At 61.8% G+C, this 54,509-nt stretch carries 59 protein-coding genes and 3 pseudogenes (2 of these 62 cut by a window edge); 25 read left to right on the top strand and 37 right to left on the bottom strand.

What is annotated here, in order from left to right; genetic code table 11:
* The 7 genes in view from PQR02_RS08655 to PQR02_RS08625 are tightly spaced (at most 59 nt apart) and all read right to left on the bottom strand, a layout consistent with a single transcriptional unit that may run on beyond the window.
* On the bottom strand, positions 1-673 hold the 5' portion of the coding sequence (locus PQR02_RS08655; RefSeq protein WP_408228359.1) for an MSMEG_0565 family glycosyltransferase. It extends 506 nt beyond the left edge of the window; the window shows 673 of its 1,179 coding nt (coding positions 1-673); it begins with the start codon at positions 671-673; its stop codon lies off the left edge, out of view.
* Positions 670-1,656, bottom strand: a complete 987-nt coding sequence (locus PQR02_RS08650) for a sll0787 family AIR synthase-like protein (protein ID WP_408228356.1) — start codon at positions 1,654-1,656, stop codon at positions 670-672. The genes PQR02_RS08655 and PQR02_RS08650 overlap by 4 nt, the downstream gene beginning before the upstream one ends.
* Positions 1,653-2,237 (bottom strand): MSMEG_0567/Sll0786 family nitrogen starvation N-acetyltransferase, encoded by a 585-nt coding sequence (locus PQR02_RS08645; protein ID WP_408228353.1) that lies wholly within the window; start codon positions 2,235-2,237, stop codon positions 1,653-1,655. Before PQR02_RS08645 ends, PQR02_RS08650 begins: the two co-directional genes overlap by 4 nt.
* Before the next feature lie 2 nt (positions 2,238-2,239).
* On the bottom strand, positions 2,240-3,310 hold the full coding sequence (locus tag PQR02_RS08640; protein ID WP_408228419.1) for an MSMEG_0568 family radical SAM protein: 1,071 nt from the start codon (positions 3,308-3,310) through the stop codon (positions 2,240-2,242).
* Positions 3,303-4,349, bottom strand: coding sequence for a Nit6803 family nitrilase (locus PQR02_RS08635; RefSeq protein ID WP_408228350.1), 1,047 nt, complete (start codon positions 4,347-4,349; stop codon positions 3,303-3,305). Before PQR02_RS08635 ends, PQR02_RS08640 begins: the two co-directional genes overlap by 8 nt.
* An 18-nt stretch (positions 4,350-4,367) precedes the next feature.
* A complete protein-coding gene (locus PQR02_RS08630; protein ID WP_028194136.1) occupies positions 4,368-4,850 on the bottom strand; it encodes an MSMEG_0572/Sll0783 family nitrogen starvation response protein in 483 nt (160 codons plus the stop codon).
* Between the two features lie 59 nt (positions 4,851-4,909).
* Positions 4,910-5,137 (bottom strand): hypothetical protein, encoded by a 228-nt coding sequence (locus PQR02_RS08625; RefSeq protein ID WP_408228347.1) that lies wholly within the window; start codon positions 5,135-5,137, stop codon positions 4,910-4,912.
* 128 nt (positions 5,138-5,265) lie between these two features.
* On the opposite strand from PQR02_RS08625, the gene PQR02_RS08620 reads away from it, so the two are divergent.
* Together PQR02_RS08620 and PQR02_RS08615 are read left to right on the top strand one after the other, a co-directional pair.
* Positions 5,266-6,657, top strand: a complete 1,392-nt coding sequence (locus PQR02_RS08620; protein ID WP_408228344.1) for an aminotransferase-like domain-containing protein — start codon at positions 5,266-5,268, stop codon at positions 6,655-6,657.
* 111 nt (positions 6,658-6,768) lie between these two features.
* On the top strand, positions 6,769-6,918 hold the full coding sequence (locus PQR02_RS08615; protein ID WP_408228341.1) for a hypothetical protein: 150 nt from the start codon (positions 6,769-6,771) through the stop codon (positions 6,916-6,918).
* A gap of 45 nt (positions 6,919-6,963) precedes the next feature.
* On the opposite strand, the gene PQR02_RS08610 is transcribed toward PQR02_RS08615, so the two are convergent.
* Positions 6,964-7,530, bottom strand: a complete 567-nt coding sequence (locus PQR02_RS08610) for a phosphate-starvation-inducible PsiE family protein (protein ID WP_408228338.1) — start codon at positions 7,528-7,530, stop codon at positions 6,964-6,966.
* 617 nt (positions 7,531-8,147) lie between these two features.
* Here PQR02_RS08610 and PQR02_RS08605 point away from each other — a divergent pair.
* From PQR02_RS08605 to PQR02_RS08590, 4 genes are all read left to right on the top strand, one after another.
* On the top strand, positions 8,148-8,390 hold the full coding sequence (locus tag PQR02_RS08605) for a hypothetical protein (protein ID WP_408228335.1): 243 nt from the start codon (positions 8,148-8,150) through the stop codon (positions 8,388-8,390).
* Between the two features lie 27 nt (positions 8,391-8,417).
* The gene (locus PQR02_RS08600; protein WP_408228332.1) at positions 8,418-8,657 is read left to right on the top strand and encodes a DUF6566 family protein; all 240 of its coding nucleotides are present in this window, start codon (positions 8,418-8,420) and stop codon (positions 8,655-8,657) included.
* A gap of 200 nt (positions 8,658-8,857) precedes the next feature.
* Positions 8,858-10,072 (top strand): NAD(P)/FAD-dependent oxidoreductase, encoded by a 1,215-nt coding sequence (locus PQR02_RS08595; RefSeq protein ID WP_408228329.1) that lies wholly within the window; start codon positions 8,858-8,860, stop codon positions 10,070-10,072.
* A gap of 57 nt (positions 10,073-10,129) precedes the next feature.
* Positions 10,130-10,402 carry a UBP-type zinc finger domain-containing protein gene (locus PQR02_RS08590; protein WP_408228326.1) on the top strand — a complete coding sequence of 91 codons (273 nt, stop codon included), beginning with the start codon at positions 10,130-10,132 and terminating at the stop codon, positions 10,400-10,402.
* Between the two features lie 54 nt (positions 10,403-10,456).
* On the opposite strand, the gene PQR02_RS08585 is transcribed toward PQR02_RS08590, so the two are convergent.
* The 5 genes from PQR02_RS08585 to PQR02_RS08565 form a co-directional block, all read right to left on the bottom strand.
* Complete coding sequence (locus PQR02_RS08585) at positions 10,457-13,291, bottom strand: ATP-dependent Clp protease ATP-binding subunit (protein WP_408228323.1); 2,835 nt, start codon at positions 13,289-13,291, stop codon at positions 10,457-10,459.
* Positions 13,213-13,947: a hypothetical protein gene (locus tag PQR02_RS08580; RefSeq protein WP_408228320.1), complete on the bottom strand. Its 735-nt coding sequence runs from the start codon at positions 13,945-13,947 to the stop codon at positions 13,213-13,215. Before PQR02_RS08580 ends, PQR02_RS08585 begins: the two co-directional genes overlap by 79 nt.
* 30 nt (positions 13,948-13,977) lie before the next feature.
* Entirely contained in the window at positions 13,978-14,610 is a 633-nt protein-coding gene (locus PQR02_RS08575; RefSeq protein ID WP_408228317.1) for an Hsp20/alpha crystallin family protein, read from the bottom strand.
* A 193-nt stretch (positions 14,611-14,803) separates the two neighbouring features.
* Positions 14,804-15,379, bottom strand: coding sequence for an HdeD family acid-resistance protein (locus PQR02_RS08570; protein ID WP_408228314.1), 576 nt, complete (start codon positions 15,377-15,379; stop codon positions 14,804-14,806).
* A gap of 104 nt (positions 15,380-15,483) precedes the next feature.
* The gene (locus tag PQR02_RS08565; protein WP_408228311.1) at positions 15,484-15,615 is read right to left on the bottom strand and encodes a hypothetical protein; all 132 of its coding nucleotides are present in this window, start codon (positions 15,613-15,615) and stop codon (positions 15,484-15,486) included.
* A 46-nt stretch (positions 15,616-15,661) separates the two neighbouring features.
* On the opposite strand from PQR02_RS08565, the gene PQR02_RS08560 reads away from it, so the two are divergent.
* Positions 15,662-16,096 (top strand): PRC-barrel domain-containing protein, encoded by a 435-nt coding sequence (locus PQR02_RS08560; RefSeq protein ID WP_408228308.1) that lies wholly within the window; start codon positions 15,662-15,664, stop codon positions 16,094-16,096.
* A gap of 90 nt (positions 16,097-16,186) precedes the next feature.
* On the opposite strand, the gene PQR02_RS08555 is transcribed toward PQR02_RS08560, so the two are convergent.
* From PQR02_RS08555 to PQR02_RS08545, 3 genes and pseudogenes are all read right to left on the bottom strand, one after another.
* The gene (locus PQR02_RS08555; protein WP_408228305.1) at positions 16,187-16,681 is read right to left on the bottom strand and encodes an MgtC/SapB family protein; all 495 of its coding nucleotides are present in this window, start codon (positions 16,679-16,681) and stop codon (positions 16,187-16,189) included.
* A 772-nt stretch (positions 16,682-17,453) separates the two neighbouring features.
* On the bottom strand, positions 17,454-17,726 hold the full coding sequence (locus PQR02_RS08550; protein WP_459252048.1) for a dehydroquinate synthase/iron-containing alcohol dehydrogenase family protein: 273 nt from the start codon (positions 17,724-17,726) through the stop codon (positions 17,454-17,456).
* A gap of 103 nt (positions 17,727-17,829) precedes the next feature.
* Positions 17,830-17,925, bottom strand: a pseudogene (locus PQR02_RS08545) (IS66 family transposase); the annotation flags it as partial.
* Between the two features lie 246 nt (positions 17,926-18,171).
* Here PQR02_RS08545 and PQR02_RS08540 point away from each other — a divergent pair.
* On the top strand, positions 18,172-18,948 hold the full coding sequence (locus PQR02_RS08540; RefSeq protein ID WP_408228302.1) for a helix-turn-helix domain-containing protein: 777 nt from the start codon (positions 18,172-18,174) through the stop codon (positions 18,946-18,948).
* 35 nt (positions 18,949-18,983) lie between these two features.
* Here the strand turns inward: PQR02_RS08540 and PQR02_RS08535 are convergent, their stop codons facing one another.
* Both PQR02_RS08535 and PQR02_RS08530 read right to left on the bottom strand, forming a co-directional pair.
* Complete coding sequence (locus tag PQR02_RS08535; RefSeq protein ID WP_408228299.1) at positions 18,984-19,676, bottom strand: type 1 glutamine amidotransferase domain-containing protein; 693 nt, start codon at positions 19,674-19,676, stop codon at positions 18,984-18,986.
* A gap of 190 nt (positions 19,677-19,866) precedes the next feature.
* A complete protein-coding gene (locus tag PQR02_RS08530) occupies positions 19,867-20,520 on the bottom strand; it encodes a BON domain-containing protein (protein WP_408228296.1) in 654 nt (217 codons plus the stop codon).
* A gap of 458 nt (positions 20,521-20,978) precedes the next feature.
* On the opposite strand from PQR02_RS08530, the gene PQR02_RS08525 reads away from it, so the two are divergent.
* Positions 20,979-21,509, top strand: a complete 531-nt coding sequence (locus PQR02_RS08525; RefSeq protein WP_408228294.1) for a DUF1269 domain-containing protein — start codon at positions 20,979-20,981, stop codon at positions 21,507-21,509.
* A gap of 674 nt (positions 21,510-22,183) precedes the next feature.
* On the opposite strand, the gene PQR02_RS08520 is transcribed toward PQR02_RS08525, so the two are convergent.
* The gene (locus PQR02_RS08520) at positions 22,184-22,312 is read right to left on the bottom strand and encodes a hypothetical protein (RefSeq protein ID WP_408228291.1); all 129 of its coding nucleotides are present in this window, start codon (positions 22,310-22,312) and stop codon (positions 22,184-22,186) included.
* Between the two features lie 55 nt (positions 22,313-22,367).
* Here PQR02_RS08520 and PQR02_RS08515 point away from each other — a divergent pair, with 55 nt between their 5' ends.
* The 3 genes from PQR02_RS08515 (at position 22,368) to PQR02_RS08505 (ending at position 24,712) form a co-directional block, all read left to right on the top strand.
* Entirely contained in the window at positions 22,368-22,529 is a 162-nt protein-coding gene (locus PQR02_RS08515) for a hypothetical protein (protein ID WP_408228288.1), read from the top strand.
* A gap of 523 nt (positions 22,530-23,052) precedes the next feature.
* Positions 23,053-24,267, top strand: coding sequence for an alkene reductase (locus PQR02_RS08510; RefSeq protein ID WP_408228285.1), 1,215 nt, complete (start codon positions 23,053-23,055; stop codon positions 24,265-24,267).
* 88 nt (positions 24,268-24,355) lie between these two features.
* Positions 24,356-24,712, top strand: coding sequence for a host attachment protein (locus PQR02_RS08505; RefSeq protein ID WP_408228282.1), 357 nt, complete (start codon positions 24,356-24,358; stop codon positions 24,710-24,712).
* A gap of 59 nt (positions 24,713-24,771) precedes the next feature.
* Here the strand turns inward: PQR02_RS08505 and PQR02_RS08500 are convergent, their stop codons facing one another.
* Positions 24,772-25,554: an ABC transporter substrate-binding protein gene (locus tag PQR02_RS08500; RefSeq protein ID WP_408228278.1), complete on the bottom strand. Its 783-nt coding sequence runs from the start codon at positions 25,552-25,554 to the stop codon at positions 24,772-24,774.
* A 305-nt stretch (positions 25,555-25,859) separates the two neighbouring features.
* On the bottom strand, positions 25,860-26,198 hold the full coding sequence (locus tag PQR02_RS08495; RefSeq protein ID WP_408228275.1) for a DUF190 domain-containing protein: 339 nt from the start codon (positions 26,196-26,198) through the stop codon (positions 25,860-25,862).
* 311 nt (positions 26,199-26,509) lie between these two features.
* Here PQR02_RS08495 and PQR02_RS08490 point away from each other — a divergent pair, with 311 nt between their 5' ends.
* Positions 26,510-26,956, top strand: a complete 447-nt coding sequence (locus PQR02_RS08490) for an SRPBCC family protein (protein WP_408228272.1) — start codon at positions 26,510-26,512, stop codon at positions 26,954-26,956.
* 90 nt (positions 26,957-27,046) lie between these two features.
* Here PQR02_RS08490 and PQR02_RS08485 read toward each other — a convergent pair whose 3' ends face one another.
* From PQR02_RS08485 to PQR02_RS08440, 10 genes are all read right to left on the bottom strand, one after another.
* Positions 27,047-27,469 (bottom strand): DUF1801 domain-containing protein, encoded by a 423-nt coding sequence (locus PQR02_RS08485; RefSeq protein WP_408228269.1) that lies wholly within the window; start codon positions 27,467-27,469, stop codon positions 27,047-27,049.
* 93 nt (positions 27,470-27,562) lie between these two features.
* On the bottom strand, positions 27,563-28,090 hold the full coding sequence (locus PQR02_RS08480; protein ID WP_408228266.1) for an SRPBCC family protein: 528 nt from the start codon (positions 28,088-28,090) through the stop codon (positions 27,563-27,565).
* A complete protein-coding gene (locus PQR02_RS08475) occupies positions 28,087-28,578 on the bottom strand; it encodes an ArsR/SmtB family transcription factor (protein ID WP_408228263.1) in 492 nt (163 codons plus the stop codon). The genes PQR02_RS08480 and PQR02_RS08475 overlap by 4 nt, the downstream gene beginning before the upstream one ends.
* Before the next feature lie 305 nt (positions 28,579-28,883).
* Positions 28,884-29,408 (bottom strand): hypothetical protein, encoded by a 525-nt coding sequence (locus PQR02_RS08470; protein WP_408228260.1) that lies wholly within the window; start codon positions 29,406-29,408, stop codon positions 28,884-28,886.
* A gap of 721 nt (positions 29,409-30,129) precedes the next feature.
* Positions 30,130-30,516 (bottom strand): DUF488 domain-containing protein, encoded by a 387-nt coding sequence (locus PQR02_RS08465; protein ID WP_408228258.1) that lies wholly within the window; start codon positions 30,514-30,516, stop codon positions 30,130-30,132.
* Positions 30,517-30,551: 35 nt separating this feature from the next.
* Complete coding sequence (locus PQR02_RS08460) at positions 30,552-31,166, bottom strand: uracil-DNA glycosylase family protein (protein ID WP_408228255.1); 615 nt, start codon at positions 31,164-31,166, stop codon at positions 30,552-30,554.
* 335 nt (positions 31,167-31,501) lie between these two features.
* Complete coding sequence (locus PQR02_RS08455) at positions 31,502-32,746, bottom strand: MFS transporter (RefSeq protein WP_408228252.1); 1,245 nt, start codon at positions 32,744-32,746, stop codon at positions 31,502-31,504.
* Between the two features lie 14 nt (positions 32,747-32,760).
* Positions 32,761-33,300 (bottom strand): GAF domain-containing protein, encoded by a 540-nt coding sequence (locus PQR02_RS08450; protein WP_408228250.1) that lies wholly within the window; start codon positions 33,298-33,300, stop codon positions 32,761-32,763.
* A 33-nt stretch (positions 33,301-33,333) separates the two neighbouring features.
* Positions 33,334-34,746, bottom strand: coding sequence for an MFS transporter (locus PQR02_RS08445; protein WP_408228247.1), 1,413 nt, complete (start codon positions 34,744-34,746; stop codon positions 33,334-33,336).
* Between the two features lie 46 nt (positions 34,747-34,792).
* Entirely contained in the window at positions 34,793-36,577 is a 1,785-nt protein-coding gene (locus PQR02_RS08440; protein ID WP_408228244.1) for a gamma-glutamyltransferase family protein, read from the bottom strand.
* A 223-nt stretch (positions 36,578-36,800) separates the two neighbouring features.
* Here PQR02_RS08440 and PQR02_RS08435 point away from each other — a divergent pair, with 223 nt between their 5' ends.
* The 3 genes from PQR02_RS08435 (at position 36,801) to PQR02_RS08425 (ending at position 40,911) form a co-directional block, all read left to right on the top strand.
* On the top strand, positions 36,801-37,478 hold the full coding sequence (locus tag PQR02_RS08435) for a FadR/GntR family transcriptional regulator (protein WP_408228413.1): 678 nt from the start codon (positions 36,801-36,803) through the stop codon (positions 37,476-37,478).
* Between the two features lie 436 nt (positions 37,479-37,914).
* On the top strand, positions 37,915-39,327 hold the full coding sequence (locus PQR02_RS08430) for a DUF2252 domain-containing protein (RefSeq protein ID WP_408228241.1): 1,413 nt from the start codon (positions 37,915-37,917) through the stop codon (positions 39,325-39,327).
* Positions 39,328-39,360: 33 nt separating this feature from the next.
* Positions 39,361-40,911, top strand: a complete 1,551-nt coding sequence (locus PQR02_RS08425; RefSeq protein ID WP_408228238.1) for a phospholipase D family protein — start codon at positions 39,361-39,363, stop codon at positions 40,909-40,911.
* Here the strand turns inward: PQR02_RS08425 and PQR02_RS08420 are convergent.
* On the bottom strand, positions 40,906-41,655 hold the full coding sequence (locus PQR02_RS08420) for a hypothetical protein (RefSeq protein ID WP_408228235.1): 750 nt from the start codon (positions 41,653-41,655) through the stop codon (positions 40,906-40,908). The genes PQR02_RS08425 and PQR02_RS08420 overlap by 6 nt on opposite strands.
* A 269-nt stretch (positions 41,656-41,924) precedes the next feature.
* On the opposite strand from PQR02_RS08420, the gene PQR02_RS08415 reads away from it, so the two are divergent.
* Together PQR02_RS08415 and PQR02_RS08410 are read left to right on the top strand one after the other, a co-directional pair.
* Positions 41,925-43,511: a phospholipase D family protein gene (locus PQR02_RS08415; protein ID WP_408228232.1), complete on the top strand. Its 1,587-nt coding sequence runs from the start codon at positions 41,925-41,927 to the stop codon at positions 43,509-43,511.
* Positions 43,512-43,729: 218 nt separating this feature from the next.
* Positions 43,730-45,196 (top strand): metal-dependent hydrolase family protein, encoded by a 1,467-nt coding sequence (locus tag PQR02_RS08410; RefSeq protein WP_408228229.1) that lies wholly within the window; start codon positions 43,730-43,732, stop codon positions 45,194-45,196.
* Positions 45,197-45,278: 82 nt separating this feature from the next.
* Here the strand turns inward: PQR02_RS08410 and PQR02_RS08405 are convergent.
* The 4 genes and pseudogenes from PQR02_RS08405 to PQR02_RS08390 form a co-directional block, all read right to left on the bottom strand.
* Positions 45,279-45,833, bottom strand: a pseudogene (locus PQR02_RS08405) (hypothetical protein).
* 187 nt (positions 45,834-46,020) lie between these two features.
* Positions 46,021-46,341 carry an SHOCT domain-containing protein gene (locus PQR02_RS08400; protein ID WP_408228226.1) on the bottom strand — a complete coding sequence of 107 codons (321 nt, stop codon included), beginning with the start codon at positions 46,339-46,341 and terminating at the stop codon, positions 46,021-46,023.
* Between the two features lie 369 nt (positions 46,342-46,710).
* Positions 46,711-47,625, bottom strand: coding sequence for a LysR family transcriptional regulator (locus PQR02_RS08395; RefSeq protein ID WP_408228223.1), 915 nt, complete (start codon positions 47,623-47,625; stop codon positions 46,711-46,713).
* A gap of 240 nt (positions 47,626-47,865) precedes the next feature.
* Positions 47,866-48,027, bottom strand: a complete 162-nt coding sequence (locus PQR02_RS08390) for a hypothetical protein (protein ID WP_408228425.1) — start codon at positions 48,025-48,027, stop codon at positions 47,866-47,868.
* On the opposite strand from PQR02_RS08390, the pseudogene PQR02_RS08385 reads away from it, so the two are divergent.
* The 6 genes and pseudogenes from PQR02_RS08385 to PQR02_RS08360 form a co-directional block, all read left to right on the top strand.
* A pseudogene (locus tag PQR02_RS08385) lies at positions 47,999-48,250 on the top strand (MFS transporter); the annotation flags it as partial. The gene PQR02_RS08390 and the pseudogene PQR02_RS08385 overlap by 29 nt on opposite strands.
* 19 nt (positions 48,251-48,269) lie before the next feature.
* Positions 48,270-49,010 carry an SDR family NAD(P)-dependent oxidoreductase gene (locus PQR02_RS08380; RefSeq protein ID WP_408228220.1) on the top strand — a complete coding sequence of 247 codons (741 nt, stop codon included), beginning with the start codon at positions 48,270-48,272 and terminating at the stop codon, positions 49,008-49,010.
* A complete protein-coding gene (locus tag PQR02_RS08375) occupies positions 49,007-49,852 on the top strand; it encodes a sugar phosphate isomerase/epimerase family protein (RefSeq protein WP_408228217.1) in 846 nt (281 codons plus the stop codon). Before PQR02_RS08380 ends, PQR02_RS08375 begins: the two co-directional genes overlap by 4 nt.
* Positions 49,849-50,697 carry an amidohydrolase family protein gene (locus PQR02_RS08370; RefSeq protein ID WP_408228214.1) on the top strand — a complete coding sequence of 283 codons (849 nt, stop codon included), beginning with the start codon at positions 49,849-49,851 and terminating at the stop codon, positions 50,695-50,697. Before PQR02_RS08375 ends, PQR02_RS08370 begins: the two co-directional genes overlap by 4 nt.
* Positions 50,694-50,876, top strand: a complete 183-nt coding sequence (locus tag PQR02_RS08365; protein WP_408228211.1) for a hypothetical protein — start codon at positions 50,694-50,696, stop codon at positions 50,874-50,876. The genes PQR02_RS08370 and PQR02_RS08365 overlap by 4 nt, the downstream gene beginning before the upstream one ends.
* 86 nt (positions 50,877-50,962) lie before the next feature.
* Positions 50,963-51,598 (top strand): c-type cytochrome, encoded by a 636-nt coding sequence (locus tag PQR02_RS08360; protein WP_408228208.1) that lies wholly within the window; start codon positions 50,963-50,965, stop codon positions 51,596-51,598.
* Between the two features lie 78 nt (positions 51,599-51,676).
* Here the strand turns inward: PQR02_RS08360 and PQR02_RS08355 are convergent, their stop codons facing one another.
* Positions 51,677-53,335: an FAD-dependent oxidoreductase gene (locus PQR02_RS08355; RefSeq protein ID WP_408228205.1), complete on the bottom strand. Its 1,659-nt coding sequence runs from the start codon at positions 53,333-53,335 to the stop codon at positions 51,677-51,679.
* A gap of 471 nt (positions 53,336-53,806) precedes the next feature.
* Between PQR02_RS08355 and PQR02_RS08350 the strand changes: the two genes are divergently transcribed.
* Positions 53,807-54,509 carry the 5' portion of a DUF1521 domain-containing protein gene (locus PQR02_RS08350; protein WP_408228202.1) on the top strand. 230 nt of this gene lie beyond the right edge of the window, so only the first 703 of its 933 coding nucleotides appear in the window; the start codon lies at positions 53,807-53,809; its stop codon lies off the right edge, out of view.

Genomic DNA, 54,509 nt, shown 5'->3' with positions numbered 1-54,509 from the left:
GCACCAAGGCAAACCCATCCAGCAGCGCGAGCGTGTTCTTGCGCGCTTCGACGCCACCCACCGCGAGGATGAGCGGCCCCGCTCCGAGTCCGAGCCGTTGCCTGAGCGCCTCGTCTGCGGATAGCGCCTGTGAGGTGTAACGCGCTGTGTCGACGCCATTGGACACCGTGACCGCAGCGATTCCGTAACGACCTAGCATCTCGCGTGTCCACGTGTCGCTCACACAGAAAACCAGGTCGGCGTCGCGGTACGCGCGTGCTTGCCATGCCGCAAGACGCGGATCGTCGAAGCGATCGAGGTGGTGCACGGTGCGCACGAACCCGCGTATCACACCTTCCTCCTTGAGTTCGGCGAGTGCATTGCCGCTGATGCTGTCCTCGGCGTGCAAGACGTCGAAGGCCGTGGGGCCGTGCGCCCGCACGCTCCTCTTCAATGCGCGGATGCGCGCGTCGACCAGCGCAACGGTGCCTGCCTGCGAGTCCGTGACCGGCGCGTACACGACGCGGCATGGCGGCGTGCGAAATAGCGTCTCGCCGTTCGTAGCCGGTGCAAACACCGTGACGTCATGTCCTTGCGCACTGAGTGCGCTCGCCAGCTCGAGGGTATGCACAACGCCGCCGCGCGGATTGACCGAGTGCGTCAGCAGCGCAATCCGTAATCCGTCCATGCTCATCGCGGCACCTGATCGGCCGGGACGATGAACGACGCGTCGCTGAAGTCCCACAACACTGCCGCATCGTCACCGCGATGGACGACCGCCTGGCGCGTTGCGTCTACCGTGCCAATCTCCGCGCAGGCCAGCGAGCGCGCCTCAAATCGCGCCTGCACACGTTCGACGTAGGCTTCACGCACCGAGAGCAGGTAGCCGAAACTCGGAAACGCGGTGATCCAACGCGCGAGCGGCACGTCAGCCGGCTTCGGGATCGCATCGAGATCGATGCGAGCGCCGACCTGCGAACATTCGAGCAACATCAATGCTGTGCCCAAGGTACCCGCCATGCTGATATCTTTCGCCGCATCACACAGCCCGTTCTCGGCTAACTGCGGCAACAACTCAAGGTCGTCGCGCAGACGCGCCGCCGGCGCTCCGACTGAAGCATTCCAGAACGGATACGGTTCCTCGAAGTGGCCGCGCAGATCGACTGCCATCAGGAGTCGGTCGCCCGGTCTCGCGTTGAAACTCGACAACAGCGCGTTAGCGCGGCCCACGATCGACACGGCCAGTTGGGCCTGATCGCTTCGCGCATTGGTGTGTCCGCCGACAATCGGCACCCCATACGCCAAGGAGGCCGCCACCATTCCCGCGAGCACCTCGTGCGCCGCGTCGATGCCATCGCTCCACAGCGCATCCACGACCGCAAGCGGCCGCCCGCCCATGGCATAGATATCGCTGACGTTGACCATCACGCTGCTGTAGCCGGCGAACCAGGGCATCGCCTGCACGAAGTCGCTGACCATGCCTTCGATGGCGAACAACAGGTAAGCGTCGCCATCCGGCAAGGCTGCGCAATCGTCGCCTACCGCCACTGCCTGGCCGAGATCGCCGGCGCCGCCCGGCAGATGTCGCGCGAGCGACGACACCACGCCGGCGATATCGGTCTTGTGCCGAAAGCCACGGCTTTCGCACAAACCGGTGACCAGATCCGCCAGACTCATGACCCGCTCCGCGATTGCGTGACAAAGCCGCTGCGCGGTGTCGTGCACGGCGGGTAGTGCCGAAGCTGGGCCTGCATCAGATGATGCGGACGGCCGAGCATCCTTTCCTCTGCAAGGACATCCCAACGCAGACGGCGAAACAGCGGCACATTCTGGCTCTGCACATGCGCGAGGAATGTCTGACAGCCGAGCGCATGCGCGCTCGTCACGGCGAGACGGATCAGCGTTGCACCGATCTTGCCGTGACGGCGAAACGCAGCGTGCACGGCGAGCCGCGAACCGAACCAGACGCCAGGCTCTTCCTGATGGATCCGCACCGTGCCGACCACCTGCTCCGGCATCCCGGCAATACAACTCACCGCCACCAGTTGCTGCGCACGCTCGTCGATCTCGTCGCGATCGTCGCCGACGAAGATGCCCTGCTCGATGCAGAACACCGCACGCCGCAGCTTGTAGGCTTCGTCGGCTTCCCACTGCAGCGTGGTCCACTTGATCCGGTATTCGGTCGGCGTGTAAAACGCCGGCGCAACATCCAGGTCGTTCAGTTCACCCGATGCACCCGCAATCGCTTCGCCAAACATGATCAAACCTCGTACGAAGACAGCGACGAGCACGCGCCGCACTTGCCGCAGCCGGCCTTGATGTCCGCTGAGCGCATTTCAGCCGCGGCGAGCATTGAGCCGAGCGGCTGCAGCACCGACTTCATGAACTCCGGCGATGGCGCCGGATGATCTTCAAGCGGCGTGCCGCTGATCGGCACGAATGGCACTACAAACGGATACACGCCGAGGTCGATCAGCTCGCGCGAAATCGCGAGGATCGCTTCGGCGGTGTCGCCGAGTCCCGCGAGGATATAGGTACTCACCTGTCCCCGTCCGAACACGGCGACTGCCGCCTTGAACGCTTCCATATAGCGCGACAGCGGCACGCCCGATTTACCCGGCATGATGCGTTCGCGCAACGACGGGGTTACCACTTCGAGATGCATGCCGAGCGTATCGATGCCGCTCGCCTTCATGCGCGCGAACCATTGATCGTCGTCCGGTGGTTCGCATTGCGCCTGGATCGGCAGATCGACCGCGGCCCTGATCGCGAACGCACTCTCGCAGAGAATCTGGGCGCCACGGTCGCTGGTGGGCGGCGTGCCGGTCGTCAGCACCATATGCTTGACACCGTCCAGCAGCACCGCCGCACGCGCGACTTCTGCGAGTTGCTCCGGTGTCTTGCGCGCAATCGTGCGACCCGCAGCAAGCGATTGACCGATCGCGCAAAACTTGCACGTCTTGCGGCGGCTCTCATAGCGAATGCAGGTTTGCAGCACGGTGGTCGCCAGCACATCGGCGCTGTGCAGCGTTGCGATGTGCGAGTACGGCACGCCGTCGAGCGTCTGCATGGCGTAAAAACGCGGCACCTTTGGAAAGCTGATATTGGCAATCGGAATCGTGCCGCGCAGCAATGCGCTGGTGCCGTTTGCATCGGCAGGCGCGGCGACGAACGGCGAATGCCACGCCGTGTTCGTATGCACCGGCACCATGATGGTCACACCATCCACCGTGACAGCCTTGTGATCGGACGGTCCCGCGCCACCGCGCCGGCTGGCGACGCCGGTACCAGGATCGGCCAGCCGCAGGCCGACCGACTGCAATTCAGTCATCAATTGCCGGCTCGCGGCCGGCAAGGTCTCGCTGGAATTCATCGCGGCATCCCATGGTTGAGTTGAAATCGGTGCTGGACGAGGCGTGCCACGCATTGCCCGGCGACGGCATCGGCGACACTGTCGTAGCCGGCCGCTCGTTGATGGCGAGGCTCAGCAATTCGGGCCGCGCATAGTGGCCGACCGAATCCATCATGCGTTTGCGCTTGGTGATCAGCGCCATGTCGAGATCGGCGATCACCATGCCTTCGCCTTCACGCAGCGGCGCAGCCAGATGCTGCCCCTCGGGTGACACGATTGCCGTATTGCAGCCGCCACGCAGCGCCCTTTGCAGATTCGTATCGCTCGTGACAGATGCAATCTGCGCTTCGGTCAGCCACCCCGTCGCGTTCACGACGAAGCAGCCTGACTCGAGCGCGTGATGACGGATCGTCACTTCGATCTGCTCGGCGAAAATCGGCCCCACCAGCGAGCCCGGAAACTGGCTGCAGTGAATTTCCTCGTGCTGCGTCATCAACGCGTAGCGAGCGAGCGGGTTGTAGTGCTCCCAGCAGGCGAGCGCACCGACGCGCGCCACACCGGTTTGCACGACCTTCAGTCCCGCCGCATCGCCTTGTCCCCAGATCATCCGTTCATGGAACGTCGGCGTGATCTTGCGGCGCTTGAGCAACAGTTGCCCATCCACATCGAAGATCAGCTGCGCGTTATACAAGCTGCCGTGATCGCGCTCGTTCACGCCGAGCACGACGACCATGCGATGCAGGCGGGCACGCTCCGCCACTGCCTGCGTCACGGGGCCGGGCACCACCACCGCTTCTTCGTAAAGCCGCATGTGGTCGGCGCCGGAGGCAACCGGTGGCCGCACGAACGAAAAGTACGGGTAATACGGAACGAAGGTTTCGGGAAACACAATCAGTTGCACGCCTTCGCGCGCCGCCTGGTCGATCGCCTCGCAAACCTTGTTCAGCGTGCCGTCGCTGCGCTCGAAGTCCGGTGAAATCTGGACTGCGGCGGCACGAACGATGCGTTTTTCAGACATGGTGGTAGCCGCCTGTGCTCAGACCGTCCAGGTGTGGATGATCAGCGCGTTGTCCTTGCGATGCAGAAGCTGGATGTCCAGCACATCGAGCGGACTGATCGGACGAATGCCTTCGATTAGCGACGCTTCGCCATGCCCATACAGCGCCTGCAATGCGAAGCGGCACGCATACACCTTGCCGCCCTCTTCCATGAACTTCATCAGTTGCTTGTTGAAGTTCAGATGACCCGGAAACGCTTCGTCGCCGAGCGTTGGGAAACCGCGCTGCAGACCGAGCGTCACACCTGGGCCATAGAGCAGCACCGAGGTTTCGAAACCTTTGCGCTGCAACCGCGTGGCTTGCAGAAGATTGACGAAGCCGATCGAGCCTTCAAACGCCACCGTATGAAACGTAACGAGCGCCTTTTCACCCGGCTCGGCCTTCACGTCCTCGAAGACTTTCTCTTCGTAGTCGACGAGGTAATCGCCCTTCTGATGCAGCGGTTTGTTGACAACTGGCATGGCACTCTCCAATGTGATTTGCCGGAACAGGAAATGAAGCGTCATATCAAGGCGCCGCTTTACGTTTGCGCCGAACCCACTACCGCAACGCCCATGCCAATGACGGCCGCAACCAATGCGATCACTTTCCGATCAAATAGACAATCATTCGCGAGGCGTGCCGAAAAATTTTTTGGCCCGAAGGTTGCATGCAGCGAACTCGACCAATGAAAGCGGCCGGGCAGACGTCGATCGCACCAGCCAGGTGCGATCGTGATGGTGAAAATACGCTGTTCCGGTGCAGCCATTCACCAAGCTCGACCAGTTGCCCGTCCGATCAATCCGATCAGTCAGACCATGCTATGCGATCACTTTCCAGCGCTGATTCGAACATACGTGATGTCTTTACCAATAGCCTTCGATTTCCATGAACACCATGAGCAGCCCGACTCACCACTGGATCAAACGTCTTGCCGAAATCCGCAAACCGGCTTATCTCGCGATCCCGGATCTGATAGAAGAAGACCTCGCGACCGGACGTCTGCGCCCGCGCGACCGACTGCCGGGTCTGCGCGATCTGGCCGACGAACTGGCACTGAACTACACCACCGTGGCGCGCGCCTATGCCGAGGCGAAGAAGCGCGGCCTGCTCGATTCACGTGCCGGCAGCGGCACTTTCGTGCGAGGCCGCACCGCGACGCTGCCGCTAAGCGGTGGCAGCAGCATCGAAATGACCATGAACACGCCCCCCGAGCCCGCCGACTGCGCCGCGCTCCTGCGTGAATCCGCCGCCCGGCTGATGGCGAATAGCGACCCGTACCAACTGTTGCGTTATCAGGATTTCGGCGGCACGCCGGCCGACAAGGCGGCGGGCACGGAGTGGTTAAAGCGCCGCCTCGCTCATTGCTCGCCGGACAACGTCCTGGTTTGTCCCGGCATTCACAGCGCGCTCGTCGCACTCGTCTCGCAGCTGGCACGACCGGGTGCAACAATCTGTCTCGACACGCTCGCCTATCCGGGCATCAAGGCCATCGCAGCGCAACTGGGGGTGCGTTTGCAGGCACTCGTGCGCGATGACGAGGGGCCACTAGCGCATGCGTTCGAAGCACTCTGCAAGACCGACAAGCCGAGCGCGCTCTATTGCAATCCGACGCTACAGAACCCGAGCACACTGACGCTCACACGAAGGCGGCGTGAGGCGCTCGCCGACGTGGCATTGCGCTATAGCGTGCCGATCATCGAGGACGATGCCTATGGGATGTTGCCGCAGCAAGCGCCGGGCACGCTGGCGAGTTTCGCGCCTGAGCTGACTTACTACATAACGGGAATGTCGAAAAATCTGGGTGCCGGGTTGCGCGTCGCGTATCTGCACGCGCCGACTCCGCGCCAGGCGCAGCGCCTGGCAGGCGCACTGCGCGCGACCACCGTGATGGCGAGTCCATTTACGGTGTCGCTCGCCACGCAGTGGGTTGCCGACGGCACGGCGCAAGAGATGCTCAGCGCGATCCGCGGCGAGTCGAAAGCGCGCCAGGCGATTGCCGCTCGCGTTCTCGGTGCGTGGTCCTATGACGCGCATCCAGACGGCTTTCATTTGTGGCTGCCGATTCCCCGCGAAAGCGGCTGGAGTGCTTCCGAACTGGCGCTGCAGTTGCGTAGTCAAGGCATTGCCGCTGTCGCCGCCGCAGCGTTCTCGACTGACGGTAACCCACCCAACGCGTTGCGCGTATGTCTGGGAGGCTCGAAGAATCGGATCGAATGCGAGCGGGCGCTGCGCGTAATCGCCGAAACGCTCGAGCATCCGAATCTTCTTCATTCGCCAGTGATGTGATGTAACCTGGTTGGCAAAACACCGCAATCCAGTCGTCCGCGTCGCCGGGGTTCGAGTCGCCGATCGGTATGCGGTCGGTCTCGTGTTGCCGCCATTCGGCCAGGGCGGCATTTGACGCTTCGTGCGCTGTCGTCCGGCGTGGCGACACCTGCGGTACGGGCGATGGGCATCGAGACGAAGGGGCTCACGCTCGAAACGCCCGCATCCCGGGTGCAACCGGCGGCGGCCGGACTTCGCGTGACCATCGACGCCGTCCGCTAGATTGATGCTTACGCTGCCATTACGTGACGAGCATGGCGAGTCGGGTCAATTGTCGCGCTGCCCGCCTTCGCCGGGCCGTACCCCTTGCTGTCGCTGCGCGTGCGCAACGCGATCGCGCTCCGCTTGCGCGGCGGCCGTCGCGTCGGCCGGGTCATCACGCTGCCGCATCAGCCAGTAGACGCTCCCCAGCGCCACCAGCGCAAACGCAAGCGCCGCGATCTGGGCGGGCGCACTGGCCGGATCGAGAATGATGAATTTGCGGGCGATAGCCAGCAGCGCAACCAGAAGCACCGTTTTGACCTGCACGATGTGATCGCGCCGCGCCATCACGCGCGTAATCGAATGTTTGAATTCCATAGCGATCAGCAGCGTCATGATCATGCCGAAGATGGTCTGATACACCGCGTGATCCAGCGGGTTCAGCGCGTCCGAAACCAGCAATGAAATCACCGCGCGAATCAACTGCCAGAGCGACACGAGGATGATGATGGAAATCACGACGCTCAGCACATGCGCGACAAGCTGCTCGAATCGTTCATAAAAGGTGAGCATGTCCCACTGCCGACGCAACGCGTCGAGATCCTTGCGCAGCCAGCTTTTCTTTGTTTCCATGATTTGGCTCCCGGGCGGCCGTCGCTGGCCGCGAACGCACCGCGCGCGTACATGGATTGCACATGCGCCATGCACAGTTTATTCGACGGTCGCGTGACGCACATGCTACGGTCCTTCGCGTTTGCGCGGGTTCTTTGCGGATAGCTGCCCAAAACAGAACTGACGTATTCAGTAATTGATAACAGAGATCGAACTATTTCGCGCTTCTGATACAAGGTACCTGTCATGTACTCGAAGAGGGACCTGGCTTGAAGCTGCAGGTCCATGCACTGTACCCCGACGAGCGCAATATGGAATACGCCATTTGGGCAGCGCCCATTGGGGATTACGTCACCAACCGCCCCACCCAGGATGGACACCCGCTTCAGATACGATGCGTGCCGACCTGGAGAGGATTGGGCCTTTGCACACCGGCGTCCTTCGGCTTTTTGCACATTTTCCCGAAGAGCAGCTGTGCGGCGCGGCCTCCCTTGATGCAGTCGGCAGAAGCCAGCGATTATCCGAACATCCCCGGATTAGCGACTAGACTTTAAGCATCGTCGGCGCATGCTCAGGCAACAAGCACCCATGCGCCGTTCAGACACGATCCGGACGTGCGACCGAAGGGAGGCAGACCGATGCCGAAGACCGTTCGAACCGCTGAGCAGATTCGCGACGAACTGCAGAACCGCATGACGAAAATCGCCGCTGACGTGCCGGGAGCTTTGCGCGTGCGCATACCGCTACCAGAGCGGCACCCGCCCGACGCATCCGGCCGCAACTGGAACCTGGTGCCGCTCAATGACCTCGGCGCAGATTGCGCACATCATGTCCACAAGGTGATCGAAGACATGCGTACCGAGTTCGTGCTTCCGGATTGACGCCTTGATACGGAACCGGAGCGGCTCATGCAAACGCACGTGTTTGAGCATCGAGGCTACGAGATCGTGGTAGAGCCGGAGCAGAACGCCTACGGCGCGTGGCAGGCGAAAGTGAGTGTGCGCCATGCCGATAGCACCGTGGCCGAATTCCGTCCGGATACGGTTCAGCCGGAATGGCTTGCGCAGGAGGAGGCAGTGCGGGACGGCATCGAATGGGGCATGCGTTTTGTCGATCACAAGCTGGAAGGGTCGCACGACCGGATGTAATGGAACCGTCAGCGGAAAGCGAACAAAACCCGGCAGTTTCGCGAAAGACCCCACCCTTCGATGGTCTTACGGTGCACGAATACGGCCAACCGCCGTATCCCGGCGCGGCCGCCTGCTTGCGAAGCGCGAGAAACGAAAACAGAAAGATCTGAACGTCCTCAAAGGCAAATAGCATATTCATGGTCAGGATCTATGGACGCATGCGCAGCGCAAATGGCTACGCGATACGCGACTTCCTGCATCGCTGCGACATACCGTTCGAATGGATCGAACTGGGCAGCGATAAGGAAGCAAAGGAACTGGCGCACGTGCAACATCTTGCCGATTCGCGTTTGCCGGTCTGCGTCTTCCACGACGGAACGCGGCTCGAATGTCCCACCATCCGGCAAATCACCGAGAAACTCGGCTGGTTTGCGAGTCCATCCCGCGAGGCCTACGATCTGGCGATCTACGGCGCGGGACCAGCGGGATTGAGCGCCGCGGTGTACGGTGCATCGGAGGGGCTGCATACCGTCCTGGTGGAGCGCTGGGCCCTGGGCGGCCAGGCAGGCAGCAGTTCGAAGATCGAGAACTATCTGGGCTTTCCACAGGGCCTGAGCGGCGCGGAACTCGCTGAACGGGCGCGCGACCAGGCCATCAAGTTCGGCGCCGAAATCCTGCTGGCGCGCGCGGGCGTGCACGCGGAGTTTCCGCCGGGCCAGGGCATCGTGTATCTGGAAGACGGCACACGTATCACGGCGCGCACGTCTATCTGTGCGACCGGCGTGGCCTATCGGACGCTAGGCCTGGCAGGTGAAGAGCGCTTTCTCGGCGCGGGCCTTTATTACGGCGCCGGTGCGAGTGAGGCCGCGTTGATCCATGGCGAAGACGTGTATGTGGTCGGTGGCGGCAATTCGGCGGGACAGGCCACCATGCATTTTTCGCAGTCCGCCAACCGCGTCTATATGCTCGTGCGTGACGTATCGCTCAAGAACACGCTGTCCCAATACCTGGTGGATCGCATCACCTCGGCGCCGAACATTGAAGTGCGTACGTGCACCGAAGTTACCGCGCTCGCAGGTAGTGACGTGTTGCAGGAGATCACGCTGACCGATGTGCGCACCGGCCAGCAACGCACGGTAAGGACGAATTGGCTATTCGTCTGCATTGGCGGCGTGCCGCAGACCGAATGGGCGCAGGAGGTTGGCATTGTCCGCGACGAAGGCGGCTATCTCGTGACCGGTCCCGACCTGCAGGAATATCGGGCGAACCTGAAATGGCCACTCGAACGGGCGCCGCTCCATCTGGAGACCTGTGTGCCTGGCGTGTTCGCAGCGGGCGACGTGCGTCACGCGTCGATCAAGCGCGTGGCGTCGGCAGTCGGCGAGGGCGCAATGGCCGTCGCGCTAGTGCATCGCTATCTGAATAGCGCTTGAGCGGAAGCGCAACGTTGATCCGCGCATGTCGCCCGTACCTGTCCGAGGAGTACGATCATGACCCCTGGTTGCACGCACCTGGGCGAGGCCCGCATTCTCCACACGTCCATCGACTATTGCGAGGACTGTGTGAAGCTTGGCCAGCCGTGGGTACATTTGAGGCTCTGTCTTTCGTGCGGACACGTCGGCTGCTGCGATTCGTCGCCCAACCGGCATGCAAGCAAGCATTTTCACGCGACCGGCCATCCGCTGGTGCGCTCAATCGAGCCCGGCGAAACGTGGATCTGGTGCTATCGCGACGAAATCGTCGCAGGTGAACTTGAATCCTGACGGCGACGCCGCCCGAACCTGGCGGGCGGCGTCGCGTTCTTCAGCACGCCAGCGTCACGCATGCGCCGGTGCCTGCTTCGACGCCTCGCTGGGCGCTTCTGTGGGCGGTGCTCCTTTCTGCACACGCACGGAGTGCGTACCCGAGTCATAGGTCATTGTGACCTTGTCGCCGTCGCGCACGTCGCCTCGCAACAGCGCGTCGGCGAGTTGCGACTCCACCTCAAGACGGATCTTGCGTTTGAGCATCCGCGCGCCGAACTCGGGGTCATAGCCGATCTGCGCAAGGTGATCGCGCAAGCCGTCGTCGAACGACAGATCGATGCCTTGGGCCAGCCCCGTACGCCGTACGCGCGCAAGCTGCAGATCGACGATGGTGCGGATCTGCTCCTTGCCGAGCGCACGAAACACGACCACCTCGTCGACGCGATTGAGAAACTCCGGCCTGAAATGATGCCGCAGGATTTCCATCAACCGGTCGCGCAGCTCAGGATAGTCGAGCTGCTTCGAGTCAGCCTTCATGTTGTCCTGGATCAGCTGTGAACCGATGTTGCTGGTCGCGATGATGATCGTGTTGGTGAAATCGACCAGACGTCCCTTGCCGTCGGTGAGCCGCCCTTCGTCGAACAGTTGCAGCAGGAGGTTGTGCACCTCCGAGTGCGCCTTTTCGATTTCGTCGAGCAGCACCACGCAATATGGCCTGCGCCGCACGCGCTCGGTGAGTTGCCCGCCTTCCTCGTAGCCGACATATCCGGGTGGCGCGCCAACCAGCCGTGCCACCGTATGACGTTCGGAATACTCGCTCATGTCGATGCGCACCAGCGCGTTCTCGTCGCCGAATACCGAAGCGGCTAGCGCCTTTGCGAGTTCGGTTTTCCCCACTCCCGTAGGTCCAAGAAAGAGGAAACTCGCCGTCGGCTTGCCGGCCTCCGTCAAACCGGCGCGCGAAAGCCGCACCGCTTTGGCGACCGCGGAGACGGCTTCATCCTGGCCGACCACGCGCTCCTTCAGGCGGTCTTCCAGTCGCAGCAGCTTTTCGCGGTCCTCGGCAGTGAGTTCGGATAACGGTACGCCCGTGAGCGACGAAACGATCTGCGCAATGTCTTCCGCGGTCACTTCCTGCGAGCTGGTGCCGCGCTCCTTCTTCCACGTTTCAGTGGTTTCATGCAGCCGTTTTTGTTCCCCGACGAGCCGTTCTTCCAATTCCTTGGCTTTATCGAATTGCTTTGCAGCGCTGGCTGAGTCCTGTTCCTGCTTGATGCGGCGGATGCTCGCCTCGATATCGTGCAATGGCTGCGGACGCGAATTCGATGAAATGCGCACGCGGGCGGCGGCCTGATCGAGCAGATCGATTGCCTTATCGGGCAAAAAGCGCGCGGCGATGTAGCGGTCGGAGAGCTTTGCCGCCGCAGCGATCGCCCCTTCTGTGATTTTCACCTTGTGATGCGCTTCGAGCCGGTCGCGCAGGCCACGCAGAATCTCGATCGTTTCCTCGACGCTGGGCTCAGCCACCATCACGGGCTGGAAGCGCCGCTCCAATGCCGAGTCCTTTTCAATGTACTTCTGGTATTCGTTCAACGTGGTCGCACCCACGAGGTGCAGCTCACCGCGAGCGAGCGCGGGCTTGAAGACATTGCCGATATCGAGGCCGCCTTCGCCGCCGCCCTGGCCGGCGCCGACAATCGTATGTAGTTCGTCGATAAAGACGACCAGACGGTCCTGATTCTGGACGATCTCATCCAGCACCTGCTTGACGCGTTCCTCAAACTCGCCACGATACTTCGCGCCTGCCACGACGCTATTGATATTCAGTTCGACCACGCGCTTGCCGCGCAGCACTTCCGGCACCTGGTCCTGAGCAATGCGTTGCGCGAGGCCTTCGACGATTGCGGTCTTGCCCACACCGGGTTCGCCGATCAGCACCGGATTGTTCTTGCGCCGCCGCGCGAGCACTTCAATGGTGGTTTCGATTTCCTTGTCACGGCCGATCACCGGATCGAGCTTGCCTTGACGCGCAAGCGCGCTGAGATCGCGCGCGTACTTGTCGAGCGTGGGCGTGGTGGAGCGGTCTTCCATCTTGCCGTCTTCGGCACCCTTGCCGACCACCTTGACTGCTTTTTGCCGCAGCGATTGCGGCGACAGCCCGAGCTTGCGCAGCAATTCACCTGCAAAGCCGTCTTCCTCCTCGACGAGCCCAATCAGAATGTGTTCTGGTCCGACATAGCTGTGACCCAGTTCCAGCGACGACTTCAACGCATTTTCCAGCGCACTTTTGGCGCGTGGCGACACGCCGATCTGCTCGTTGTCGCTCGGCTCCTTGCGGGTGCCGCGCGGCGCGGTCTGGTCGATCGTCTTCTTGATCTCTTCGGGATCAAGCTTGAATTCGCGCAGGATTTCCTGCACCACGTTGTTATCGGCGAGCGCCAGCAACAGGTGTTCCGTATCGACTTCGTTCTTGCCATATTCCACCGCAGCTTGCGCCGCGGCTTGCAGGCGGTCCAGACCGCTCTGGCTCAGGTACGTCTGCAGGTCCACCGCTTCACGCGCCCGGCGATGCCGACGTGTCCGGCCGCCTGGCTGTGCGCCCGCTGAATCGCCCATTTGCCCGCTGCCGGCGCCGGTACCCTGCTCCGCGCCGCCCGATTGCCCAGGCGAGCGTCCGATGCGTGACCGGCTACCGCGGCCGCTTTCCATCTGGGGCCACATGTCGTCGAACAGACTGTCGAACAGTCCACCGTGAAAAAGGGACTCGAGCGGCGACAGGCGGCGCTGATTGCGCGCCATGAATTCCATGTAGTGCTCATCGCACAGCATCAGCTGACGGCGTTGGCCGTTTTCGGTGATCGTGATCTGCGAGGTTGCGGGCTTTCCACAAACACTGCACTCGGCCATGATGATCTCCTTTTCGTCCGCGAGGGCATCGCTTCCCGGGCGGGTAATGGGTGGGTGGAAATATCTGTTCCGCTGCTTATTCCGATGTCGCCTTGTTTGCGCGCTGGGCTCGCGCTGCACTCGAAACGAGGCAATCCAGTGGACGGCACGTCGATCGATCCGTTGTTCCCGTGACACCCAGTTCCTCTAACCGTGCGCAGGAACGCATCGGCATGCTCGCTCGCTGCCTCTTCGGGTTCTTCGCCGCTGCCGGGCAGCGCGTCTTCGGCCTTGAGCGTTTGGTCCGGTTGCCAGAATCCGAAAATCTGCTGTGCGCCTCGCCGACCCCGTCTGGGATCCCGACCAGCGTAGCGCGTGCGGCGCACCCTCTTCAATGGATATGCCGGGATGCCCGCGAAGGCGATGAAATCCGCCACGTGTTCGGCTTCTTCCCCGGCGGTTCGCGTGGCAGTGGACAGTACCAGTCGCAGCTTTGCGCGATAAGCGTCGCCGCTGCACGGAGTGTCCCTTTCGACAACCGCCCGCAAATTGACCAGTTCCGTCGAAGACGGGTGCAGATGCCGCTTCGGATGGTGCGCGGCCCGTTCACCAATCTGCTGCTCGATGCTTGCGTGGACCGAATCATCGAGACTTTGGAAGCTGACGAGTTGTTTCACGATAGGCCTTACCGTGGAGTACGGACGATGCTATTTGATCTCGATGCGCCGCTTCGCTGCCGGTTCTCCGGCCGCTTTGGGCACGCGCAGCGTCAGCATGCCGTTTTCAAATCTGGCCTCTGCCCGATCGAGATCGATGCCCGCGGGCAGCGGGACCGCGCGCTGAAAGTGTCCAAACGACCGCTCGACCCGATAGCATCCCTGTTCTTCGCTGGTCGATTCGAAGCGCTTGTCGCCGCTGACGATCAGCATGTCTTCAATCACTTCGAGTTCGACGTCGTCGCGGGTCATGCCCGGCAATTCAACGACAATACGCAGTGCGTCGCCTTCGTCGGTGACGTCGATCCGCGGTTGAAACTCGCTCGCGCTGAAGTCGCCGAACCAGCTCCCGAGCGGTCCACGCCCGCCGAACGGATCGCGGATCAATTCGGCGAACAGATGAATCGGATCAGGCAGCGGCCAGCCGGCAGGCGCGAGTACCGGCGCAGCAGCCGCTGCCGTCGGTGCCCCGTTACCCGTTTGCGTGCCGCCCGTCTGTTGCCCATTTTGCCGGGCGCTCTCCTGATTGATGCGCGGCGCACCGGTCTCGCCCGATGCGCTTTTTTGCGCGGGGTGCGAGCGTAAAAACCGGAACGGATTCCATTTGTCGAGATCCAGAAGCATGTGATTCTCCTTACGTGAGGTAGACCAGTGCCAGACCTGACGCTGGACCACCGGAGACGACGGGCAGTCCATTCGCCCTCTGCATGCGAGGGGCGCGGCCGGCGCGGCATCGCCCGCGATAGCGGAACCAGTCCGGTGCGGGGGTGGCCGCGGGCATGATCTTCTGACCCGCGAGTGCCCCCGAACGGTGCGTTTACGGATGCAATGGCGCGTGCGGCTCGCCGGTCAGGCCGTCACGGTGCCAGGCGCGCGCAGTGATGCCGAGTACGAACAGCAGCGCGCCCGTGAACAACGCATACACGCCGATCAGCCAGACGAGCGCTAGTGCGCCGGCGCCCGGAAAGAGCAGCACGAAAATGCCAAAAAGCACGGACAGCACTCCGGTTAGCAGCAGCATCCACGCATTGCGCAGGCGCCTGTGCAGCCGCGTTGCTGCGATCAGATCGAATACGCCGGTGAGAATCGCGTTTGCGCCGATGACGGCGACCAGTACGAGCGTGGTAATGCCCGGCACTATCGCGGCTATCACACCGGCGCCGATGCTGCAGATACCGAACAGCAAAGGCACCCACCAGCCGCCGTGCGTCGCGCGGTAGCGGATGGCCGCGACAATCGCGACAATGCCGCCGGCGATTGCATAGGCGCTAAAGAGGCTGATAAGCAGTAGCAGAGTGAGACCGGGCCAGAATAGCGCCAGAATACCGAACAGCAGCGCTAACGTGCCACGCAGAATGAGCATCCACCAAGCGCGTCCAAGCAGTTCATCCATATGGGACTCCAAGCTGTACCGTCAGGTGATGAACTTCAGTCTAGGCTCCGCGCATCTGCGATTCTTTCGCGTTTCTGCCATGCGTTTCGCGATTCTGCGTTCGTTCAGGACGCGTGCTCAATGGCATCCCGATGCACGAAAATAACCTGATCCATCACCGCTTTTTTGTAGCGGCTCGCCGTGAGGCGTTCTAACATGAACTTACGCCGCGCACGGTCCGGCATTAGCGTGATCATTGCTGGCACGGTGTCGCACCCTCAACATCGTAACGAAGCGAATCTCATGAAAACGAATCTGCTTGTATGGCTGCTCGCGTCGTCGCTCGGACTCCCTCTGGACGCTCACGCCCAGGTGGCCGGCACGCAGCCGCTTGGTGTCACCGTGGAAGAGTCGGCCGCGATCGTCGCAGGCTGGAGCGTGAGAAAGTCGGTCATGGACAAGCCGGTCTTCAACGAAAAGGGTGAGCGTGTCGGCGTCATTCATGACATTATCGTGGCACCCGACCGGTCGGTATCGTTTGCAATCGTCGCCGCAAATCAGTTTCTGGGGGTGTCGCATCACGATGTAGCCATTCCGATCGAGCAGCTCGATTTCGTCAATGGCAAACTGGTGCTCGCCGGTGCGACGAAAGATGCGATCAAGGCGCTGCCCGAGTTTCAATACGCAAAGGTACGCGCGACACCTAAACCGAGGTCCGACTACAGCGAGCATCACTGACATATGTCTCGCACCCATCCCAATCGATGCATTTGACGCGCGGCACATTCGATCCATGGGCAGTGCGTCAATCAGCGCGCCTGTGCGTGACTATTCGTCGTGCCGCATGATCGCCGCCTGCTCTTCAGAGGACTTTCCTAACCAGCGCCGGTGCAAACCACGCTCAATGCTGCTGCCCACCGAGAGCAGCAGCAGGAGCAGGGCGGTGGCAATGCCCGCAATCTGCCATGCGCCGATGCCGCACACAATGCCGAGCGCGGCCCTGACCCAGATCGAAGCCGCCGTCGTCAAGCCGCTGATCCTGCCGGTAGCGCGGTCTTGCAGGATCACACCGGCGCCGAGAAAGCCGATGCCCGTAATGACGCCCTGGATCGCACGGCCGGCGTCGCTGCCGTCGGTGAAACCGTGTAGTTCGAAGGACAGGCCAGCCATCGTGACGAGACAGGAGCCGAGCGCAACGAGGCCTAGCGTCTTGACGCCGGTTGGCTTGCCATGCAGGTTTCGATCGAGCCCGACGATACAACCCACCAGCACTGCCGCGACCATGCGCAAGATCGCCTCAAGCAATTGCACGTGTGAAATCATCGGCACCCCCGCTAAGGTTTCCTGGTAACGTCGCGCTCGGCGAGCACCTGGCTGCTCGCTACAGTCTAGCGTCGAGAGTAGCGAGCTGCTTGAGCGTCAAACGCCGCTCAGGAGACCCGTTAGCCTGTAAACCGCGGTTATCCTCTTGCGACCGCAGCAATCGGTCGCCGTTGCAGTGGCGCAGATGCGGTGCTGCGCGCACACATATATGCAGCAACTCGCGCCAGCGCTCGAGCTTCGGGAACTGCTCCGCGAAGCGTGCGACGTTCATACCGTGATGTGGCTTGATAGTAAGCCGATGCAGCAAAAAGTTTAATTGACCCGAAGTGGTGACTGCCTCGTGGAGGACGTTTTTCAGTATCAGTGCACTTCACAACTACCTGACCGCGCTTGCAGCCGCGCTGGAGCGCGAAAAGCACATAGATCGCGGATTCCAAGAGGGACTCGACATGGCTATTTCGCACGCTTTAGGAGGGCAAATTCCTGCATGCAAGTCTCGCGTAAGCCAGATGGAACGCCGAACCATTGTCCAGGCATCGAAGACACCATGCGCAGCGCTCTCGCCGCCTGGTGCGTGGCAGATTCACATCATGACCTCAGGCGACGCCGCGCTGTTAGATGCCAGTGCGTAAGGCAATATGATCGCGTGCGCTTACGTGCGGCGGGTTGAAGCTTTCGCCAGAAGCATGACAAAGCTATTGATGCAGCGCCATTCCCACGTGCCCCAGCACACAGCCGCAGAGCCTTGCACCGCAGAAGCAATCGCTGCGCGCTAACAGGCTTTGGGGCTCGTTCTCGATGCCGCGCAGTCTGTCGCCAACGCACGTATTCCGTCTTCGGCCATCAGCGACATGACTGGATTGCTGTCATGGGCGTACAACACCTCCGCCGCATGCGCAATGGCATTGTGGCCGCTCACGAAAGACAAGCCGGGCGGCAATTCACATGACAGCTTAGGGTTGTAGATCACCGTCTTCGGCAACTCACGCAGGTCGCGTCCCATACCTTTCAGATTGTCCCCGGCAAGGCCATGGATCGGTGTCATCTCTGAGCCTGCACAGCTGGTCGGGACCGCGATGATCGGTAGGCGATTCGAGCGCGATCGCCTTACCCACGGCTCGTGTGATCGATGTTCCCAGACCGCGGACGCGCGTGCGGTGCGCAAGACATGCCGCTTCGCGAACCTGACTGCGTTCGAACGCCACGCAATACCCGGCGTAAGCGTCAGCTTGCAGAATGCCTTCAGGAGCATGGATTGCTTCGAATTCTGGCTAACAGCATGTCGAGCGTCGTTCCGAGGTGCCCAGCAAGATAGCTCATCAGCATCTCCATTACGAAGTCGGGGTGTTGCCGCCCATATTACGAATCTGCCTTAAGCAACTTTGAATTCGACGTAACCTTAAACGTGCGACGAATCAAGGAGGAGACTTCTGCCTATCATGAACCAAGAAATAGGGTCGACCCCGGATCACGGGTTACGCTGCCAACCGATGAATGTCGCTCTCACCGATGGCGGGCTGAGTCCGATGCAGGGACTTCGCCTCGTTATACCGACAGGTAGCACTGTCGCGCAGGCTGCGGGCTGCGACGACCACGGAACGAGTCGTTCAATCCTGATCAGTGCACCATTTGTCGCAGTTATTCCGGCCGGGGCGCAGCTGGCCACGGTCGCTGACAACGATCTCAAGGGATGGGTTATCGCACTCAAACCGGGCGTACTTGGGCAAGTCTCGGAGGAAGCGTTTGACGCGGTCCCGAAATGGTCCAGGTTTTGGGACCCGATCCTGCGCGAGACCGCGGACACATTGGCTGCGTTGCATCATGCGGATCTCATCGACGCTGCCTGCGCCGACTCATTTGCCGATGTCATCTCCGTGCACATCGCTCTGCGCTACGGGCACTGTGCTGCTGCGGCCGAGCCGGACATGCCTCTTACGCGTCAAATGCTGACACGCATTCAAGCCTTCGTTAATGAGCACATAGCCGAAACCATTCTGGTCGCGCAACTCGCAGCGCTGGTGCACATGAGTGCATCAAACTTTGCGCGCCTTTTCAAAACGGCGACAGGTACCCCGCCCCATCTGTACCTGACACTCGAACGAGTGAAATTTGCCAGGACGATGTTGTGCGAGGAGACCATTCCCCTGGTGGACGTTGGCGCGCGCGCGGGGTTTCAGACTCAGCAGCATTTCACCGAAGTGTTTCATCGATACAGCGGTGTGACGCCACGCGCATTCCGACTAGCCCGCCGGAACGCCGGTAGCTGATTCATCGACCTGCCAATGATGCTGGCCCCGGTCGCCTATGCCGTGACTCGCTCCTTCAGCCTCGAGAGCAGCGCTCTTGCTGCTGCTTCCGACGACGCGGGGTTCTGACCAGTAATCAGGCTTGCCGCGACAACCACGTACGATTGCCAATCAGGCCCCTTCGAATACTTGCCTCCATTCTTCTTCAACATGTCCTCGACGAGGAAAGGCACCACCTCGGTAAGACCGACGGCCGCTTCTTCCGAATTGGCAAAGCCGGTTACGGGTTTATCGCGCACGAGCGGAGAGCCATCGGGCGCCTTTGCATGATGGAGCACACCGGGAGCATGGCAAACCGCGGCGACCGGCTTTCCCGTCGCATACATGGTTTCGATCAATGCGATCGACTGCGGATCTTCTGCCAGATCCCATAGCGGTCCGTGCCCGCCGGGATAGAACACGGCGTCATAGTCCGCGGCCGAGACAGTTGAGAGCTTCGCTGTATTTGCCAGGGCCGCTTGCACTTCGTTATCCTTCTTGAAACGCCGGGTCGCTTCGGTTTGCGAATCCGGATCGTCGCTCTTGGGGTCGAGGGGCGGCTGCCCGCCTTTTGGCGAAGCGAGTGTCATCTCGACGCCAGCGTCCTTGAACACGTAATAAGGCGCGGCAAACTCTTCGAGCCAGAATCCGGTTTTCCGGCCCGTATCGCCGAGTTGGTCGTGTGAAGTCAGTACCACCAGGATTTTCATGACAACCTCGCGAGTCCGTTCAATTCACGTTGCAACGAGCCGAAGAGCAGTGTCATCAACCCAAGTCATTCTGGCAGTATAGGCGGCTGTCAGGAGCGCTGAGGGTGTTACCGGTTTTGGTGCTGTGTGCTTTCCCGCCCCTCGATCACGACGGTACACAATCGAGCCGCCCGTCTCCAGCACACCCCCGTCAGTAATCGATGGTGATCCGGTTGTCGACCTGCATCACACCGGGGGCAAGCCATGCGATCCGCTCGGCCTCCTCGCGCTCGGCCCACGAGCGGACCGTGCCGCGCAGGACGACCTTATTGCCTTCGGCCTCGACCGTAATGTGCTGTGCGTCGACTTCCGCGTTGCGCTTGAACGCGTCGTCGATCTTGCGCTTGAGTTCCTCGGGCTTGACCTTCGGTTTGATCTCGATCTCGTTCGTCAGGCCGGTTACGCCGCTCACCCGCAGCGCCGTGTCGGCCGCGCGGCGGCGCTGGTAGTCCCATTCGACTTCGCCCTTCAGCGTCACATCTCCGTCCCTGACGACTACCTTGATGTCGTCCGCCGAATAAGGGAGCTCGGCCTTCAGTTGGGCAATGATCTCGCGCACGATCTCCGGATCGGGCCGCTTGTTGATCAGCGGCAACCGCACCTCCACATCGTTTGCCACCCCCCGCACGCCGCGCACACGCGTCGCGTCCTCCTCAGCCTTGCGCCTTTGCCGGAAGCTGCGCGCGAAACCGGACAATGTGACGGCGCCGTCCTTGACCGCCACCCCGATATCTGATGCATCGATGTCCGGATCCCAATTCAGTTCGTACTCCACGTCCCGCTTGATCTCGTCGTCGGTTCTCATCGCTGCTCCTCGTCGGTTTGTTGATGGACTAACCGGTTTGTTGATGGACTAACGCGCGCAGGCGGGCCACGCGCAGCGCCACACGCATCCGTCCACGATAGGACAACGGTAGGGCGCGTCGGGCCGATTGTCTTTCCTGCGCCTGCGCAATTTTTTCGGAATGCTGCCGTACGTTCATATCTGAAATCCGCGCAGCAGGAGCTGCAGAGATCCGACACGTCTTCGCAGGAATGAGGAAGAAGTGCACCCGGCAAGAACCTAGTCTTGATGTCATAGTCATCGCATCAATGGCACCGTCAACATCCGACGGTGCGTGCCGGCCGCGACACGCATGGCTGGCTGGCACCGCCGCTCCTTTGCGGCGCGGTCGACCAGCTTGCGCGCGGCACTGGGCGTGAATTAAACCGTCGTGCCGCGGAAGGGTCTCGGCTTATTTCCCAGAGAAAAGGAGTAAATCGATGAGCGATCTAGTCGTTGTAAGCTTCAAAGGCGAAGACACGGCCGACCAGGTGTTGACCAAGCTCCAGCAGATGCAGAAGGAGCACCTGATCGACCTTGAGGATGCCTGCATCGTGGTCCGTAGCCAGAACGGCAAAGTACACCTCAAGCAAGCCGTCGATCTCGTCAAGATCGGCGCGCTCAGCGGCGCGGCTTGGGGTGGTCTGTTTGGTGCGCTGGTTGGGCTGATGTTGCTCAATCCGCTCGTCGGGCTGACAACAGGCATGGCCATCGGTGCTGGCACGGGCGCGTTGTCGGGCGCGCTCTCGGACTATGGGATCGATGACGATTTCATGCGTTCGACGGGCCAGAACATTGAGCCGGGTTCGTCGGCGCTCTTCATCCTTGTGCGTCGCGTGAATTTCGACAAGGTCCTGCCAGAGCTGAAGCCTTTCGGCGGAAAGATATTAAGGACATCTCTCACGAACGATCAGGAGGAACGCCTGAAGAAGGCGCTAGAGAGCCTGGACAGCAGCGGCACGACAGCATGAGCGCCCCTGCGCTGCATCAGGGTTGTGATCTCGAATTCTGTTGAAGTTCGCATGTGGCTCGGATCGACACTCCGACAATTATGCGGACCACACCGTGTGGACGTCGACAACATCGACGCGCAGTTCGACATTGGAGGGTGCTCACGCTTAAATTTCCGAAGACTGATATGACCGCAATTGAAGTCCGGAGTTGAGATCCGTCGGTCACCGGTTCGAATCCCGTAGGGCGCGTCCGGTGGAGGATGGCATGAAAGCAGGAAGCAGCACTATTGCGGCGCTCGCAGCGGTCGTCCTGTCAGGGCTCGTCTATGTGAATTGCCCACAGATAAGATCGCTATGCGCCGAAGGCAAGGCACTCGACCTAGCCGTCTGCGCGGCGTCCAAGATACAGGTCGCTTGTAAGACGGAAGCGCGCGAGAAGTACAAAATGTGTGTGAAACGAGCGACATGTTCCCTTTAGGTAATGCCCGCCGTTAGCGTTCGGGTTCCAAGGCGAGCACGCGAAGCGCGGCCAAATCGAGAAACCCGGAGAGTGTCTACATGCCAGATCGTGCGACGTCAGAAAGGCGAGCCTTTCAGGCTTGTCCAACTCAGAACCGATCTTCGCGAGCAGCTTGTTAGTCGCGATGCCGGGGTCGAGCACGCGAGACCCGTGGTGTCGAGCATCTCCTGCTTCACGCAAGCGCCGGTATCTCGCGCCACCCAGCAAGATCAGTGACGTGGATTTGGACGTCGTCGATGCCGCGATTTTCGATCTGCGGGATGAAGGTGGCGATCTCCACCTCCAATAAGCGTGACTGCATGCACGCAACGCCGCTGCAATAGCGAAATTCCGCTGGTTCCCTTATGGAGCACAACATGACAAAGGAAAGTCGCGTCGACATCCAGAAGTCGAAAGCCGAGGCACAGGAAGCGCCGAAGACCCTGGACGAGCAACTCGACGAAGCGCTCGAAGAGACCTTTCCTGCGAGCGATCCAATTGCCGTTCACCCGGAGCCCGAGCAACCCGCGAAGAAGTAAACTCCATCGTCGTCGGTAGATTTTGTTCGAGGCGCCCCGACAACTCGGAAAGTCTTACGGTAGATGCGGGTGCGACACGTGTCGCCGTCAGCCGCGCGTTATGCGGCATGCTGTAGATGGTAAAGCTCTTTTTTGCCTTGTCACAGAGCGTGAAAGCGGTACCGGCTTCTGCCCTCGCTTTCGCGTGCAACGCCGTCCGCGGCTTCTGAGCACTGGTCGGAGTTGATAGGTTGCCCAATCTCCAGGTCCCTCACGACGTGCTGCGTTGGTCTTGAACTGAAATCTTTCGAAAGCGGCAGAGTAGCTAAGGGCACGGCAGGGCCGCATCCGGCCCCCGATGGCGCGATGGACCGGGTGGCCTCAGGATGGTGACACATCTGAGCAGAAACGGGAAAGAAGCGCACGCGGGTCATGGCTAGACTGGTCGGAAAGCGGAATCCTGTCGATGTGATCTGACGCCGACGCTTCGAAGCGTCTATGGCCGCACTTTTCGGGCCGAGTCAAAAACCCAAGGAGCGAATTTATGCCTGACACGGAAATCGCGCCCGCGGAAGCCGGGCAGCACGACGAGCAAATCCCGCTGCGCAAGCTCTTCGAACCCGTAAAGGTAGGACCGCACAACCTGCGTCATCGTGTCGTGATGGCGCCGCTGACGCGTTCGCGCGCGAGCCGACCAGGGAACATACCGTCGCAGCTCAACGCCTGCTATTACGCGCAGCGCGCAGCGGCCGCCCTCATCATCAGCGAGGCGACGCAGGTGTCGATGCAAGGACAGGGCTATGCATGGACGCCTGGGATCCATAGTCGCGAGCAGGTTGAAGGCTGGCGGCTCGTGGCGCACGCCGTGCACGAGGCGGGCGGGTTGATGTTCATGCAGCTCTGGCACGTCGGACGCATATCGCACCCCTCGTTGCAGCCGGATGAAATGCTGCCCGTTGCGCCCTCTGCGGTCCGGCCCAGGGCGGAGGCGTTCATCGAGAACGAGCGCGGCGAAGGTGTCGTCGCGCCCTGCGTCACGCCTCGCGCGCTGCAGGTCGAAGAGATGCCGTATCTCGTGCGCCAATACGCCAGGGGGGCGCGCAACGCAAAGGCTGCCGGTATGGACGGCGTCGAAGTGCACGGAGCGAACGGGTACCTGCTCGACCAGTTTCTGTTGTCCGGCACGAACCGCCGCACGGACGAATACGGCGGGTCGAGCGAGCGTCGGGCCAAGCTGCTGCTCGAGGTGATCGAAACGGTTTGCGAAGTGTGGGGGCCGGAAAAGGTCGGCGTACGGCTCTCCCCTCTCGGCACCTTCAACGACATGCATGACGACGATCCCGAGGCGACCTTTTCTTACGTCATCGAGAAGCTCAATCGATACCGGCTGGCCTACTTGCACATCGTCAATCCCGCGCTGGCGGCGACCGGTGAGGATGTCGCTTTCACGGAGCGCGCGAAACGCATGAGCGAGATGATACGCCGCGCTTATCGCGGTGTGCTGATGGTCGCGGGCGGGTTCGACGCCAGCAGTGCGGAAAGATGGCTCGAGGACGGCAACGCGGACCTGATCGCGTTCGGACGCTTGTTCATCGCCAATCCCGACCTGCCGGAACGCTTCCGGTTGCACGCTCCGCTCAATTCGCCGGATCCGTCGACGTTCTATGGAGGCGGCGAGCGCGGGTATACCGACTATCCGTCGCTCGCGCAGGAGCGCGGGGAGGCCCCACGGTCCGTCATCGATGGGCGTTGGAGATAGACTGTCGTTGAACGGCGAGCTCGCTGGCATCACGCGACGATTTGCGATGGCCGCCGAGCCGGCGACCGATCACGCTGAGAGGCGCACCATGGCTTTCACTACCTGGGTTGTCGTTGCCGACGGCAGCCGTGCACGAATCTTCGAGACACCGGGACTTAAACTCGACTTGCGGGAAATCGAAGACCTCGTCAATGTCGTCCCGAGTGGACCGTCGCTGAGCGAGAAGGATCGCGAAAAATTCGCGAAGACCGTCGCCGACTACGTCGAACAGGGACGGCTTCATCACCGGTATCAGCGATTGCGATTTGCCGTGGAGCCGAAGTTTCTCGGGATGCTGCGCGAGCGTCTGAGCGAGGAGACGCGTCAGATGATTTTCGAAGAGATCAACGAAGATCTCTCGGCCCTCGATGCGCGCGATATTCAAGCGCACCTGCGAAGGCATTGACGGCGAGCTGCCCGGTCGTAAACCGGCCTACCGCTCGATGCCGTGCGCCGGGCCTTATTTCACTGGCCGTAGACGTCGAAGTCGAAATACTTCTTCGCAATCCTGTCATACGTGCCGTCCGCGCGCGTGTCGGCAATGGCCTTGTCGATCTTTTCCTTCAGGTCGGTATCCTCTTTGCGCAACCCGATCGCGGTACCGCTGCCCAAGGTCTTCGCATCATAAAGCGGATTGCCGGCGAATCCGAAGTCCTTGCCTCGCGGCGTGCGCAGGAAACCGACGTCGGCTTGCACGGCATTCTGCAGCGATGCGTCGATACGCCCGGCGATCAGGTCCGCGTACACCTGATCCTGGTCCTGATAGGACACGATCGTCGCGCCAGCCGTCTCCCAATACGTCTTCGCGTAGGTTTCCTGGATCGAGCCCTGCTCGACGCCGATTCGCTTGCCCTTCAGCGCTTCCGGCGTCGGCACGATCGTCGAGCCCTTCTTCGCGACGAGGCGCGTCGGAATGCGGAACACCTTCGCCGAGAACGCGATCTGCGCCTGGCGTGCGGGCGTCATCGACATCGTCGACAGCACGCCGTCGAACTTGCGCCCCTTCAGCGCGGGAATCATCCCGTCGAAGGAGTTTTCCACCCACACGCATTTTGCATCCAGACGCCGGCAAATCTCGTTGCCCAGATCGATATCGAAACCGACGAGCTTGCCGTCGGCGGCTTTCGATTCGAACGGCGGATAGCTCGCGTCGACACCGAACCGCACGGTCGGCCAGTCCTTAGCGATTGCGTTGCCGGACGATCCGGCGAGCAGCGCAACCGTTAGGGTTGCAAGCGTGGCTTTCATGTTTCTCCTTTGTCACTGTTTTAGAAAAAATTCGCGGCTGGATTGAACGGGCATGGTCCGGCGGGTCAACAGCCTGATAGTGGCGAGACCGATAACTCATGGAGCCGCATCCCGCGCGCGGGCCCGACATTCGAGCCTAATCTGCCCAACCATACAAATGCATTAAAAAAATCATTTCATGCGGATCACGCATGCCGGGCCGCATGGTCCGAACGGCATGCGATGACCCTCGTGTCTTCCGCTGGAATAGCCGGGAAGCTGCCCGTCCTGACTGGGCCTGTTCGCGGCAACGGCAAGATCGCAGGCTACGATTTTTTGACTTCTTCGTCGTCAGTCCCCACGACTCCGAACTCGACGGCGGTCTTGACGTAGAACAGACGCACGTTATCCGCGCGAAGCCGCTCGAATAACCGGTCGGCTTCTTCGCTGGTCACCGCCATCACGACGGACAGCGGCTGGTCCGCCAGTTCGAAAAAGTGCGCGGAATGAATGCGATGATGGTGGCCGATGCCTTCGCATGCCGGTATCACCGTGGCGCCGCGCAAAGCCAGTTCGCCGGCGAGATGGACGAGCCAGTCGGCCAGCGGCTTGCCGCGATGGCGGCGATCCTGTTGGGTAAAGAAGGTGACCTGATAGCCGTTCATGTTGGCGTCTCCTTCATGCGGTTCGGGCCGCTGCCAGAAAACCTCTGCTGGCAGCGTCACCGGCAGCGTTCCTGTGACCTGTCAACGCTACCACTTTCGCCGAAAAGGAGTGCGACAGTAGGACGAGATTGTCGAAGATCGCTAGCGCGTTTCACGGCGTCGGTGAGCAACGCGCAAGCAACCGGCGTTTATCGCGCTCCGGGAACCCCAGCAGTACCCCGGGTTTTCCCTGGTCGCGACGATGTCGATACCGCAATCGTCGACTCGTCGTGAAAGTATCTCCAACTTCTTCAGTGAAAGGCGAGCACACCATGGCTACCGGAACCATCCATCTCCATCGAGTCTTGCGCGCGACCCCCGAGCGCATCTATCGCGCCTTCCTCGAACCCGACGCAATCGCGAAGTGGCTTCCTCCGTATGGCTTCACCTGTCAGGTCCATCACATGGATGCCCGCGTCGGGGGCACCCACAAGATGTCCTTTCGCAACTTCAGCACCGGCAACGGCCACTCGTTCGGCGGCGAGTATGTGGAACTGGTGCCGTTCGAAAAAATCCGCTACACGGACCGCTTCGACGACCCGAACCTGCCCGGCCAGATGCACGTCACCATTTCATTGCGGCAAGTGTCCTGCGGGACCGACGTCACGATCGTGCAGGAGGGCGTGCCCGAGGTCATTCCTGTGGAGATGTGCTATCTCGGCTGGCAGGAGTCGCTGATGCAGTTGGCGAAGCTGGTCGAGCCCGAGATTTCTGACTGAGCGCGTAGCCACAGATGCGCGTGCCGTTGCTCGAAGCCCAGCCATTGGCGATGGCGCTTCGAGCAACACGAGGTGTTCACATGCCGACGCCTACTTCGCGCGCTTTGGCTTCGCCTTCGCTTTTCCGTTGGCCGTATTCACAGCAATCGCGGCGACGATGAGCGCCTTGAACGCGCGCGCGTCGACCTGCTCCCCTTCATGGATGTCGATCGCGCGCCTGACGTTGCCGTCGAGGCTCGAGTTGAACAGCTTTCGCGGGTCCTGCAACGAAGCCCCTTTGGCGAAAGTCAGCTTCACGACCGACTTGTACGACTCGCCGGTGCAGATGATCCCATCATGCGACCACGTAGGCGTGCCCATCCATTTCCACTCCTCCACGACATCCGGGTCCGCCTCCTTGATGAGCTTGCGCATCCGGCTCAAGGTCTCGCCGCGCCAGTCTGCGAGATCGGCGATTCTTTTGTCGATCAACTCAGATGCCGGCTGGCCCTCGGGCGAATCCGACGTTTTCATGTTGTTCTCCTGGACTTCCAGCATCGCGCCGGTTGCGGAGCTCGTCTTTCTCCGCGCGTGGTGAACCGGAAGTTCGTCTCACGGGTTGCAGGTTCAGATGCCAAAGCGCTTCGCATACTCCTCGTTCAGGCGCGGCCAACCAAATTTCATTGCCTCGCCGCCGACGATACGTCCGATCGGCTCATCGCCAACGAGCCGATCGAGCACGTCGAGGCAGATGTGCCAGCCCGCTGCGCCCATCGCGATGAAGCCGCGATCGATGTTGTGCCACAGCGTAAGCCGCGTGCCGTCGCCGAGCGGTTCGAGCTCCCATCGCATGTCGTTGTCGCCCCAGCGGTATTCGAGCAGCTTGGGCGCGTCGGCGCGCGTCACCTCTGTCTCGGAGACTTGCGGCGTCGGCGTGCCGACCGTGGAAAGCTTCACGGGCCCGACAGCGGCGAGACTCCGGTCGGCGTCGAATGGCGCCCACTCACGCAGACTGGCCGGATCGGTCAACGCATTCCAGACTTTCTGCGGCGAATGGCGCAACTCGCGAACCAAAACGAGTGTCCATTTTTCGCCGTCTTTTCTGACTTCCGCGCCGGCGGCGGGGCCCGGCATGTAGTCGTCTCGCTTGCTCATGGTTTCTTCCCCTTGCGGCGCGGTGCAGGATCGATCTGATCGAGGTGGCGTTCGAGAGCATCGACATGAACCGACCAGTAGCGGCGAAACGGTTCGAGCCATGCGTCGATCTCCATCAGCGGCTCCGGTTTGATCCGGTACAGACGCCGTTGTGCGTCGACGCGCGCTTCCACGAAGCCAGCCTCGCGAAGCACCCGCAGGTGCTTCGAAACCGAGGGCTGCGAGAGATTCAGCTTCTCCTCGATTTCACCCACGGACTGCTCCGAGGATGCGAGCAGACTCAGGATGGCGCGGCGGCTCGGTTCGGCGATGATGGCAAATGTCGATTCCATACCTCTTATATACTTCGCCGAGTATATTCGTGTCAAGCCGGGTATGTGCTGTCGTTGGGATAGCGGATGTCTGCGGGTTTGGCTGGCGCTGAGGCCGAGGCTGAAGCGGGACTGAGGCTGAGGCGCGTTATCGCCTGTTTCGGCAACGCCGCGCATTCGGGAAATCCCGTGGTCAACTTGCCGTAGGAAACCGTGGAAACCGGCCCTGTCACGCAGAAGGTGTGCGCGCAGCGTCAAAGGTAGCGCGATGGCCTTGCGTCAATACCGGCATCCGCACCACACCGCTCTCGTCGGGCGACAGGAACAGCAACACGATGCAGTCGCGATCCCGCAGACCTTGCCCGCTTCGCGGACTGCTCCCAAACAGCCGGTTCAGCAAACGAAAACGGCCCGTCGCCGGGCGGTCATGCTACCAGTACAGTCGCCGGGCTGCGACGCTTGACTCCTACACTCTGCAAGCGTCAGCCCCGCGCCCGGTCGATCGTGCTGAGCGCCAGTTCCCGCGCAAGATCCGCGTATAACTCAGCCCATTTGCCAAGCAACGTGCAGTCGTCGGTCAGAAACAGCGGATGCCCCACCCATGCGCTGACACTCGTCCCCTTCCTGGCCAGTTCGAAGACGCGCAAATCCCGATCCTCGCTGATGCCGATGTCGATCATTTCCTGAAACGACGCTAGGTTGCCAAGACGCACATTTTGCACCGCGATGCCGTGGATCGCAGCGAGCGCGCCGACCGCGCGCTCGCGCGCATCGTCGCGGCTGGCAGCGAGCAGAAACACGATGCTTTCGTGATGGGTGTTGTCGAATACCGCCCGATAGAGCGAGGTAATGCAGCGATGGCTTAGCTGTGTGCCCATGTCTGCCCCGGTCCGCGAGAGCGATGCCTTGGTTTTCCCCGTCGCCCGAATGCGGCTCATTTGCTTGTCGAACCGCTGTTTCCGGCGGCGGTATTTTTCGCTGCTCCAGTACAGATAGACCCCGCACACGACCAGGCAGGCCAGCGCGAGAATCCCGACGCCCCAGAGTACTGCCAGATCAGCATACGCCATATCAGGCCCCCTTCTGTGTCGTTCATGGTTCGACCGTGATTTCCGCGATCTCGCCGGCCGTCCGGCTATAAGCCGGACTCCCCTGCACTCCAACCGGAATACGCTCCGTTCCCGCTGACGCCCACCCGGTTAACTATCCAACTCACCGGCCTTCGTTGCAGGCCCGGCTTGACGAGCAACCAGCCTGTGCGGCGAGCTATCCGCACGGATATGACGGGCCGGCCTGTCATTTCGGCCAGTTCCCAATGCAACCCGGGGAATCGCCGCGGCGCGTGGGTTCGCTCCGGTGGCCGGCGTCGCCATCACCCGGTAAGCGAAACGACACTTCCAGTATCGGACGGCAGGTGCTATTGATCAACAGAGCACACCTCTCTATTGACCAATCCGTCTCACTATAGGAGGCTATTGGTCTCGCAGGGCTCATGCTCAAGGCATCAGCAATTGGCGAACGCCTCGCCGGCCCCATGAACCCGCACCAATCAGAAATGGGGCGAACCATCCCCCTGACGCCGGACGCACGACGAGCGCCGCCGCGCAATCGACAAAAGCCCACATCGCTTCTTGCGTTGCGGGACACAAAATGGCCCGCCAGAGGCCCGCGCTGGCAACACGCCGCGTCAAACCGGCATGCACGCAATCTCGCCAGCCTCACGCGGACTCAGCCTTTGCGCACATGCAAAAGAACGTCGCGCAACACGATCGCCTGGTTGTGTTCCTCGTCTTTCGCGCCGTAGACGAGTGTGATCCGCTGACCGGCCGCATCGCTCATGAGTTGCTGCATGCGCGCTCGCATCTCATCGCTATCCAGTTCATCGCGGTAGCGTTGCTGAAACTCCGTCCATCGCTTCGAATCGTGCCCGAACCATTCGCGCAGTTGCGCGCTCGGCGCAAGCTCACGCGACCACTGGTCCAGTTTAAGCGTCTCCTTATTGCGACCTCGTGGCCATACGCGATCGACGAGCACGCGATAACCGTCATCCGGGCCCGGCTCTGCGTAGGCTCGCTGGATCACGATCTTCGCACTCTTGCTGTTCGCACGCGGCATGCGTTCCTCCGCTCTACAGGATGTGCCGATCCGGTTTATCTGTTCCCGCCTGTCCCGCCGGTGACTGCTTGCACCGTTGCCCGCAGCATCGGCAGTACTTCGCTTTCGAACCACGGGTGATGCTTGAACCATGCCTGATTACGCGGCGACGGGTGCGGCAACGGAACGAAGGCCGGCGCGTATTCAGCCCATGCCCTCACTGTTTCCGTCAGCGACGGCTTGCGGCGCGCGCCGAGGAAATGGCGCTGCGCATATTGGCCAATCAATAGCGTCAACTCTACGTTAGGCAACTTCTCCAGCAAGCTATCCAGCCACAGTTGCGCACACTCGCGGCGCGGCGGCTTGTCGCCGCTAGTGCCTCGTCCGGGATAGCAGAACCCCATTGAAATGATGGCGAACTGCGTCTCGTCATAGAACGACGTGACGTCGACGCCGAGCCAGGATCGCAGGCGCTCGCCGCTCGCGTCGCTCCATGCAATTCCCGACGCGTGCACCCGCGCACCGGGCGCTTGACCCACGATGAGGATGCGGGCTTCGTCGGCAGCACGCACGATGGGCCGGGGCCCCAGCGGCAGATCGCGTTCGCATGCGCGGCAATCGCGCACGTCGGCAAGAAGTGCTTCGAGGGTGGGGTAGGCGGGCTTGTTCACTTGTGGAAATCCGATTTGACGCGGGTCCTCGCCCAGATCGTAAGAATTTCCATTTTACAACCGCCATTTGCGACAGGCCGCTCGACAGACGGTCAATGCAGTTCATCCACGCTGCACGGCGTGCACAGGAACGATCATGTCCATCGCTTCAATGCGCGGAACCGAACAAGAATGTTTTGAACGCTATCCGATAGCGTCGCCCAATTTCATTCGGGAAACTTATTTATAATCGCGTAACAAGGCTTCAAAAGCCTGCTCATCGCGAACGTCCTTCTGCGCGCAGCACATGAACCGCAAGCGCCACGTCCATGCGACCGTGGCGCTGCGAAAGCAGCTTACTTCTGTGTGTCGTACAACCGGTCGGGCACGAACAGCGCGGTGAAACCGCTCAAAAAGAACACCCCGCCCACCACCAGAAAGCCGGCGCCAATCGAAAACTGGGTAGCCAGATAACCGATCACGATCGGCGCCGCGCCCGAACAGAAGCGGCCGAGGTTATAGGAGCCGCCCACCGCCGTACCACGGATGGGAGTCGCGAAGCTCTCGGACATGAACGTGCCGATCGTCCCCAGCGGCACGCCGTACAAAAAGCCGAACAGCAGCATCAGATAAATGATGTTCTCGCGCGTATGCAAGAAGATGATGACGGGCAGAAACAGCGCCGCGCCCACGCAACCGAGCACATACACACCGCGCCGGCTCCAGCGGTCGCCGAGCCACCCGGCGACGATCTTGCCGACGAAGGCGACCACGAACGTGCCGATCATGTATCCCGCCATTGCGTTGAACTTGACGTGCAGTTCCTTTTCCAGGTAAGTCGGCAACCAGTTGTTCAACCCATAAAACCCGGAAAGCGCGAACACCGAGGCCAGGGTCCACAAAATGAACATGGTTCGCGACTGCCGGTTGCTGAAGATCAGATAGTAGCGATTGTCGATGAGCCGACGTTCGCTAGTGCGGGCGGCCGCGCGGGTCGCTCGCCAGTTGGCCGGTTCGGGCACCACGAATTTGATCGCCAGCGCGAGCAGCACGGGCAGCGCCGACACGTAGTACAGCGTGCGCCAGCCGTACTGCGGCAAGATCCAGTTGCTCAGCGCAATGACGACGATATAGCCCGCCGAAATGCCCGTCTGCAACGCACCGAGAATCAGCGAGCGCCGCTGCGTCGGCACGTATTCGGCGACGAGCGTGGTCACCAGCACCATGCAGCCGATGCCGAGAGAACTGATGAATCGGACGACCGCGAATTCCACGAAGTTATGCGTGAGCCCCAGCAAGCCGGCGCCCAGCGAAAAAAGCGCCAATGCCCACGCGACGACCCGCACCCGCCCCAGTCGATCGCTCGCCCAGCCGCCCGCGATTCCGCCGATCGCCATGCCGATCAACGTCAAGCTTCCCAGTGCGCCTGATTCGACGTTGGTCAGTCCGAATTCGTTTTTGATCCGCGTGAGCGTCAGGCCGTACATCATCACGTCCGCGCCGTCGGCGATCAACGCAAGGTAGCCGAGAATGAAGACGAGCAGCCAGCGGCCCTGGGCTTCGGAAGTCGTGGTCAAGCTTGACGGTGTGGTGGAAGCCATAGCTGTCGTTGATGTCAGTAAGTCGCGGGACCGTCGGCACCAGCCGGTTGCAGATTGAGCAAGGCGGGGGCGAGAAAGCTGCCGATCAGCACGCCGATTTCCTCATGCCTCTTCGTGTACCAGCTTTCGACGTGGGTCATGTTCATCGTGCCGACGCAGACCCCGCCGTACGCGATCGGGATGTTCAGGATCGATCCGAGCCCCATGGCGGTCATCACCGCGTGATCGTCGAACGCGTCGCGAATTGCTTGCGCGGTTTCCGCGCGGAACGGCCTGAGGTCCTGCAAGATCTGTCTCGCCCACGCGGTGCCGCGCTTCTGCTTGCGCCCGCCAAGCGGATAAACCGCCGGCATGTTGGTATAGACGCGCTCGACTTCGTGCTGCCGCGCATCGTAGGACATGATCGTGAACAGCCTCGCCCCGATCGCGCTCGCCGCCACCGCGTGCACCGCGCGGAAAATCTCGGCGGGTTGATCCTTGACGCGAAGCGCCTTGGCGAGACGTTCGAGGTCCGAGAGTTCCAGCGCGTGCTGCTCGATAAGATCTTCTTGCATAGTCCGTGTGCCGGTTTGAGAAATGACGAAGGCTCAGCCGCGCATTTCGGTGGAGTTGAGCGGGGCGCGGACGTCCAGCGCCGCTTCGGCGCTATCCACTTCGATATCTTCGAGCGAGCGGTTGCGCGTCTCGACGCCCAGGAAGAACACCACGCAGGCCCCGATCAGCAGGACTGTCGTGGTCATCGTGAACACACCGAGGAAACCCAGCTCCGGATAGACGAGGCCGACCAGGATCGGCGCGCTCACCGAACCGATCCGGCCGAACGATGACGACGAACCGGTACCGGTCGCGCGCACAGTCGTCGGGAAGACCTCCGGCGTGTACGCATAGACCCCGGCGAACGCGCCGTTCATGAAGAACGACAACGCGATGCCGGCTGCCATGATCTGTATGCCCGTGTGCGAGAACGCCAGCGTGATCGCCGACACTCCGCCCAGCAGCATGTATGACGCCACGACTCCCTTGCGGCCGATCCGTTCATTGAGCCACGCCGCCGAGAAATAGCCCGGAATCTGCGCACCGTAGATTGCGATCGAATAGCCGAAGCTTTTCGTCATCGTGAGCCCTTCCTTGAGCAGCAGGCTCGGGATCCACGAAAAAAACGAGTAGTACGCGAACGCGACCGCAAACCACATCATCCAACTGACCGCCGTCGTGCGTGCGAGCCGTGGCGACCACAGCGTCAGCACGTTGCGCAACGCGCCGGCGTTCACAGGTGCGGACGCGGGAATCGCAACGAGGGAAGCGACGGGCGCCAGCGCGATGCCGCGGCTTGCAAACCACGCTTCGATATCGCTCACGATACGGTTCGCTTCGCCGCGTCGCCCCTGGCTTTCCAGCCAGCGGGGCGACTCGGGCAGCGTCCTGCGCCACCACAGCAGCATCACGACCGGCAATGAAGTCGCCACGGCGAGATATCGCCAGCCATCGTCAAAATTGCGCACCACGGTGAAGCCGAGAATCGACGAGCCCAGATAGCCGAACGACATGAACCCGACCAGTGCGCCGCAAAAGATGCCCCGGTAACGCCGGGGCACGAACTCGGCCAGAAACGGCGCGATCACCACCGTCTCCGCACCGGAGCCAAAACCCGCGACGATGCGCAACGCGAAGAACGTGTGCCAGTCGGAGGCGGCGGCGCTCGCGAGCGACGCGGCGCAGTAAATCGCCAGCGCCGACATCATGATGCGGCGGCGGCCGATCACATCGGCGAGCACGCCCGAGAGGAACGCGCCGAAGAAGTAGCCGATATAGGTGCTGCTCGCGACGAGGCCGCTCTCGGCACTCGTCAGATGCCACAGCTTGCTCACGACCGGCAGCAGGAATGCAAGCGATGAAGAATCGAGTCCATCGAACATATACCCCAGCCCGCCGATGAGCAGGAGCTTGCGATGAAAGCCCGAGATCGGCAGTCGTTCAAGACGGGCGGCGACAGCAGACACGGCGTTTCTCCTCAAGGACACGTAGGTGGTTGGCGGGCCGCGAAACTTATCGGCCGACCGCGTAGGCCTGCATCTGACGCGGCGTTGCCGCGCCCCGCATCAGCCCGTTTCTGATCCCGACCGCGCAGACGCGGCCCAGCGCCCAGGGTTCGGCCACGTTCAGGTCATGTCCACGCGCGCGCAAGCCGGCAAGCGTGTGCTCCGGAAAGCGGGACTCGGCGGACATCTTGCCCAACTGCATCGAACGCGGGTAAAACGAGCCGGGAAAGTGCGCGGTCTGGAACGACGGCGCGTCCGCGGCCGCCTGGAAGTTCATGCCGCCGTGCACGTGTCGCAGGAACAGCTGAAGCGACCATTGATCCTGCTGGTCGCCGCCCGGTGTGCCGAAAGCCGCGTAGGGCATGCCCTCGCGCGTGACCAGTGTCGGCGACAGCGTGGTGCGCGGGCGGCGTCCCGGTCCCAGCGACGACGGCAAGCCCTCTTCCATCCAGAACATCTGCGCCCGCGTGGTCACGTTGAAGCCGAGACCGGGCACGGCGGGCGACGCCTGCAGCCAGCCACCCGACGGCGTTGCCGAGACCATGTTGCCCCAGCGATCGACGACATCGAGATGAACCGTGTCGCCGCGTAGTTCAGGCAGCGAGGCGAAGGTCGGCTCGCCCTGGCCGGAGCCGCCGGATTGCTCCTTGCCGGCATTGGCCAGGATCAGCGCGGCGCGCCGTTCGCTGTCGCCGAGCATGCCGGGACGGAATTCGAACGACGCGCGAGCTGGGTCGATCAGCTTGCGGCGTGCGTCGTTGTACGCGTCGCTCAGCAGCGTATCCATTGGCACCTGCGCGAACCTGGGGTCGCCGTAGAACACTTCACGATCGGCGAAAGCGAGCTTCGAGCACTCGATCACCGTATGCACGAAGTCGGGCCCTAGCGGGTCCATCGCCGCCAGATCGAAGCCCTTCAGCAATGCGAGCTGCTGCAGGAACATGGGCCCCTGGCCCCAAGGACCCGTCTTGTGAACGCGGAAGCCTGCGTAGTCGTATGAGACCGGGTCTTCGTAAGTCGGCTGCCAGCGCGCGAGATCGTCTGCATCGAGCAGGCCGCGGTTGCGCTGGCCGGACGTGTCGAGCACCGGGGTCGAGCGGAAATACTGGTCGATCGCATCGGCCACGAAGCCGCGATAGAAGACTTCGCGTGCGCGTTCGCACTGCTCGGCGCGGTCGGCGCGCGTTTTCGCTTCCTGCAGGATGCGCCGGTAGGTCTGCGCGATCGCCGGATTCGCAAACAGCCGGTTCGGCATCGGCGCATCGCCGTCGCGCAGCCATTGCTCGGCCGACGTGGGCCATTCGGTCTGGAAGAAATCCTTGATGGCGAGGATCGACGACGTCATGCGCGGCAGCACCGGATAGCCGTTCTCCGCATAGCCGATCGCATAGCTCAACACGTCTTCCAGCGGCAGTTGGCCGTAGTCGCGCAGCATCGCCATCCACGCGCCGAATGCGCCGGGCACCACGGCCGGCAGCAAGCCCGTGCCGGGAACGACTTCGAGCCCCATCCCGCGCATGCGCTCGATGGTCATCGCCGCCGGCGTCACGCCCTGGCCGCACAACACGCGCACCCGGTCCTCGCGCGCACTGTAGAACACGACCGGCAGCTCGCCGCCCGGACCGTTCAGATGCGGCTCGACGATCTGTAGAACAAACCCGGCTGCGGCTGCGGCGTCGAACGCATTGCCGCCCTTTTCGAGCACGGCCATGGCCGACGCGCTGGCCAGCCAATGCGTCGAGGCCACCATGCCGAATGTGCCAATCAGTTCCGGACGGGTTGTAAACGACATGCTCGACTCCTTGTGCGGCGAATTGCGATGATCTGGCGAACCAATCAATAAAGGTTCAGAAAAAATAACGTGTCAGGGTACGGCTTACAGCGCTGAACTTCACCCGGTGTTAACCCGAAATATCTGCGATATTACAAGATCAAAAAGCGACATCCAACGATCCAGCGCGAAACCGCCGCATTCTGCTATGGTTGATACCAATTCACATTGGTTCACGCGACACATGGAAAACTCAATGCTGGACGGCCTGCGGCAATACATTGCCGATCATCAGCTTCGGGACGGCGACGCGCTACCGCCGGAACGAAAGCTCGCCGACGACCTTTGCGTCAGCCGGCGGGAGCTGCGCGCCGCGCTGGCCACGCTGGAGGCGGCCGGGCAGGTGTGGCGTGGTGTCGGACGCGGCACTTATCTCGGCGCGCGGCCGCTGAAGTTTGCGCCCACCCTGCGCGGCCTTCGCGCGGGCGCGAGTCCAGCGGACATCGCGGAAATGCGTCTGCTTTTCGAGCCTGCGCTCGCCGGGCTTGCCGCGACGAAAGCGAGCCGCGACGATCTGCTGGAGCTGGAAAAATGCGCGCGCAAGAACGCCGCAGCGAAGAATGACGACGAGTGGCAGCAATGGGATCACCGGTTTCACTTGCTGATCGGCCAGTCCACGCGCAATCCGGCGCTCATTGCGTTGATGGAAGTGATCAACGGCATGCGGGTCAAACCGGCTCTGCGCGAGAAGACGGCGGCCCAGACGACGCGCCAGTTTTTCGCCCAGCAGCATCAAGCCATCGTCGGCGCCATGAAGGCCCGTGACGGTGAAGCGGCGGCCCGGGCCATGCGCGAGCATCTGCTGAGCGTTCAGGGACGCGCATCCGCGGGGCGGGACGATGCCGTCGACAGCGACGCCTGACAGCTCTGAATACGGCTGCGAAGCTCACGGAGCCCCGGAGCGGGTTCTATGGAAATAATCAGGGAGACAAGCTAGAGTTCGAACAGACAAACGGACTCGTCCGGCATGCAGTCTTTATCAGTCGCTTTCCCGTCTTACTCGTAGAACGCGTTTATCAGATCGCGGCGCATGGGCGCTGCGGCATGCAAGCGTCAAGTCAAGGGGAATAACAGATGAGAACGATCGCCGCATTGGCGGGCCGGGCTGCCGCAAGCGTGTTCACCCGCTCCCTTCCAGGCGGCGCAATGCCGGGCCTCTGCGGGTCGTCTCATGGCGGCGCGCCGGTCATTGCGCAGACGTTCCCACCACCCGCTCCCAATATGCATGCCGCTCTGATCCGCGCTTTGTCGCGCGGCTTTCGGGCAGGTTGCCTCGCCGCATCGGCCGGGAGCAAGTGATGACGCCGTTCGATTTGCTCAGGGAACGCCGTGCGCTGGGCCGCACGGCGCGCAAGGAGACGCCGCGCAGCGCGCATGCCAAAATCGGCAACACCCATCGCGACCCGGTCGATCTGTTGCGCGAGAACAGTCTGGGACGCGTCGAAGCCCTCGTTCCGCTACGCTACGGACGCATGCTTGCATCTCCGTTCACGTTCTATCGGGGCAGCGCGATCATCCAGGCGCATGATCTCTCGACCACCGCCAATAGCGGGTTTCATTTCCAGATATGCGGCGATTGCCACCTGATGAATTTCGGCGGCTTCGCGACGCCGGAACGGGCGCTCGCTTTCGACATCAACGACTTCGACGAAACGGCGGTCGGCCCGTGGGAGTGGGACCTCAAACGCCTGAGCGCCAGCCTTTGCATTGCGGTCAGGCACCTCGGCCACGGCGACAGACTCGCCGACGAGGTGGTGGCGCTCGCCGTGCACAGCTATCAGTACTGGACAGAGCGGTATTCGGCGATGAGCCCGCTCGAACTCTGGTACGAACTCATCACGTTCGACCGTCTCGAACGGATCGTGACCACGGACGACTCGCGGCAACGCATTCGCAACCTGATCGAAAAAGCCTCGCGCCGCACTCACGACACGATGCTCCCCAAGCTCGCCAGCCGTCGCGAAGGCATCTGGCAGATTCGCGACGCGCCGCCTTGCATCTTCCACGTGCACGGCAAGACCACGCTTTTCACGCACGACGACGACTGGCTCGGCCTCGGCGACTGGCGCAAGCTGATGGGGCCGATCTACAGGCATTATCTGAAGTCCCTCGGCGAGGTGAGGTGCAATCTGCTCGCGCACTTCGAGATGCACGATGTCGCGTTCAAAGTGGTCGGCGTCGGCAGCGTCGGCACGCGATGCCTGATTCTGTTGATGGTCGATCCCCATGAGAAGCCGCTCTTCATCCAGTTCAAGGAAGCGTCGACCTCCGTCATCTCGCGCTATTTCGACGCGCCGGCGCCGAGGCATCACGGCCACCGCGTCGTCCACGGCCAGCGGCTCATGCAGGGCGCGACCGATCCGTTCCTGGGCTGGAGCTCGGGTCCGTTCGGGCGAACCATTTACGGGCGCCAACTACGCGACATGAAGATCTCAGCCACGCTCGAGTTGTTTCAGAAAGATACGTTCCGCGACTACGCAGGTCTGTGCGGCTGGGTGCTCGCGCGAGCGCACGCGAAAGCGGGGGGGCAGGCCACGGAGGTGGCCGGCTATCTGGGCAATGGCGACCAGATGGCGGAAGCGCTCGTCGGCTATTCACGCGCTTACGCCGATCAGGTGGAACAGGACTACGAAAGGTTCCGTCACGCGTGCCGCAGCGGTCGACTCGAAGCGCGCACCGATGCCGACATGGCGGCTGATTTCGTCGCGTGAAGCGTTCGCGGCACAATGGTCTGGAGTTCCGTAATGGCAAAGTGGCGCGTGGTCCTCGCGGTCCTGGTGCTGGCGCTGTTGTCGGCTTGCGTGGGTCTGCCGCCGCAGACGTCGCGCATCGAAACGCATGCGATCGAACCGTCGGACAGCACCCGCCTTGGCGCGGCCTTTACGCCGCAGGAGCGGCTGCACCCGGACCAGACGGCCTTTCACCTGCTGCCCGACGGCGTCGACGCGTTGCTCAGCCGCATCGTACTCGCCGAGGCGGCGGATCGCACGCTCGATCTGCAGTACTACATCTGGCATGACGATCTGACGGGCCGGCATCTGGCGAATGCGGTGCTGCGCGCGGCGGATCGCGGCGTCAGGGTGCGCGTGTTGCTGGACGACCTCGGCACCGGCGCGGACGATCAGGTGCTGCTCGCCATCGCCTCCCATCCGAACATTCAGATACGGCTGTTCAATCCGGTCGCGAGCCGCCGCTTCAAAATGCTGGGCACGGCGTTGGAGTTCAAGCGGGTGAACCGGCGCATGCACAACAAGTCGATCATCGCCGATAACGAAGCCGCAATCGTCGGCGGGCGCAACATCGGGGACGAATACTTCAACGCGTCGAACGACGTGTCATTCGGCGACCTCGACGTGCTGACGTATGGCGCCGTGGTCCGCAACATCTCCACCGCGTTCGACGAGTTCTGGAATTCGGACGCGGCCTACCCGATCGAAAACCTGACAGGCCATCCGGCTGACCCCGACGCGCTCGCCGCCCATCGCACGCTGCTCGCGGCATTCATCGAGTCGCAACGCGACACGCCCTACGTCACGCAGGCGAGGCAGCGCTATGAGGAAACGCTGAAGCTGCGCGACATCGATGTCTCCTGGGGGAAAGCGACCCTGCTTCACGACGATCCCGCGAAAATCACGCGCTCTCCGGACGATCCAACCGGCCATCTGCTGTCGCAGCTCAAGACCTTGAGCATCCAGCCGCAAAAGGAGATGCTCATCATTTCACCCTACTTCGTGCCCGGGAAAGCAGGCGTCGCATGGCTGCGCAAGGAAACCGGACGCGGCGTTCGCGTCACCATCCTCACCAACTCGCTGGCGGCCACGGACGTGTCGGCCGTGCATGCGGGGTATCAGCGTTACCGCATGGCTCTGCTCGATGCGGGCGTGCACCTCTACGAGCTGAAGCCCGTCGCGTCCGAGGATCACGCGAAAAAGAAGTCGCTGTTCGGTTCGTCGAAGGCCTCGTTGCACGCCAAGACCTATGTGTTCGACAAGTCCAGCATCTTCATCGGCTCGATGAATCTCGACCCGCGCTCGATCAGCCTGAATACGGAGATCGGCGTGTATTGCGAAAGCCCTGCGCTCGCCGCGCAGGTGGTCAATGGACTCGAACCGAAACTCGACCAGATTGCCTGGCGGGTAGAAGAACAGCCCGATGCCAACGGCGAGACGCGGATCGTGTGGATCGAGACCACCGCCACCGGAACGCAAACGCAATTCGACGAGCCGGGCGTGTCGGCCCTCAAGCGCACCGGCATCTGGTTCCTCGGCCTGTTGCCGATCGAATCGCAACTATAGCGCCAGGGATGCGCCGACGCGTTGCGGCGCTTGCGCGATCAGCAGCAACGCGGCGCCGGCGAATCCGCTCGCGATATGTTTCAGCGCGTGCCCTGCGAACAGATGACCCGTCAATGCCCATATCTGCCAGTCGAGACTTTCGAAGATCTTCGCAAGCCCATAGAAGACGATCACCATCGCCCATGCGACCGGCGCATCGACCTTGCGAGCGACGGTCATGCCGACGACGACGGCCAGTCCGCCGAACTGCAATATCGCATAGGGCCAAAGGCTGTCGAAGGCAAGCCAGTATTCGATGGTGCCGAGCGATACCGCAATGAGGATCAGCATCTGCACCCAGCCCACGCGCTGTCTGGTCACCGAGGTCCAGAGCATCGCAAGGATGCCGGCAAATACGATCGTCATCGGCAATCGATCCCACACCAGCGACGCATCCGAAGGCGCCGCATGATAGTAGGCCGAGCCGAACGCTGTGAGGATCAGGCCGGGGCCCGCGACCACCATCGCGGGAAACTGGAGCGGCGGGCGTGACGCATGCCGGATCACCCACCTGAAATTGACGAGACCCGCAGCCAGAATGACGAGGTTCGACAGCACGTCCGAAGCGTTGGGAAGCATCCCCAGTGAGCGCTCATCAGCGAAGTGGTGATAAGACGCCGGCTGCGAAAGCGGCCATACGAACTGCAATACCGTGCCGAGCGCGAAAAGCAGAACACTGCCAAGCAGCAAGCGGGATATCTTCACGTTGCTCGACTCCGGATAGTGCGAAACGCTCCACCGATATCAGGCGAACCCGTATCTGCGACAGAAATGACGCGTTATTGCCAATTCCGGCAATCCGCCAGTCATAGTATTCTGATCGCACAATGCAAGGCGCCGGATTGGGCAGGAGTGAACAGACCGGCTGCCCGTCGCACGTCATCGCTGCGGTCTTGCCATGTTTGCCAGTTCACTCGATGTACTCATTGTAGAACCAGACGGATGGTAATGACCTGAAGGAAGTTATGGACCGTATGCGATCGTTGAAACACGAATTGTTCCACTCGATTCGCCGATCCATCGGCGCGATTTCAGCGTTGCTGCTTTGCGCGTGCGTACTAACGGGCTGTGCGCTGCCATCGCTTGAAAATCGCACGGAGTCGAGCGCGTTGACGCCCTCGCAAGCCGCTTCCACGAATCTCGGCCGCGCCGTCGCCCTTGGGCTTGCAACCCATGCGGACTTCACGGGCATCTATCCGCTCTCGGATGCGCATGTGGCGTTTGCGGCCCGCATGGATCTGATCCGCTCGGCGCAGCGTACGCTCGACATCCAGTACTACATCTGGCGCAACGATCTGACCGGCACGCTGCTGCTCGAAGAACTCCATGAAGCCGCCGATCGCGGCGTACGGGTGCGCCTGCTGCTGGACGACCTGGGCATCCCCTCTTCTCTCGACCCGACGCTGGCCGCGCTCGAAGCGCATCCGAACATCGAAGTTCGCCTGTTCAATCCGTTCGTGGTTCGCAAGCCCAAATTCATCGGCTTCCTGACGGACTTCTCCCGCGCCAATCGACGCATGCACAACAAGTCGATGACCGCGGACAGCACGACGACCATTCTCGGCGGCCGCAACATCGGCGACGAGTACTTCGACGCCACCGACGGGGTCGTCTTCGCGGACCTCGACGTGCTGGCGGTCGGACCCGCCGCGGCCGACGTGGCCCTGGACTTCGACCGCTATTGGGCGAGTGCGTCGGCCTATCCGGTCGAGCGGATCGTGGCGCCCGCGGACGCGGGCCGGCTCGACGAGCTTGAACGCAAGGCAAAGGCCATCGAACAGGACCCGGCAGCCGAAGCCTATATGGACGCGTTGCGCGGTCCACATGTCGTGCAGAAGATGCTGGACCGGACGTTGCCGTTCGAATGGGCAAAGACGGAGCTGATTAGCGATGACCCCGCGAAAGGCCTGAACAACGCGCCTCCGGAGGCGCTCATTTCGCATCAGTTGAGGGAAGTGCTGGGCGAGCCGACGCATGAACTCGATCTGGTGTCGCCGTATTTCGTGCCGGCCACATCGGGCACGCAGTACCTGACCGGGCTCGCTGCGCGCGGCGTCGATGTGCTCGTGCTGACGAATGCGCTCGAAGCGACGGATGTCGCCGCGGTACATTCCGGCTACGCGAAACGGCGCGTCGAACTGCTGACCGGTGGCGTGCAGCTGTACGAATTGCGGCGCTCGCCGATAAGCCATCACAAGAAAGAACAGTCTCCGGGGCCATTCGGCAGTTCGGGCTCCAGTCTGCATGCGAAAACCTTCACGGTGGATTCTCGCCGGGTATTCGTGGGATCGTTCAATTTCGATCCGCGCTCGGCGCATCTGAATACGGAGCTCGGGCTCGTGATCGACAGCCCTGAACTCGCCAGCCAGATCGAAGCGACCTTCCTCGCGCTCGTTCCGCAAGTCGCTTATTCGGTGCGGCTCGACGAGCACGGCAAGCTCTATTGGATCGAGCGGAACGGCGACAAGGAAATCCGCCATGAGACGGAGCCCAATACGACCTGGTATGCGCGGCTGGGCGTGTGGATGCTGTCCATTCTGCCGATCGAATCGCTTTTGTAATCGCCTTTGTAGTCACGCTTGTAATCACTTTTGTAACCGTATTTTTCGGTCACTTTTGTAAGCATCACGCTGCGAGTCATTGATCGTACGCATTTCGATCCGGCGCAAATCCGATCTTCAGTCGGATGGCGAGCGTTCTCATTTCCCTTTTTATCCCGCCTATCTATACTGTCTACTCGGCGCCGCACCGAAAGTCCGAAAACTATCTGGGGGGATCGATGTTCTCTCGCAAGCCGGGCAATCAAGAAGACTCCGCTCATCCGTTCGCCTGCTTCTGCCAGAAGTCGGAGATCGAATTCGTGAACAACCGGATCAGCGCCGATCTTTCACGACGTGGCTTTGTCACCGGCATGGCCGCCTCCATGCTGACACTCATCCTGCCGAAGCTCGCGAGTGCGCAAACTGCGCCTCTACCCGCCAGTCCCACCCGCCCTGTCCTCTTTACGAACGTCAGGCTGTTCGATGGAAAATCCGGCACCTTGCGCGACGGCCTCTCTGTGCTCGTGGACGGCAATCGCATTCACAGCGTGACACCAGGCAAGCCGGCGGTGGCCGACGGCACGCAGATCATCGATGGCGGCGGCCGGGTGCTGATGCCCGGCCTCATCGATATGCACTGGCATGCGATACTCGCCGCGCTGCCGCTACAGACCGCGCTGACCGCCGACATCGCCTTCCTGCATCTGGCCGCAAGCGCCGAGGCCGAGCGCACATTGATGCGCGGCTTCACCACGGTGCGCGATGCGGGCGGCCCCGCGTTCGCGTTGAAACAGGCCATCGACCAGGGAATCATTTCGGGCCCGCGCATTTATCCGTCCGGCGCGATGATCACCACCACAGGCGGTCACGGCGACTTCCGCTCGCTTGCGGATATCCCCAGATCCGGCGGCAAGCTCAGCAGTTCCGAGCAAACGGGCGGCAGCATCATCGCGGACAATGCCGATGAAGTGCGGCAGCGTGTGCGCGAACAGTTCTTGCAGGGCGCCTCGCAAATAAAAATAGTGGGCAGCGGCGGCGTTTCCACACCCCGCAGTCCATTGGACATGCTCACTTTCACCGAGCCGCAACTGCGCGCGGCCGTCGAGACCGCTACGGATTGGGGCACCTACGTGATGGTGCACGCGTACACGCCGCAGGCAGTCCAGCGCGCCATCGCGGCGGGTGCGCAGTGCATCGAGCATGCTCATTTGATGGACGACGCGACAGCCGCATTGATGGCGAAGAACGGCACATGGCTGAGCATTCAGCCATTCGTCAGCGAAGCCGACACCGTTCCGCTCACCGGGCCCAGCCATGAGAAGATGCTCGAGGTTTTGGCGGGCACCAATAACGCTTATACGCTGGCAAAAAAACACGGGATCAAAACGGCATTCGGCTCTGACATGCTGTTCTCACCCGTGCTCGCCGCGCGTCAGGGCACGATGTTGACGCACCTGCTGAGCTGGTACACGCCCGCCCAAACGTTGAAGATGGCGACGGCAGCCAACGGCCAGCTGCTTGCGCTGTCGGGACCGCGCAATCCGTATCCCGGCAAGCTAGGGGTGATCGAGGACGGCGCGATGGCCGATCTGTTGCTGGTCGACGGCAATCCGGTCGAGAACCTCGCGCTCCTCGCCGATCCGTCGAAGAATCTGGTCGTCATCATGAAAGACGGGACGATCCACAAGAACACGCTCAAGGTGTGAGAACTCGCAATGGCCGGGCAGTGCGCCGCGCCGTTGCGAGCCTTACGAGAAGCGCCGCTGAGCCGCCACGTGATCGAAACGATCAGAAACGTCGGAAATCCCGGTCGCGCAAAGGATCGGGGCCGCGCTGCGTTTCACGCAAAACCCCGCTGTTGTCGAACGAAAAGCTGAAAAGCATGTGCCAGATGTTGTTTTCCACGTAGCGATACGACCAGACTTCGCGTTGTGAAAGCCGGAAAAAATTGGTTTGCGCAGGCTGGCCGAAATTGACCAGCACATCTTCACGCGTCCATATCCCTATTTGCGCACGATTGAATTCGCTGATCTGCAACACTTGACGCACGTTCACGATCTTGCCGGATGAGTCGATATCGGCGGCGACTGTCGTCGTGCCCATCGGCTGGGTGGGCCACATGAGCCACCGCCCGCCATCCGGCAATTGATGAACTTCGCGCGGCGGCCCCATGCGCGCAATGATCGCCGACTAGTCCTGGCCGGCCTGAAATTGCTGCCACGGCTGGACACACGCTGCCAGCGTCAGCGCCGCAACACAGATCGCCACCGCGCGACGCACAGGCAACGACACACGCGCCGCTGGCGCGGCGGAGGCGGCAACACGAGCGAGAAAGGCGCGCATGAGTTCCTCCGGTTACGTCGAGTAGCGCAATGAGCGGTGTAAACACACCAAAGCTCTCCGCGTTGCCGGTTCCGTTCGCGAGTCACTCCCACACTGCCTGTGTGTGCCGGGGATGACGCCCGGCGTGCCGCCATCGATCAGGCTCGAAGCCCGATGGTCGCCAGTCGCATTCGTGGAAGAACTGCGATCACTGCACGAGCCGGGCCCTCAGGCGCGAGTATTCGTCTTCCGAGATCGATCCCGCCGCCTTCAACCGGTCGAGTTTTTCTAATTCGTCCGCTGCGCTGAAGCCAACCACCTGGCGCAGATCTTCCCTCATCTGTTTGGCGCGCGCCTGCTCGCGCTCGGCCATCCCACGGTGTTGCGTCAGCAGGTAGGCGAAGATGCCGATATAGGGCAACACGATAAGCAGGATCACCCAAAGAACTTTGCGCCATCCCGACACATCATGACGGCGAAACAGGTCGCTCGCCACCGTTATGAACAACCAGAACCACAGGATGAACATAAAAACGGAAAAGATGTCGGCCAGAAAATTCGGGAATGTGAAACCACCGTCAAAGAGCATACTTGTTCTCCAGTCATTCGGATTGCGATTGAAAGGCGTAACAAAATATCTAAGTATGGTCACCCGCTACGGACAGCTCCCGTGGTCAGCGCAGTGGCGCTGGCAATTTACCACGAGAGCGAGTTCGCATTCCATCTCCTCATCGGGCTTTTCTCCGCTTGATACCCAACCCTTAAACTTTATAGCCTATATCCGCAGCGTGACGCGAAGTTTTTTAGCCCTGGAATCTGGCTCGATGGTTAGCACCGCTGTCAATCGCGAAACTGTTAAATCAAACTTGCGCTACAACACCATGCGCACGATGCAAGCTCAGGCCGGTAATGATGCACTGGCGATATGCCGTTTCATTCGTTGCGCCTGCCGGTAGACCGTCTGCATCAGCAGTGCGGTATTGCGCGAAGGCGGAGAGAACTTCGAATAGACAAACGTCGAAACCAGTTCGAGTTCTTCGATCAGCGGGCGGATCACGCAATCCTGTCCGTGCGCTGCGAATTCGTCGACGACCGCGAGTCCGAGGCCGCCTTTCACCAGCGCCATGGCCTGATCGGCACGCGTGACATCCACGATCGACTGCAGTTCTACATTCGCTTGCTGGCACGCTTGCACGATCATCGTGCCGAACGGAATGTCGCGCCTGAAGAGGATCATAGGTTCATCCACCAGGTCCGCTAAGGCAATGCGCTGCTGGTCGGCCAGACGATGGCCCGGCGGCACCGCGGAGACCATCCGGCCGCGCATGAACGGCACCACGTCGAGATGTTCGTGTTCCATTGGCGTGGAGGACACCGCGACATCGACGGCCTTGCTCAGCACTTCGAGCGGCATTTCGGCCATTAGCGTGGTGTGCCAGTCCACGCTGAGGCCCGGCAATTGCCGCTTCAATTCGACGATCGCGGGCGCTACGATCGACATCGCCAATGACGGACTGCAGGACACCCGCAACAGGCTCGCGGGTCCGAGCGACAACGCCCGCGCAAACTCGTCCACGCGCAACGCCGCCTGATACACCTGCTCGACTTCCCTGAAAAGCGCCTGCGCCTCCGCCGTCGGCACGAGTCTGCCCTTGGCGCGTTCGAACAGACGCAGCCCCGAGGTGGTCTCGGTGTGAGAAACGAGCTTGATGACCGCCGGTTGCGACACATAAAGCATTTTCGACGCCGCATTGATCGAGCCGGTCAGCATGACCGCCCGAAACACCTCCATCTGCCTGAGCTTGAACCGCATGCGGCCTCCAGAACCCGTATCGGTCGGTATTAACTAAAAGTTATAGGTAACTGAAACTCGGCATACGACAGCCGGATGACATCTATCTAGTATCTGCTCACAGGGAGACAGCCCGCCCCGAACTGCTCGCCGGGCGCCGGCTCGCCGCGCGTGAAACGCGCCTCGACATGGGCAAACCGGCGAGCCGCGAAGTCCGCCGACAAGCAAAACGAAGGAGACACGATGAATCAGGCAACTCCGTCAGGCGTCGCTGCAATCGACGCCGGCATCAGCGCGCGTCGAACGCGCACCCGCTTCGGCATCCTCGCGCTGCTGGCGGTCGGCACGATGATCAACTATCTGGACCGCAGCGTCGCCGGCATTGCCGCGCCGAGCGCTCGCGTGGATGATCGTCGCGGACATCGCGCCGAATGGTTTGCTGGGACTCACCGGCGGTGTGTTCAATCTGTTCGCCAATGCTGCGGGGATCGTCACGCCGCTGGTGATCGGCTTGATCGTCAACGCCACGGGTTCGTTCGTGTACGCGTTGGCCTTCATTTCAGCCGTCACGCTCGCCGGCGCGCTCTCATACCTCTTCGTAGTCGGCGACATCAAACGCATCGAACTGCGCAACACCATTTCTTAACGCAAGGAAGCATCGAACAATGACTCGCTCTCTCGACGGAAAAGTCGCCATCGTCACCGGCGCGGCGCGCGGCATCGGTCTGGGCATCGCGCAAAAGCTGAAAGCCGATGGCGCACGCGTGGCCGTGCGGGACCTCAATGTCGGCGACTGTAATCCGCAACGACTGGGCTTCACGCCGGACCACCTCCAGCAAGTGGACGTGGCGTCCGCCGAGTCCGTCGAACAGGCCTTCGCGGCCACGCTCGACGCCTTGCGCCAGGTGGACATTCTCGTCAACAACGCGGGGATCAACGGACCGGTGGCGCCGTGCTGGGAGTATCCGGTGCAGGCGTGGCAACGCGTGATCGCAGTGGATCTGAACAGCGTGTTCTACTGCTGCCGCGTCGCAATCCCGCACATGCGCGCGCGCGGCGGCGGCCGGATCGTCAATGTGGCGTCGATCGCGGGCAAGGAAGGGGTGCAGTTCATCTCGGGCTATTCGGCGGCGAAAGCAGGCGTGATCGCGTTCACCAAGTCCGCTGCGAAGGAACTCGCGAAAGACAACGTGCTGATCAATTGCGTCGCGCCGGCGATGGTCGAAACCGAACTGTTCAGCGAGATGTCGGACACGCACATCGAGGCGAGCAAGGCAAAGATTCCAATGGGACGCTTCCTTCAGATCGACGAGGTCGGCGCGATGGTCAGCTGGATCGCCAGTCCCGAATGCAGTTTCACGACCGGCTTCACGTTCGATCCGACCGGCGGGAGGGCTACCTATTGAACGCGTCAACGGTCACGCCGAAACTCGCGGTCGCGCATCTGACCGCGCTGGAACTGGCGCCGCAGGAGTGGGTACGGCACGCGGCGCGCGCCGGATTCGGCGCGGTAGGACTGCGGCTCAATCCCACCGCCGCGGGCGCGATCGCGTATCCGACCCGCACGGGTAGCGACGCGCATCTCGCACTGCGGCGGCGGCTAGCTGACGAGGGGATGACGGTGCACGACGTGGAGTTCATTCCGGTGCTGCCCGATATCGACGTCGCGTCCTACGCGGCGATGTTCGACGCGGCGGCCGATCTCGGCGCCCAATGCGTGACGGTCTCGGGCGACGACCCCGATGCCGCGCGTCTCGCCGCCAACCTTGCTGAGTTGTGCGAACTGGCAGGCCAATATGGCTTGCGTGTCGATCTGGAATTCATGCGCTGGCGACACGTCGGCACGCTGAGACAGGCGCGCGCGGCGGTCGAGCGGGGCGGCAGCGCGAATCTCGCGATTCTCGTCGACGCGTTGCATCTCGCCCGCTCGGGCGGCAAGCCCGACGACCTGCGCGGCTTGCCTGGCGGGATGCTGCGCGCCGTGCAGCTTTGCGACGCGTCGCAAGACGAGCCGGTCGGCGATGATGCGACAATCCTCGAAGCGCGCACGGGCCGGTTGCCCCCGGGCAGCGGCGTGTTGCCGCTCACCGGATTGCTGGCCGCGCTGCCCGCCGGTACGACGCTCGACGTGGAAATGCCGCTGCCGTCCCTGCCCGCAAAGGATCGGCTCGAACTCGCCTACCAGAGCACGCGCGCACTTCTCGACGCTGCGCGGCGCCGTGAATCACCCGGAGCATCCAGTCAATGAACATTTTCGACGAACAGAAGATCGACTGTCACAACCATGTGTTCGACCCCGCGCGCTTTGCGTATCGGAACGACACCGCTTACCGGCCCGCGCTGCAGGAGATCGGCACCGCTGCGCAGTTCTCTCACCTGATGGACGCGTGCGGCGTTCAGCATGCGCTGCTGGTCGGACCGACGAGCGGCTACCGCACCGACAACCGCTGCATGCTCGATGCGATCGCGCGAGGCGGTGGTCGCTTCAAAGGCATTGCGGTGGTCGAGCACGACGTCAGCCGTGCGGAACTCGTCGAGATGAAAAGCGCCGGTGTGGTGGGCGCCGCGTTCAATCCGGCGATGGACGGTGTCGACTCGATGAAGAGCGCTGGCGCCCTCTTCGACACGCTGGCCGACCTCGACATGTTCGCGCAGATCCAGACCGTAGGGGATCAGCTGGTCGCGTTGCAGCCGCTGATCGAACGGACTCGCACGCGGCTTCTCATCGACCACTGTGGCCGCCCCGAACTCGCGGCAGGCGTCGATCAGCCCGGCTTCCAGGCGCTACTGCGTCTTGCCGGCAACGGCCGTACCGCCGTCAAGATTTCGGGGCTGCAAAAATTTTCGCAGCTCGACTATCCCTACGAAGACGCACAAGTGTTCGCACGAGAGTTGCTTCGCGTGTTCGGGCCGGATCAGTGTGTCTGGGGCTCGGACTGGCCGTTCCTGCGCGCACCGCAGCGGATGGATTACGCGCCGCTGCTGTCGCTCGTTCAGCGCCTCATTCCCGAGGCCGGCGCGCGCCGGCGCGTGCTGTGGACGACTCCGCGCAAACTGTTCGGCTTCGCGCCAGGCACCGGCAACTTAGATTGACGGTCTCACGCGACGTGGATATCAAGGCGTATCTCGACACAGTGCCGCCCGTGCGCCACCACGTCGACGCGAATCAGCTGCCGTTCCCGTTCAACATCCGCATGCTGATGTTCGGCTGGAATCTGCTGTTCTTCGACAACACGCCGTTCAAACACGACGACAGGCAATCGGTGGAATAGAACCGCGGCGCGTACCTGGTCGAAGGGCTCGGACACCCCGCGTCCTGTCACACCGCGAAGAACTTCTCGGCGGCGACAAAGCGGCGTTGCAAGGCGGCTCGCTGCAAGGCTGGCACGCGCCGGAGATCACCGGCAACCGGTACACCGGCGTGGGCAACTGGTCGACGCAGGACATCGCCGAGTACCTGCAGACGGGCGGCAACCATCGCAGCGTCGCGTCGGGTCCGATGGCCGAAGCCGTGACCCATTCGTTGCAATACCTCAGCACCGCAGACCTGCATGCAATCGGCGTGTATCTGAAGAGTATGCCGGGCTCGGACCGTCAAGCACCGGCTGCACTTGCCGCGAGCGATTCGACGATGACGCTCGGCCACACCCTCTTCATGCAGAACTGCGGCGCGTGTCACCGCTCGTCGGGTCAGGGCGTGACGGGCATGGTGTCGTCACTGGCCGACAGCGCGGGCGTGCGGGCGCCGGACCCGGCCAACATGCTGAGCACGATCCTGATCGGCAGCCGGGGCGCGATGACGCAAAGCAATCCGACTGGCGCAGCTATGCCGAACTTCAGCTGGAAGCTGACGGATGGGGACATCGCTGCAATCTCCACGTATATCCGCAACAGTTGGGGCAATGCGGCGGCGCCGGTCTCCGCTGATGAAGTCAGGAAAGCACGTAACAGTCTTGGCGCTCGAGCGGCGGTTGGGATAGCGCAGAACAAGTAAGCGGCTGTCACGTCGTTCTCGCGTGCAAGAAAGCCGGCGTGGCCACGCGTCGGCTTTCTTCATTCCGCCACCTTCCGCTCAGCCTGACCGCGCATCCTGCTGTAGATACTTGTGGGCGAACGCGATCGCCATGCTCCCCTCACCCACCGCCGACGCGACACGTTTCACCGGGCTCAATCGCACATCGCCACAGGCAAACACGCCGGGCACGCTCGACTCGAGCAGGTATGGATCGCGGCCGTATGACCAGCGCCCCGCCTTCACCACGTCGTCGCCCGTGAGCACGTAGCCGCGCGCATCGCGTGCGATCTCCGCGGGCAACCAGCCGGTTTCGGCATCGGCGCCGATGAACACGAACAAGCCGCCGCAGTCGTGCCGGCGCACTGCCCCGCTCGACGCATCGCGCACGTCGATCGCGGCCAGATGCGTTTCGCCGTATGCGCCGACGACTTCCGCTCGCCGTTGCACCGCCACGTTCGACTTGCTGCCCAGCTGCTCGACCAGGTAGCGCGACATGCTCTTCTCGAGCGAATCGCCGCGCAGAATTAGCATGACCATGCGCGCGTGATTGGCAAAGTACAAAGCGGCCTGGCCGGCCGAATTGCCGCCGCCGATCAGATAAACATCGAGCCCATGCGTCGCGCTCGCCTCGCTGCGTGACGCGCCGTAGTAGATGCCCTTGCCGATAAACCGGTCGAAGCCGTCTATCAACAAGCGCCGCCACGTCACGCCCGTCGCGAGAATGATCGTTTTCGCGCGGATCACGTCGCCGCCGTCGAGGTGAACCTGACGATCTCCGACCGCGATCCGCGTGACCGAGCGCGTCACCAGAATCTCGGCGCCAAGCCGTCTTGCCTGCTGCAATGCGCGGCTCGCGAGTTCGTCCCCGGACACGCCGTTGGGGAAGCCCAAATAGTTCTCGATGCGCGACGACGTGCCGGCCTGGCCGCCTGGCGCTTCGCGCTCGAGCACGATCGTACGCAATCCTTCGGACGCTCCGTACACCGCCGCCGCGAGACCGGCCGGCCCGCCGCCGATGATCATCGTGTCGTATTCGGCGAGGCGGGGCTGCGTCTGCAAGCCGAGCAATTCCGCCAGCTCGCGCGTGGCCGGCCGGTTCAGCAGGGTGCCGTCGAATAGCCGCACCGCCGGGCACTGATCGTCGGCCGGACAGGTTCCCGGCCAGCGCGCGGGCAGTTCGGGCGTATCCGGCGTCATCCAGTCGTAGCTGATCTGGTTGCGGGCCAGAAACTGGCGCAGCGCGGTACACGCCATGTCCCAGCGATTGCCGACCATCGTGACGCGCGGCTTGGGCGGCTCGGCCGACACACCTTGCAGGCCGCCGATGCGCTCACGCGCCAGTGCCCCCATCTTGACCGCCACGTCCGGCGACGCGGCAGCCAACGCGTAGTAACGCTGAGCGTCGACACGCATCACACGCGAGGGCTCCGCAGCGCGATACGCGCCGGGAAACGGCGAACTGAGCGCAAGCGGCACTTCGCCGAAAATGGTCCCCGGCAGCCGCCAGCCCAGCGTGCGCTCGATGCCGTCGAACGTCTTGATGACTTCCATCTTGCCGGCGAGCACGGCGTACAGCGCGCGCTCACCGCCTTCATGAACCGCGAACTCGCCAGCGCACAGATGGAGGTCGGCGGAGGTGTGCGCGAGATGGTCCAGTTCGTCGTCGGCGAGTGTGGCGAACAGCGGGACTGCCCGGATGTCGTCGATTGTCAGCATGGTTTTCGTCCCGCGGGCAAATGAAGTGAAGGCCGGTCCTGGCGGTGGACCCGAGGCGAGCACAACGCCCTGAGGCTCCCCGTACCGATGCTCCTGGATATACAGATAAGCTTTACCAAAAAAAGTTGAGACTATACGTTTCCGCTTCAATGGACGCGTTCGTGCTCTGACACCCTTGTCAAGACACGCTTTAGCTCGGGAAAAGCGTTACCGTGCCGACCCGTTTTCATGTGTCAGTGGACAGTGTAGTCCCGGTCGTTTCAGGTTTCCAAATTTCATTGGGCAAGCCCTCAAAGCGGGCGCGTCAGACTTCGCATTCGTAGCCTGGTGCTGTGATACGCCTGTAGTGCATCCGAGATGTAGTTATTCATTAGACTTTTCCTGCCGGGAAAAACAGGGGTAAACGTGTCTTCTCCGGATAGATCCAGATAACCAACAAGATCGACAAATCAACCATTTAAGGACTCATACATGCAAACTACAATCGATCGCAGCAGCTTCGCATCGTACAGCCAGACCCAATCCTCATTCGCGGCGAGCAGCGCCTCGTATCGAAGCACGATGCAATCATCCAGCTCGAAGTCGTTCGCGACCGGAAATCGCGAAAATAGCGTAGCGAATCAGCAACTCTCTGTAGCAAGCTATTCGCAGCAGTGCTCGCGATCACCGAACGGTAAGTCGGCGTCGATGTCCACGGCCACTTTTCAACAGATCAGCGGCAAAAGCGACAGGTCGGACCCATGCGGCAGTCGTAAGAACAGCCGGTGCAATACCGAGACCATGGACAACAAGAACCATTGCAGCAGTCAAAATAGCAACTGGAGCAATGCACAAGTAAATAACGAAAAGAGCCATTACAGCAGCCAAAATTTCAAATGCAGCAATACGCAAGTCAAGGACAACAAACGCAATTGCAGTGATCAACAAAGTAACTGGAGCAATACGCAGGTCCAGAACAACAAAGCGAGTATAGATCTAGGCAACTACTCTATTGATCTGAACAAGAGTAATTCGTCTCTCCTTCTGACGGACAAGCAGACCGGCAGTACGACAAAAATTTCGGGCGATCCGCACATCGATACCGATGGCACAGCAGGCACGTTCAAAGGATCACTAACGTTCGATCTGCCCGATCACACGAAGGTCACCGTCGGAACGCAGGCGCTGGGCTCCG

The organism is Paraburkholderia sediminicola, assembly GCF_046026895.1.
Classification (GTDB): domain Bacteria; phylum Pseudomonadota; class Gammaproteobacteria; order Burkholderiales; family Burkholderiaceae; genus Paraburkholderia; species Paraburkholderia sediminicola_C.
The sequence above is the reverse complement of the archived record's forward strand: the minus strand, read 5'-3'. Positions and strand labels throughout refer to the sequence as shown.

What these genes read in the sequence shown, in the direction of transcription:
- PQR02_RS08500 (WP_408228278.1), bottom strand. Translation starts at nt 25,554, where the DNA reads ATGAAAGCCACGCTTGCAACCCTAACGGTTGCGCTGCTCGCCGGATCG.
- PQR02_RS08495 (WP_408228275.1), bottom strand. Translation starts at nt 26,198, where the DNA reads ATGAACGGCTATCAGGTCACCTTCTTTACCCAACAGGATCGCCGCCAT.
- PQR02_RS08355 (WP_408228205.1), bottom strand. Translation starts at nt 53,335, where the DNA reads ATGCTGACAATCGACGACATCCGGGCAGTCCCGCTGTTCGCCACACTC.
- PQR02_RS08565 (WP_408228311.1), bottom strand. Translation starts at nt 15,615, where the DNA reads ATGATCACGCTAATGCCGGACCGTGCGCGGCGTAAGTTCATGTTAGAA.
- PQR02_RS08630 (WP_028194136.1), bottom strand. Translation starts at nt 4,850, where the DNA reads ATGCCAGTTGTCAACAAACCGCTGCATCAGAAGGGCGATTACCTCGTC.
- PQR02_RS08550 (WP_459252048.1), bottom strand. Translation starts at nt 17,726, where the DNA reads ATGACACCGATCCATGGCCTTGCCGGGGACAATCTGAAAGGTATGGGA.
- PQR02_RS08475 (WP_408228263.1), bottom strand. Translation starts at nt 28,578, where the DNA reads ATGCGCGGCGTTGCCGAAACAGGCGATAACGCGCCTCAGCCTCAGTCC.
- PQR02_RS08610 (WP_408228338.1), bottom strand. Translation starts at nt 7,530, where the DNA reads ATGGAAACAAAGAAAAGCTGGCTGCGCAAGGATCTCGACGCGTTGCGT.
- PQR02_RS08635 (WP_408228350.1), bottom strand. Translation starts at nt 4,349, where the DNA reads ATGTCTGAAAAACGCATCGTTCGTGCCGCCGCAGTCCAGATTTCACCG.
- PQR02_RS08440 (WP_408228244.1), bottom strand. Translation starts at nt 36,577, where the DNA reads ATGTCGTTTACAACCCGTCCGGAACTGATTGGCACATTCGGCATGGTG.
- PQR02_RS08415 (WP_408228232.1), top strand. Translation starts at nt 41,925, where the DNA reads ATGCGATCGTTGAAACACGAATTGTTCCACTCGATTCGCCGATCCATC.
- PQR02_RS08535 (WP_408228299.1), bottom strand. Translation starts at nt 19,676, where the DNA reads ATGAAAATCCTGGTGGTACTGACTTCACACGACCAACTCGGCGATACG.
- PQR02_RS08480 (WP_408228266.1), bottom strand. Translation starts at nt 28,090, where the DNA reads ATGAGCAAGCGAGACGACTACATGCCGGGCCCCGCCGCCGGCGCGGAA.
- PQR02_RS08590 (WP_408228326.1), top strand. Translation starts at nt 10,130, where the DNA reads ATGACCCCTGGTTGCACGCACCTGGGCGAGGCCCGCATTCTCCACACG.
- PQR02_RS08435 (WP_408228413.1), top strand. Translation starts at nt 36,801, where the DNA reads ATGGAAAACTCAATGCTGGACGGCCTGCGGCAATACATTGCCGATCAT.
- PQR02_RS08530 (WP_408228296.1), bottom strand. Translation starts at nt 20,520, where the DNA reads ATGAGAACCGACGACGAGATCAAGCGGGACGTGGAGTACGAACTGAAT.
- PQR02_RS08645 (WP_408228353.1), bottom strand. Translation starts at nt 2,237, where the DNA reads ATGTTTGGCGAAGCGATTGCGGGTGCATCGGGTGAACTGAACGACCTG.
- PQR02_RS08515 (WP_408228288.1), top strand. Translation starts at nt 22,368, where the DNA reads ATGACAAAGGAAAGTCGCGTCGACATCCAGAAGTCGAAAGCCGAGGCA.
- PQR02_RS08560 (WP_408228308.1), top strand. Translation starts at nt 15,662, where the DNA reads ATGAAAACGAATCTGCTTGTATGGCTGCTCGCGTCGTCGCTCGGACTC.
- PQR02_RS08620 (WP_408228344.1), top strand. Translation starts at nt 5,266, where the DNA reads ATGAGCAGCCCGACTCACCACTGGATCAAACGTCTTGCCGAAATCCGC.
- PQR02_RS08570 (WP_408228314.1), bottom strand. Translation starts at nt 15,379, where the DNA reads ATGGATGAACTGCTTGGACGCGCTTGGTGGATGCTCATTCTGCGTGGC.
- PQR02_RS08395 (WP_408228223.1), bottom strand. Translation starts at nt 47,625, where the DNA reads ATGCGGTTCAAGCTCAGGCAGATGGAGGTGTTTCGGGCGGTCATGCTG.
- PQR02_RS08625 (WP_408228347.1), bottom strand. Translation starts at nt 5,137, where the DNA reads ATGGCTGCACCGGAACAGCGTATTTTCACCATCACGATCGCACCTGGC.
- PQR02_RS08380 (WP_408228220.1), top strand. Translation starts at nt 48,270, where the DNA reads ATGACTCGCTCTCTCGACGGAAAAGTCGCCATCGTCACCGGCGCGGCG.
- PQR02_RS08490 (WP_408228272.1), top strand. Translation starts at nt 26,510, where the DNA reads ATGGCTACCGGAACCATCCATCTCCATCGAGTCTTGCGCGCGACCCCC.
- PQR02_RS08650 (WP_408228356.1), bottom strand. Translation starts at nt 1,656, where the DNA reads ATGAGTCTGGCGGATCTGGTCACCGGTTTGTGCGAAAGCCGTGGCTTT.
- PQR02_RS08430 (WP_408228241.1), top strand. Translation starts at nt 37,915, where the DNA reads ATGACGCCGTTCGATTTGCTCAGGGAACGCCGTGCGCTGGGCCGCACG.
- PQR02_RS08410 (WP_408228229.1), top strand. Translation starts at nt 43,730, where the DNA reads ATGTTCTCTCGCAAGCCGGGCAATCAAGAAGACTCCGCTCATCCGTTC.
- PQR02_RS08400 (WP_408228226.1), bottom strand. Translation starts at nt 46,341, where the DNA reads ATGTTCATCCTGTGGTTCTGGTTGTTCATAACGGTGGCGAGCGACCTG.
- PQR02_RS08390 (WP_408228425.1), bottom strand. Translation starts at nt 48,027, where the DNA reads ATGTCCGCGACGATCATCCACGCGAGCGCTCGGCGCGGCAATGCCGGC.
- PQR02_RS08520 (WP_408228291.1), bottom strand. Translation starts at nt 22,312, where the DNA reads ATGCAGTCACGCTTATTGGAGGTGGAGATCGCCACCTTCATCCCGCAG.
- PQR02_RS08595 (WP_408228329.1), top strand. Translation starts at nt 8,858, where the DNA reads ATGCGCAGCGCAAATGGCTACGCGATACGCGACTTCCTGCATCGCTGC.
- PQR02_RS08525 (WP_408228294.1), top strand. Translation starts at nt 20,979, where the DNA reads ATGAGCGATCTAGTCGTTGTAAGCTTCAAAGGCGAAGACACGGCCGAC.
- PQR02_RS08465 (WP_408228258.1), bottom strand. Translation starts at nt 30,516, where the DNA reads ATGCCGCGTGCGAACAGCAAGAGTGCGAAGATCGTGATCCAGCGAGCC.
- PQR02_RS08510 (WP_408228285.1), top strand. Translation starts at nt 23,053, where the DNA reads ATGCCTGACACGGAAATCGCGCCCGCGGAAGCCGGGCAGCACGACGAG.
- PQR02_RS08540 (WP_408228302.1), top strand. Translation starts at nt 18,172, where the DNA reads ATGAATGTCGCTCTCACCGATGGCGGGCTGAGTCCGATGCAGGGACTT.
- PQR02_RS08455 (WP_408228252.1), bottom strand. Translation starts at nt 32,746, where the DNA reads ATGGCTTCCACCACACCGTCAAGCTTGACCACGACTTCCGAAGCCCAG.
- PQR02_RS08425 (WP_408228238.1), top strand. Translation starts at nt 39,361, where the DNA reads ATGGCAAAGTGGCGCGTGGTCCTCGCGGTCCTGGTGCTGGCGCTGTTG.
- PQR02_RS08600 (WP_408228332.1), top strand. Translation starts at nt 8,418, where the DNA reads ATGCAAACGCACGTGTTTGAGCATCGAGGCTACGAGATCGTGGTAGAG.
- PQR02_RS08505 (WP_408228282.1), top strand. Translation starts at nt 24,356, where the DNA reads ATGGCTTTCACTACCTGGGTTGTCGTTGCCGACGGCAGCCGTGCACGA.
- PQR02_RS08485 (WP_408228269.1), bottom strand. Translation starts at nt 27,469, where the DNA reads ATGAAAACGTCGGATTCGCCCGAGGGCCAGCCGGCATCTGAGTTGATC.
- PQR02_RS08605 (WP_408228335.1), top strand. Translation starts at nt 8,148, where the DNA reads ATGCCGAAGACCGTTCGAACCGCTGAGCAGATTCGCGACGAACTGCAG.
- PQR02_RS08370 (WP_408228214.1), top strand. Translation starts at nt 49,849, where the DNA reads ATGAACATTTTCGACGAACAGAAGATCGACTGTCACAACCATGTGTTC.
- PQR02_RS08555 (WP_408228305.1), bottom strand. Translation starts at nt 16,681, where the DNA reads ATGATTTCACACGTGCAATTGCTTGAGGCGATCTTGCGCATGGTCGCG.
- PQR02_RS08450 (WP_408228250.1), bottom strand. Translation starts at nt 33,300, where the DNA reads ATGCAAGAAGATCTTATCGAGCAGCACGCGCTGGAACTCTCGGACCTC.
- PQR02_RS08575 (WP_408228317.1), bottom strand. Translation starts at nt 14,610, where the DNA reads ATGCTTCTGGATCTCGACAAATGGAATCCGTTCCGGTTTTTACGCTCG.
- PQR02_RS08640 (WP_408228419.1), bottom strand. Translation starts at nt 3,310, where the DNA reads ATGACTGAATTGCAGTCGGTCGGCCTGCGGCTGGCCGATCCTGGTACC.
- PQR02_RS08585 (WP_408228323.1), bottom strand. Translation starts at nt 13,291, where the DNA reads ATGGCCGAGTGCAGTGTTTGTGGAAAGCCCGCAACCTCGCAGATCACG.